General features: G+C 64.2%; 58 protein-coding genes, 1 tRNA gene and 2 pseudogenes (1 of these 61 running past the window's edge). 32 read left to right on the top strand and 29 right to left on the bottom strand.

The genetic code is table 11. The features are described from left to right. Positions 1-27, bottom strand: partial view of a beta-(1-6) glucans synthase gene (locus JQ604_RS37785; RefSeq protein WP_212365822.1) — the beginning only. The gene continues 1599 nt to the left of window position 1, outside the view; only the first 27 of its 1626 coding nucleotides appear in the window; the start codon lies at positions 25-27; its stop codon lies beyond the left edge, outside the window. A 244-nt stretch (positions 28-271) separates the two neighbouring features. Between JQ604_RS37785 and JQ604_RS37780 the strand changes: the two genes are divergently transcribed. The 3 genes from JQ604_RS37780 (at position 272) to JQ604_RS37770 (ending at position 4250) form a co-directional block, all read left to right on the top strand. Beyond that, positions 272-865: a beta-1-3, beta-1-6-glucan biosynthesis protein gene (locus JQ604_RS37780; protein WP_212365821.1), complete on the top strand. Its 594-nt coding sequence runs from the start codon at positions 272-274 to the stop codon at positions 863-865. A 211-nt stretch (positions 866-1076) separates the two neighbouring features. Further along, a complete protein-coding gene (locus JQ604_RS37775; protein ID WP_212365820.1) occupies positions 1077-3950 on the top strand; it encodes a glycosyltransferase in 2874 nt (957 codons plus the stop codon). Between the two features lie 224 nt (positions 3951-4174). Then, a tRNA-Lys gene (locus JQ604_RS37770) sits at positions 4175-4250 on the top strand. Between the two features lie 616 nt (positions 4251-4866). Here JQ604_RS37770 and JQ604_RS37765 read toward each other — a convergent pair. Both JQ604_RS37765 and JQ604_RS37760 read right to left on the bottom strand, forming a co-directional pair. Continuing rightward, on the bottom strand, positions 4867-5067 hold the full coding sequence (locus JQ604_RS37765; RefSeq protein WP_212365819.1) for a Blp family class II bacteriocin: 201 nt from the start codon (positions 5065-5067) through the stop codon (positions 4867-4869). 469 nt (positions 5068-5536) lie between these two features. After that, complete coding sequence (locus JQ604_RS37760; RefSeq protein ID WP_433996328.1) at positions 5537-6166, bottom strand: outer membrane protein; 630 nt, start codon at positions 6164-6166, stop codon at positions 5537-5539. A gap of 665 nt (positions 6167-6831) precedes the next feature. Here JQ604_RS37760 and JQ604_RS37755 point away from each other — a divergent pair. The 3 genes from JQ604_RS37755 (at position 6832) to JQ604_RS37745 (ending at position 8870) form a co-directional block, all read left to right on the top strand. Next, the gene (locus JQ604_RS37755) at positions 6832-8052 is read left to right on the top strand and encodes an ABC transporter substrate-binding protein (protein WP_212365818.1); all 1221 of its coding nucleotides are present in this window, start codon (positions 6832-6834) and stop codon (positions 8050-8052) included. A 98-nt stretch (positions 8053-8150) separates the two neighbouring features. Beyond that, positions 8151-8432 carry a hypothetical protein gene (locus tag JQ604_RS37750; RefSeq protein WP_212365817.1) on the top strand — a complete coding sequence of 94 codons (282 nt, stop codon included), beginning with the start codon at positions 8151-8153 and terminating at the stop codon, positions 8430-8432. Positions 8433-8603: 171 nt separating this feature from the next. Further along, positions 8604-8870 (top strand): hypothetical protein, encoded by a 267-nt coding sequence (locus tag JQ604_RS37745; RefSeq protein WP_212365816.1) that lies wholly within the window; start codon positions 8604-8606, stop codon positions 8868-8870. Positions 8871-8882: 12 nt separating this feature from the next. On the opposite strand, the gene JQ604_RS37740 is transcribed toward JQ604_RS37745, so the two are convergent. The 3 genes from JQ604_RS37740 to JQ604_RS37730 all read right to left on the bottom strand — a co-directional run bounded on the left by JQ604_RS37740 (position 8883) and on the right by JQ604_RS37730 (position 10741). After that, entirely contained in the window at positions 8883-9044 is a 162-nt protein-coding gene (locus JQ604_RS37740) for a hypothetical protein (protein ID WP_212365815.1), read from the bottom strand. A 520-nt stretch (positions 9045-9564) separates the two neighbouring features. Then, a complete protein-coding gene (locus tag JQ604_RS37735) occupies positions 9565-10416 on the bottom strand; it encodes a 3-hydroxybutyryl-CoA dehydrogenase (protein ID WP_212365814.1) in 852 nt (283 codons plus the stop codon). Between the two features lie 133 nt (positions 10417-10549). Continuing rightward, entirely contained in the window at positions 10550-10741 is a 192-nt protein-coding gene (locus JQ604_RS37730; RefSeq protein ID WP_212365813.1) for a hypothetical protein, read from the bottom strand. A 498-nt stretch (positions 10742-11239) separates the two neighbouring features. Between JQ604_RS37730 and JQ604_RS37725 the strand changes: the two genes are divergently transcribed. From JQ604_RS37725 to JQ604_RS37690, 9 genes are all read left to right on the top strand, one after another. Continuing rightward, complete coding sequence (locus JQ604_RS37725; protein WP_212365812.1) at positions 11240-11509, top strand: hypothetical protein; 270 nt, start codon at positions 11240-11242, stop codon at positions 11507-11509. A 173-nt stretch (positions 11510-11682) separates the two neighbouring features. Further along, positions 11683-11808 carry a hypothetical protein gene (locus tag JQ604_RS41945; RefSeq protein ID WP_283818053.1) on the top strand — a complete coding sequence of 42 codons (126 nt, stop codon included), beginning with the start codon at positions 11683-11685 and terminating at the stop codon, positions 11806-11808. A gap of 83 nt (positions 11809-11891) precedes the next feature. After that, entirely contained in the window at positions 11892-12209 is a 318-nt protein-coding gene (locus JQ604_RS37720) for a hypothetical protein (RefSeq protein WP_249159247.1), read from the top strand. 169 nt (positions 12210-12378) lie between these two features. Continuing rightward, positions 12379-12582: a hypothetical protein gene (locus JQ604_RS37715; protein WP_212365811.1), complete on the top strand. Its 204-nt coding sequence runs from the start codon at positions 12379-12381 to the stop codon at positions 12580-12582. 143 nt (positions 12583-12725) lie between these two features. Next, entirely contained in the window at positions 12726-12974 is a 249-nt protein-coding gene (locus JQ604_RS37710; RefSeq protein WP_212365810.1) for a hypothetical protein, read from the top strand. 229 nt (positions 12975-13203) lie between these two features. After that, positions 13204-14490, top strand: coding sequence for a hemolysin family protein (locus JQ604_RS37705; protein ID WP_212365809.1), 1287 nt, complete (start codon positions 13204-13206; stop codon positions 14488-14490). Between the two features lie 121 nt (positions 14491-14611). Beyond that, a complete protein-coding gene (locus tag JQ604_RS37700; RefSeq protein ID WP_212365808.1) occupies positions 14612-15211 on the top strand; it encodes a formyltransferase family protein in 600 nt (199 codons plus the stop codon). Positions 15212-15417: 206 nt separating this feature from the next. After that, complete coding sequence (locus tag JQ604_RS37695) at positions 15418-15774, top strand: hypothetical protein (protein WP_249159244.1); 357 nt, start codon at positions 15418-15420, stop codon at positions 15772-15774. Positions 15775-15913: 139 nt separating this feature from the next. After that, on the top strand, positions 15914-16291 hold the full coding sequence (locus JQ604_RS37690) for a hypothetical protein (RefSeq protein ID WP_433996327.1): 378 nt from the start codon (positions 15914-15916) through the stop codon (positions 16289-16291). Between the two features lie 68 nt (positions 16292-16359). On the opposite strand, the gene JQ604_RS37685 is transcribed toward JQ604_RS37690, so the two are convergent. After that, positions 16360-16566, bottom strand: coding sequence for a hypothetical protein (locus JQ604_RS37685; RefSeq protein ID WP_212365806.1), 207 nt, complete (start codon positions 16564-16566; stop codon positions 16360-16362). 12 nt (positions 16567-16578) lie between these two features. Beyond that, positions 16579-16974, bottom strand: a complete 396-nt coding sequence (locus JQ604_RS37680) for a RidA family protein (protein ID WP_212365805.1) — start codon at positions 16972-16974, stop codon at positions 16579-16581. A 167-nt stretch (positions 16975-17141) separates the two neighbouring features. Between JQ604_RS37680 and JQ604_RS37675 the strand changes: the two genes are divergently transcribed. Next, positions 17142-18017, top strand: coding sequence for a DMT family transporter (locus JQ604_RS37675; protein ID WP_212365804.1), 876 nt, complete (start codon positions 17142-17144; stop codon positions 18015-18017). Positions 18018-18155: 138 nt separating this feature from the next. Beyond that, entirely contained in the window at positions 18156-19580 is a 1425-nt protein-coding gene (locus JQ604_RS37670; protein ID WP_212365803.1) for a caspase family protein, read from the top strand. 68 nt (positions 19581-19648) lie between these two features. Here JQ604_RS37670 and JQ604_RS37665 read toward each other — a convergent pair whose 3' ends face one another. The 6 genes from JQ604_RS37665 to JQ604_RS37640 form a co-directional block, all read right to left on the bottom strand. Further along, the gene (locus JQ604_RS37665; protein WP_212365802.1) at positions 19649-19888 is read right to left on the bottom strand and encodes a BrnA antitoxin family protein; all 240 of its coding nucleotides are present in this window, start codon (positions 19886-19888) and stop codon (positions 19649-19651) included. A 3-nt stretch (positions 19889-19891) separates the two neighbouring features. Further along, positions 19892-20866: a cysteine synthase A gene (gene cysK / locus JQ604_RS37660; protein ID WP_212365801.1), complete on the bottom strand. Its 975-nt coding sequence runs from the start codon at positions 20864-20866 to the stop codon at positions 19892-19894. Positions 20867-20972: 106 nt separating this feature from the next. Beyond that, positions 20973-21878, bottom strand: a complete 906-nt coding sequence (rnz, locus tag JQ604_RS37655) for a ribonuclease Z (protein WP_212365800.1) — start codon at positions 21876-21878, stop codon at positions 20973-20975. Position 21879: 1 nt separating this feature from the next. After that, the gene (locus tag JQ604_RS37650) at positions 21880-24981 is read right to left on the bottom strand and encodes a DEAD/DEAH box helicase (protein WP_212365837.1); all 3102 of its coding nucleotides are present in this window, start codon (positions 24979-24981) and stop codon (positions 21880-21882) included. A gap of 271 nt (positions 24982-25252) precedes the next feature. Next, a complete protein-coding gene (locus JQ604_RS37645) occupies positions 25253-26338 on the bottom strand; it encodes a YihY/virulence factor BrkB family protein (protein WP_212365799.1) in 1086 nt (361 codons plus the stop codon). 2 nt (positions 26339-26340) lie between these two features. Then, positions 26341-26742, bottom strand: a complete 402-nt coding sequence (locus tag JQ604_RS37640; protein ID WP_249159243.1) for a hypothetical protein — start codon at positions 26740-26742, stop codon at positions 26341-26343. A gap of 67 nt (positions 26743-26809) precedes the next feature. Between JQ604_RS37640 and JQ604_RS37635 the strand changes: the two genes are divergently transcribed. Further along, positions 26810-27094, top strand: coding sequence for a hypothetical protein (locus JQ604_RS37635; protein WP_212365841.1), 285 nt, complete (start codon positions 26810-26812; stop codon positions 27092-27094). A 277-nt stretch (positions 27095-27371) separates the two neighbouring features. Continuing rightward, a complete protein-coding gene (locus JQ604_RS37630) occupies positions 27372-27584 on the top strand; it encodes a hypothetical protein (protein ID WP_212365797.1) in 213 nt (70 codons plus the stop codon). A 13-nt stretch (positions 27585-27597) separates the two neighbouring features. Here JQ604_RS37630 and tgt read toward each other — a convergent pair whose 3' ends face one another. Continuing rightward, the gene (tgt, locus tag JQ604_RS37625) at positions 27598-28731 is read right to left on the bottom strand and encodes a tRNA guanosine(34) transglycosylase Tgt (protein ID WP_212365836.1); all 1134 of its coding nucleotides are present in this window, start codon (positions 28729-28731) and stop codon (positions 27598-27600) included. A 146-nt stretch (positions 28732-28877) separates the two neighbouring features. Here tgt and JQ604_RS37620 point away from each other — a divergent pair, with 146 nt between their 5' ends. From JQ604_RS37620 to JQ604_RS37610, 3 genes are all read left to right on the top strand, one after another. Continuing rightward, entirely contained in the window at positions 28878-29618 is a 741-nt protein-coding gene (locus tag JQ604_RS37620; protein ID WP_212365835.1) for a TetR/AcrR family transcriptional regulator, read from the top strand. Positions 29619-29870: 252 nt separating this feature from the next. Further along, a complete protein-coding gene (locus tag JQ604_RS37615) occupies positions 29871-30497 on the top strand; it encodes a PepSY domain-containing protein (RefSeq protein ID WP_212365796.1) in 627 nt (208 codons plus the stop codon). Between the two features lie 234 nt (positions 30498-30731). After that, positions 30732-31769, top strand: coding sequence for an aspartate-semialdehyde dehydrogenase (locus tag JQ604_RS37610; RefSeq protein WP_212365795.1), 1038 nt, complete (start codon positions 30732-30734; stop codon positions 31767-31769). 142 nt (positions 31770-31911) lie between these two features. On the opposite strand, the gene queA is transcribed toward JQ604_RS37610, so the two are convergent. Both queA and JQ604_RS37600 read right to left on the bottom strand, forming a co-directional pair. Beyond that, entirely contained in the window at positions 31912-32988 is a 1077-nt protein-coding gene (gene queA / locus JQ604_RS37605; RefSeq protein WP_212365794.1) for a tRNA preQ1(34) S-adenosylmethionine ribosyltransferase-isomerase QueA, read from the bottom strand. A gap of 18 nt (positions 32989-33006) precedes the next feature. Then, a complete protein-coding gene (locus tag JQ604_RS37600) occupies positions 33007-33924 on the bottom strand; it encodes a LysR family transcriptional regulator (RefSeq protein ID WP_212365793.1) in 918 nt (305 codons plus the stop codon). An 89-nt stretch (positions 33925-34013) separates the two neighbouring features. Between JQ604_RS37600 and JQ604_RS37595 the strand changes: the two genes are divergently transcribed. Continuing rightward, positions 34014-34493, top strand: a complete 480-nt coding sequence (locus JQ604_RS37595) for an ester cyclase (RefSeq protein WP_212365792.1) — start codon at positions 34014-34016, stop codon at positions 34491-34493. 79 nt (positions 34494-34572) lie between these two features. Here the strand turns inward: JQ604_RS37595 and JQ604_RS37590 are convergent, their stop codons facing one another. Genes JQ604_RS37590 through coaD form a run of 4 tightly spaced genes read right to left on the bottom strand, consistent with a single transcriptional unit; the run spans position 34573 to position 36534 of the window. After that, the gene (locus JQ604_RS37590; RefSeq protein WP_212365791.1) at positions 34573-35034 is read right to left on the bottom strand and encodes a peptidylprolyl isomerase; all 462 of its coding nucleotides are present in this window, start codon (positions 35032-35034) and stop codon (positions 34573-34575) included. Next, complete coding sequence (locus tag JQ604_RS37585; RefSeq protein WP_433996325.1) at positions 35010-35447, bottom strand: hypothetical protein; 438 nt, start codon at positions 35445-35447, stop codon at positions 35010-35012. Before JQ604_RS37585 ends, JQ604_RS37590 begins: the two co-directional genes overlap by 25 nt. Beyond that, positions 35447-35989, bottom strand: a complete 543-nt coding sequence (locus tag JQ604_RS37580; protein WP_212365790.1) for a peptidylprolyl isomerase — start codon at positions 35987-35989, stop codon at positions 35447-35449. Before JQ604_RS37580 ends, JQ604_RS37585 begins: the two co-directional genes overlap by 1 nt. Before the next feature lie 47 nt (positions 35990-36036). Next, positions 36037-36534: a pantetheine-phosphate adenylyltransferase gene (gene coaD / locus JQ604_RS37575; RefSeq protein WP_212365789.1), complete on the bottom strand. Its 498-nt coding sequence runs from the start codon at positions 36532-36534 to the stop codon at positions 36037-36039. A 268-nt stretch (positions 36535-36802) separates the two neighbouring features. On the opposite strand from coaD, the gene JQ604_RS37570 reads away from it, so the two are divergent. Together JQ604_RS37570 and JQ604_RS37565 are read left to right on the top strand one after the other, a co-directional pair. Further along, complete coding sequence (locus JQ604_RS37570) at positions 36803-37060, top strand: hypothetical protein (protein ID WP_212365788.1); 258 nt, start codon at positions 36803-36805, stop codon at positions 37058-37060. 127 nt (positions 37061-37187) lie between these two features. After that, positions 37188-39098, top strand: a complete 1911-nt coding sequence (locus tag JQ604_RS37565; protein ID WP_433996324.1) for a potassium transporter Kup — start codon at positions 37188-37190, stop codon at positions 39096-39098. A 157-nt stretch (positions 39099-39255) separates the two neighbouring features. Here the strand turns inward: JQ604_RS37565 and gyrA are convergent, their stop codons facing one another. From gyrA to JQ604_RS37550, 3 genes and pseudogenes are all read right to left on the bottom strand, one after another. Then, entirely contained in the window at positions 39256-41985 is a 2730-nt protein-coding gene (gene gyrA / locus JQ604_RS37560) for a DNA gyrase subunit A (protein WP_212365787.1), read from the bottom strand. A 237-nt stretch (positions 41986-42222) separates the two neighbouring features. Further along, positions 42223-42620, bottom strand: a pseudogene (locus JQ604_RS37555) (DUF2306 domain-containing protein). A gap of 267 nt (positions 42621-42887) precedes the next feature. Then, on the bottom strand, positions 42888-43379 hold the full coding sequence (locus tag JQ604_RS37550) for a single-stranded DNA-binding protein (protein WP_212365786.1): 492 nt from the start codon (positions 43377-43379) through the stop codon (positions 42888-42890). 441 nt (positions 43380-43820) lie between these two features. Between JQ604_RS37550 and JQ604_RS37545 the strand changes: the two genes are divergently transcribed. From JQ604_RS37545 to JQ604_RS37515, 7 genes are all read left to right on the top strand, one after another. Further along, entirely contained in the window at positions 43821-44585 is a 765-nt protein-coding gene (locus JQ604_RS37545) for an outer membrane protein (RefSeq protein ID WP_212365785.1), read from the top strand. A 261-nt stretch (positions 44586-44846) separates the two neighbouring features. Then, a complete protein-coding gene (locus JQ604_RS37540) occupies positions 44847-45602 on the top strand; it encodes an outer membrane protein (RefSeq protein ID WP_212365784.1) in 756 nt (251 codons plus the stop codon). Positions 45603-45906: 304 nt separating this feature from the next. Further along, on the top strand, positions 45907-48879 hold the full coding sequence (gene uvrA, locus JQ604_RS37535) for an excinuclease ABC subunit UvrA (protein WP_212365783.1): 2973 nt from the start codon (positions 45907-45909) through the stop codon (positions 48877-48879). A gap of 188 nt (positions 48880-49067) precedes the next feature. Continuing rightward, positions 49068-49394, top strand: coding sequence for a hypothetical protein (locus JQ604_RS37530; RefSeq protein WP_212365782.1), 327 nt, complete (start codon positions 49068-49070; stop codon positions 49392-49394). Between the two features lie 8 nt (positions 49395-49402). Beyond that, positions 49403-49966 carry a DinB family protein gene (locus JQ604_RS37525; RefSeq protein ID WP_212365781.1) on the top strand — a complete coding sequence of 188 codons (564 nt, stop codon included), beginning with the start codon at positions 49403-49405 and terminating at the stop codon, positions 49964-49966. An 87-nt stretch (positions 49967-50053) separates the two neighbouring features. Next, a complete protein-coding gene (locus JQ604_RS37520) occupies positions 50054-50695 on the top strand; it encodes an HAD-IA family hydrolase (RefSeq protein ID WP_212365780.1) in 642 nt (213 codons plus the stop codon). Positions 50696-50724: 29 nt separating this feature from the next. Then, positions 50725-51651 carry a nucleoside hydrolase gene (locus tag JQ604_RS37515; protein ID WP_212365779.1) on the top strand — a complete coding sequence of 309 codons (927 nt, stop codon included), beginning with the start codon at positions 50725-50727 and terminating at the stop codon, positions 51649-51651. Positions 51652-51741: 90 nt separating this feature from the next. Here JQ604_RS37515 and JQ604_RS37510 read toward each other — a convergent pair whose 3' ends face one another. The 5 genes and pseudogenes from JQ604_RS37510 to JQ604_RS37495 all read right to left on the bottom strand — a co-directional run bounded on the left by JQ604_RS37510 (position 51742) and on the right by JQ604_RS37495 (position 54514). Beyond that, a complete protein-coding gene (locus JQ604_RS37510) occupies positions 51742-52680 on the bottom strand; it encodes a cytochrome D1 domain-containing protein (protein ID WP_212365778.1) in 939 nt (312 codons plus the stop codon). Positions 52681-52682: 2 nt separating this feature from the next. Beyond that, on the bottom strand, positions 52683-53222 hold the full coding sequence (locus JQ604_RS37505) for an SRPBCC family protein (protein ID WP_212365777.1): 540 nt from the start codon (positions 53220-53222) through the stop codon (positions 52683-52685). A gap of 145 nt (positions 53223-53367) precedes the next feature. Then, complete coding sequence (locus JQ604_RS42255) at positions 53368-53850, bottom strand: AAA family ATPase (protein WP_433996326.1); 483 nt, start codon at positions 53848-53850, stop codon at positions 53368-53370. 66 nt (positions 53851-53916) lie between these two features. After that, a pseudogene (locus JQ604_RS42250) lies at positions 53917-54024 on the bottom strand (AAA family ATPase); the annotation flags it as partial. Between the two features lie 193 nt (positions 54025-54217). Beyond that, positions 54218-54514: a HigA family addiction module antitoxin gene (locus tag JQ604_RS37495; RefSeq protein ID WP_249159237.1), complete on the bottom strand. Its 297-nt coding sequence runs from the start codon at positions 54512-54514 to the stop codon at positions 54218-54220. Between the last annotated feature and the right edge of the window lie 490 nt (positions 54515-55004).

Below are 55004 nucleotides of genomic sequence, written 5' to 3'. Positions count from 1 at the left end.
TGGCGTACGAAGCGAAATCGGTTCCATCCTCCGGGGGACCGTCGAATTAGCCGGTCGGTGCCCATCTGCCAAGTGCTGGAATCCGTCAATACCATGGTTGTCCTGCGACAGTTTCGCGCCGCCGCGATAAAGTTGTGAGTTTGCTGGACAAATTCCAAGATTCCAGTCATGGGATTCCGCCAGCGTCTCCGCCGCATTGGAGACCTATTTGGACGGCACCACGCGAGCCGTCAGGATTGTTGTTCGGGCCGGAAAACTTATCGGGGAATGCATGCGTCGACGGCTGCTTGAGTTGAAGATCACGGGTTTGCGTTACCTCGCCGTATCAAGCCTTGCGCTCCTGATCGGGGCCGGCGCGGCGTTTGCCCAGAGCGGCACCCCCACCCCGCAGGACCAGGGCAAGCAGCAGCCCGGCAATCCCGACGCCGCGGCCGCTGCGGCCAAGGACAATAACCAGCGCAAGACCGACGAGCTGGCCGAGGCGCAGCAGGCCATCAACGGTCCGGCCGGCAACCCGGAATGCGTCTGGCTCGGCCGCCGCGTGGTTCGCCTGATGTGGAACGACGACCTCGATACCGCATTCCGCCATCTCGATCTCTACGACCGGTTCGGTTGCCCCGGCGGCCATGTCCAGGCGACCTTCCGCTGCCTGACCCGGTTCGGCGGCCAGATTGACGACAAGGTGCCGCGCAGCCTGGATAACCGCATCCATGCCTGCTGGATCAACCCCGGCGCCCAGCCGCAGGCCGCGGCGGCAGCAGCGTCCGCGCCGCAGCCGGCGACCGCCGCCAACGCCACGCCGGCACCGGCGGCTTCCCCCTCGCCGGCTCCGTCGCCGTCAGCCTCTCCGGCGCCGACGAAGTAGCGTTCAGGCCATGTTCAGGTGGCGGCTCTATGTTCGAGCCGACCGGATTTTTTTAGCGGCCGGAAGAGCTTGCGCCCTTAAAAAACCACCCGGTCATGGCAGTTGTGAAATCGTGCGGCAGAGCTATCCTGACCTCTGCCGCGATGTCGGTCGAACCTAGGGGACGGGTTCGCTTTCTCTGAAATCTGAAGCCCCGTATGGTTTAACCGCGATGCGCGCTGTCGTCGCCGTCCTGTTGCTCGTCACATCCATTCATGCCGCGCTTTGGGGTCTGCTTCAGGAGAAGCAGGCGGCTCCCGAGTTCCGTGGCATGCTGCCGAGCCTGTCCTACGCGCCGTTCGAGAAGGCGCACATTGTCGTCGACCCCGCCGGTGATTCCGAGAAGATCCGCACCGACCTGAAGAAGCTGTCGACGATGACGCGGGCGGTCCGCATGTATTCGTCGACGGAAGGCGGCGAGCTGGTGCCGCCGATCGCCGCAGAGTTCGGCATGAAGGTCACGATCGGCGCCTGGATCGACACCGACAAGGATCGCAACGCCAGGGAGATCGCGGCCGCGATCGACCTTGCCCGACGCAACAGCAACGTCGTCGGCATCGTCATCGGCAACGAAACCATCTTCCGCGGCGAGCAGGTTCCGATCGAGAATCTCGGACCGCAGCCCAAGGCGAAGATGACTCCCGAAGACCGCGATCGCTATCTCGAAGAGGTTGCGCGCTTCGTTCGCGAGGAATCGCCGCGCATCCTTCGTGAGGAAGCGGACCGGCTTCGTGACGCAGAAGCGCAGCCCGAGGAGAAGCGCGCCGAGGCGTCGAAATGGGCGGTTGCCGAGAACAACGTGCATCGCCTGATCCGGCTGATCCAGCAGGTCAAGAAATCGGTCAACGTTCCCGTCACGACAGGTGAAATCTGGAACATCTGGCGCGACCATCCGCAACTCGTCAGTTCCGCGGACTTCATCGCGGCCCACGTGCTGCCCTATTGGGAAAACTTCACCGACAAGCAGGCGGTCGACCAGGCCGTCGATCGCTTCAACCTGCTGCGTGACCTGTTCCCCGGCAAGCGCATCGTGATCGCCGAATTCGGCTGGCCGAGCCAGGGCTACAATCTGCGCAACGCCGAGCCCGGTCCGTTCGAGCAGGCGACCGTGCTCAGGAATTTCGTCACCCGGGCCGACGCCATCGGCATGGACTACAACATCGTCGAGGCGATCGATCAGCCCTGGAAGTTCTTCGAAGGCGGCGTCGGTCCCTACTGGGGCATCCTCAACGCCGACCGCGAGGCCAAATTCGCCTGGACCGGTCCGGTCGTGAATCCCGACTACTGGAAACTCGCCGCGATCGCCGTGCTCGTCGGCCTGTTCATGTCGCTGCCGATCCTGCGGCTCGACCGGCCGACCGCGATGCAGGCCTTCGTGCTGTCGGCGGCCGCCAACGGCGTCGGCGCCTGGGTCGCGACCGTGTTCGCCTATTGGACCACGCACTACTTCCTCTGGGGCTCGGCCTTCGCGCTCACCCTCGGTCTCGTGCTGCTTGTTCCGCTTGTCCTCATCGCGATGGCGCGGATCGAGGAGATCGCAGCGGTGGCGTTCGGCCGCGGCCCGCGCCGGCTGATCACCAAGAGCGCATCGCTCGCGCCCGCCACGATCGGCGAGAACCTCGCCTTCCCCAAGGTCTCGATCCACATCCCCGCCTATTACGAGCCGGTCGAGATGCTGAAGCAGACGCTCGATGCCGTGGCGCGGCTCGACTATCCGAATTTCGAATGCGTCTGCATCATCAACAACACGCCCGATCCGGCGTTCTGGCAGCCGATCCAGGATCACTGCCGCATGCTCGGCGAGCGCTTCAAGTTCATCAATGCCGAGAAGGTGCAGGGTTTCAAGGCCGGCGCGCTGCGGATTGCGATGGAGCGGACCGCTGTTGATGCCGAGATCATCGGCATCATCGACGCCGACTATTGCGTGCATCCGGACTGGCTGAAGGATCTGGTGCCGGCCTTCGCCGACCCGCGCGTGGGACTCGTGCAGGCGCCGCAGGAGCACCGCGACGGCGACCGCTCGCTGATGCACTACATCATGAACGGCGAATATGCCGGCTTCTTCGACATCGGCATGGTCCAGCGCAACGAGGCCAATGCGATCATCGTGCACGGCACGATGTGCCTGATCCGCCGCGCCGCGATGGACATGGCCGGCGGCTGGTCCAGTGACACCATCTGCGAGGATACCGACCTCGGGCTGACCATCCAGCAGCAGGGCTGGCTCACGCACTACACCAACGTGCGCTATGGCGAGGGCATGCTGCCCGACACCTATGAGGCCTTCAAGAAGCAGCGTCACCGCTGGGCCTATGGCGGCTTCCAGATCGTCAAGAAACACTGGCGGCGCTTCCTGCCCGGCGCGAGCCGGCTGACGCCGGACCAGCGCCGCGAATTCTCGCTGGGCTGGCTGAACTGGCTCGGCGCAGAAAGCCTCGGCGTCGTGGTGGCGATCCTCAATCTGATCTGGGTGCCGATCGTCGCGTTTGCCGACATCGCGATCCCCGACAAGATCCTGACGCTGCCGATCATCGCCTCGTTCGTCGTCTCGCTGGTGCATTTCGTCGCGCTCTATCGCCTGCGCGTCAACGTCAAGGCCGGCCAGATGTTAGGGGCCATGATCGCGGCGATGAGCGTGCAATGGACAGTGTCGCGCGCGGTGGCGCAGGGCCTGATCACCGAGCACCTCGCCTTCGCGCGTACCTCCAAAGGCGGCCTGTCGCGGATGTCGATCGAATTCCAGGCGTTCTGGGAAGCCGTGATCGGCGTGCTGCTGCTGGTCGGCGCCGCGGTCCTGATCACCATGAACGGCTTCAAGCAGGTCCGCGAGATCTACATCTTCGCCGGCGTGCTGGTGCTCGAAAGCCTGCCGTTCCTCTCGGCGGTCGCGATCGCGATCCTGGAGAATTCGCGCATCAACGAGTTCGCCTTCTGGCGCAACAGCGCGATTCGCACCGCGGAACTGATCGGGCTGCGCCCGGTCAGCCTGCCCTCGGTCGCAGCCCCCTCGCAGCCGGTGACATCGGAAATCCGCCGGGAGGGCTGAGTTCGGGGGCCGCCGGGTTCTGGACGGCGCGATCCGCCTGATGTGAAGAAGCACCGCTAACCACCAGCTGTGCAAAGGGAATTCGAAAGCGTCCGGCGCTGCAAATGCCTCGCCCTCGGCTATTGACCCGATGGGCCCTGCCCCCTACACAGCGCGGGCTGGAGCATGATCCGGACCGACGCGGCCTTGGCCCGCAACTTTCGGGCCGCAATGCTCAGGTGAGTGAGCGCGTAGCTCAGGCGGTAGAGCACGTGACTTTTAATCATGGGGTCGAGGGTTCGAGTCCCTCCGCGCTCACCAAGCAATTTCAATACGGGCTGCTGGCTCTTCGTCGCGTGAGAGTGCTCGCGCTCGCGGTTGAACGGGCGCTGTGAAGCGCGACAGACCCAAGTACCGCTCTTCGCCAATTTGTTCCCGCCCGTCTCGCGACGAAACCATTTTCCAAAAACGGTGAAGCCGGCCGGAAACAAACCGGGCCTAGCATCCGATTGTTCAACAGGAGCGACGGCTATGATGGGCTCGGGATGGACTCGTAAAGCACGCATGCTGGTGGTCGTGAATTTACTGGCCGTCGCCGCCGTTCTGTTGGCGATGGCCGCCCCACATCCGATCTCGAGCGTCGCGCTCGGTAGCGAGTGGCAATGCAGCAAGGCCGCGTTTGTTGTCACGACGTGCCGTCAGGCCTCCTAACGGCCTTTGGCATAGCCCGTGCAAGTCACGTCATGCTGGGGATTTCAGCGTCCCAGTTCAGGAATGAACGCCGCCGGGTGTGTCCTTTTGAAACCGGCGGCGTCTTTTCCCGGGACCGCAGGGTGGTCGGCGCCGGCGCGAGCCACGATGTCTGTAGTCTTCCGCCACCAATACGAAACTCCTGAGTCCGGCGACCCAGGAGTTCCGCTTTGGTCACACCACGCGATCAGAAAATCTCGTGGAGGAGGTATCCGAGACCGCCGATGAGGCCGCCGCCAACGGCGCCCGGCCCGACGCCGACGCCACCGGCTGCCGCGCCACCTGCGGCACCCGAAGCGACTCCGCCAAGGACCGCCTCCAGGAGGCCTCGCCAACTGAAGCCGCCGGCCACCGCATCGAGTTCGTCGAAGGAAAGCTCAGAGGTCATTGCATCATCATTCATAGGTGTCATTCCCAGTTCTCCTGTGATTGATGGTGCGGGACCATCCCGCAACCAGGCTGCAGCATGCTTTGGCGTGCCGTGTCTCGCAGTGACCGGCGTCACGCAGGCCGCGGCGTGATTGAACCTTTGCGGATGAAGCAGATCGACCAGTGCTCGGCTGCTGCGCGCCCAGCCAGGAATCCCTCGCGACGCTCGCGGCACGGGCGGCGCCATCGTCGATCATGCGGCAGCGCCGCCGGCGGGCCACGTGAGCTGCCATTCCTGCTCGACGCTCCGCTGTTCGCTAAAGCATGATCCGGAAAAGTGTGAAGCGGTTTTCCGAAAAGATCATGCGCAAACAAAGAACTAAAAGCGCGATGATCTCATCGCGCTTTAGCGTTCGCTCGACGACTGCGACAGCCATGAAAAAAAGCCCCGACAGGTCGGGGCTTTTGATGGGCAATCAATGGGTGTCTTAGTATTTTGCGACAACCGGGCTGGCCCAATTGAACTTGTAGTTCACGCCAACTAGCGCGGTTTGCATGTTCAGACGGGTCGAGACGATATTCGGGGCGCCGAGCGTGCCCGGACCAGCGGTGAAGACGATGTCCTTGCGGCCGAAGTCGGCATAATTGTATTCGCCGAACACCGACCAGCCCTTGGCGAACATATATTCGAGGCCGCCACCAATGGTCCAACCTTGGCGAGAAGAATTCGCCGATTCCGACAGGAAGAGAAACGGCAGAGTGCCGTAAACCTGCGTGTTCGTGTCGGTCCAGGCACCGCCGCCTTTCACGTAACCGAGCAACGCCGGGGTGAAGAGATAGCCGAGGCGACCTGTCACAGTGTAGAGGTCGCGGGTGCGGGTGGTTTGGTAAGGTGTGCCGAGCGCAGCGAGACGGGCATCGGGCGGCAGGTTGTTGCGGCTGTTGGTGTTGCCAAAGTCGAACATGCCCTGAACGCCAACGACCCAGTTCCCACCGAATTGGTAGTCGCAACCGATCTGACCGCCGCCGATGAAGTCACCGCCGCTATCGGCCGAGCCGAAATCGAGCACGGGGTCGAGGACCGTACCGTCGGTCCGACGGTTCGTGTTCTGGTTGATGCTGTGCCATGCACCGCCGACGTTGCCGCCGATGTAGCAGCCGGTCCAGTTTTAGACCGCAACCGGCGCCGGCGGAGCCTTGGTGTAGCGGGGCGCCAAATCGGCCGCAGTGGCCTGTCCTGCGAATGCTGCGAAGGCGGTCAATACGAGTGCAAACTTCTTCACAATAAAATCCCCCATAAATTTCACAAATTCATCAAAAAGGAGCGCCGACTCCCCAAAGCACGGTAGCAGTCATATCGGACAACTTGTCGCAGGGATGTGTCGAAATCGCAACATTAGCCCGAAAAGCGACACAATCCGGAAACGTGCACGGCCGTTCCCCCGGCTTTCGAGGGTTGCCTGTCCAGACGCCCGGGCCTCGTCCACGCGTCTCGATCACTTCGAGCAAGGTCTCCAACAGACCAATCGACCTGACTGTCCACGGGCTCGCCCATCGCGCTGAAAATCTCGGCCACATGGTCGCGTCGAAGAGGAGCGACCGAGCGCGCCAAGCCCTGCCCGACATCGCGGAGGGACCCGGGAAGGATGATGCGAATGATGGTCGTCACACCGAGCCTTGGCGCGAGGTCCGCAGCCGCGAAATTGACACCGGGTTGATCTAGGTCAAGCAGCGGGCTGAAGGGAGACGAGAACTACGCACGTAGAAGCCGCGGGTGCTTGCGATGACCTCATTCGGCCGGTCTCTCCTCGCCATCATCGTTGCGATCATCTCAATTGGCGCGATCACACAGAAGGTGCGCGACCAGGGCGTCACCGACACCGAAATCCGCATCGGCAATCTCATGCCCTACACCGGGCCGCTGGAGGTGTTCGGCCAGATCGGCAAGGCGGAAGCCGCCTATTTCGAGATGGTCAACGAGCGCGGTGGCGTCAACGGCCGCAAGATCCGTTTCTTGTCCTATGACGATCTGTCAGACCCGGCCAACGCGATGGACCTCGCGCGCATCCTGGTCGAGATCGACAATGTGCTGCTGATGTTCGGCTCGTTCGGAACGCCCGGCAATCTGGCGGTGCGGCCATATCTCAACGAGCGGAAAATCCCCCAGCTTTTCCTCGCCTCGGGTGATCAGCAATTCAGCGAGCCGTCGAAATATCCATGGACCATGGGCTGGCAGCCCTCGTTCCAGGACGAGGGCCGCATCTATGCCAACTACATCCAGGCGAACTACCCGGGGAAGAAAATCGTCGCGCTCTGGCAGAACGACAATTTTGGCCGGGAGCTGTTCAAGGGGCTCGAGCAAGGGCTCGGCGACGTCGCCCGTAATATCCGGGTCGACATCGCCTATGACGTCGCCGATCGGCATCTGGACGGACACATGTCGATCCTGAAGCGATCGGGCGCCGAGGTGTTCGTGTTTGCCGGCGTGCCGGAAAATGCCGCGAAGGTCATCCGGATCGCGGCCGAGCACGATTGGCATCCCGTGTTCATCGTCAACCAGATGGCGTCATCGATCGCCACCGTGCTGAAGCCGGCGGGCTCCGACAGCGCCTCCGGCGTCATGACGGCGGCCTTCCTGAAGGACGCGAGCGATCCGGCGTGGAAAAGCGAGCGAACCGGCAAGGACTGGACGACCTTCCTCGACAAATACACCAGGATGGGAGGCACCGACGAAGGCGCCGCGATGTATGGTTATGCGGCCGCCGAAGCGCTGGTCCAGGTGCTCAGGCAATGCGGCAACGATCTGTCGCGCGACAACGTCATGAAGCAGGCCGCGTCGCTCGACTACCAGGGCTCCGCCCTGTTGCCTGACATCAGGATCAACACCGGCCCGCAGGATTTTCGCCCCATCGAGCAGCTGCGGCTGGTGCAGTTTGACGGCCGGACCTGGCAGCCGATCGGTGACGTGCTCGAGACCGCCTTCGCTGACGCGAGCCGAAAATAGCTGATGCCAGCCGGTTGGCATCCCTCTTGCTGTCATCTCTGCATTCATCATCGGACGCATCGGAGCGTTCCGAACCAGGACATTGCGGAGGGACCAATATGAACCGGCAGTCCCAATACGGGATTCAAGGCGCCGTTGCGGCGCGCGAGGCCATTGTCATCGGCACCATGCTGCACGATCTGACGCGCCGGCTTGCGCTGCTCGAGGCCGATATCGCGGCGGAAGAGGAACGGTCGGGCGTCTCGAGCCCGACAGACCCGCGCTACACGATGCTGGCGCACTCGCTCAGCGCGCGGCGCGACAACCTCAAGGCCACGCTTGCCTCGCTGCAGGAGCGTCTGGCGCTGCTGCAGGAGCAGCGCTCGGCCGTGGCGGCCTGAATTCGACCGCACACACGGTCAGGTCGAAATATCTGAAATCATCAACCGCGTGCCGTTGTGGTGCGCGGCGCGGCGTCCTATGAATCGAGGTTAGTGAGTCGTCAGTTGCAACATCATACCGTCCCGTCGGCGCCGATGATGCGACCGGCATGTGGATGGTCTGGGCAGGCGATGGCGAACGATACTCCTCACATCAAGTTCGATGCGAAAGCCACGCTGCGCAAATGGCCGTCGCTCAACAATCAGCGGCGGGAAGACCGTATCGCCTATATCGTGATCGCCGACACGCTCGACGAATGCGTCAAGGCATTCATGGCCAAGCCCGCCTCGACGCGCCATCTCTACGAGATCCATACGGAGGCGCAGCCGCCTTTGGTGACGGCGGTGCTGTCACCGGAGCACATCGCCGAGTTGGCGCGGCTGCGCGATTTTCTCTAGCGCACTGTTCGCCTAGGCGTCGGACGGCCCCTTGCCTGCGCCACTTCCATGATCCGGTTGTTCGACGCCCGTATGATCCGACGGAAAAATCCGTTCGTAGTTGGCGCGCGCCTCGCGAATGAGCCGTGCTCGCTCCAGCTCGGACTTCGGAATAAATCTGATAATCTCGCCCATCGGGTCTCCATTGGGAATCGGCAAGGATACGCCTGGAAGATGCGAACATCGTGCCAAGGCATTCCGCACAAACACGGGGTTTTCGGCCGATCTGGAACGAAATTGGCGCCGTCGCCGCGCGACATCATTGATTTGAGCGATTCGCGTCCAGACCAGGAATTCATCTTCCGATCTAGTTACGGACGCAGCATTCGCGAGGTTTCCCGCGGCGGCCTCAAGAAGCTGTGAGGGAAAGCGCGGCGGCGCATTGACGCAGCGGCGAAGCGAGTTCCCATGTGGGCCGGCTGTCGGGATTTGACTGAAGCGGCGGCGCACGAGCGCGCCAGACAGACGCACAAAAAACACGAGGCCCGGTGTGCCTAGGAGACCGGGCCTCGTGTCTGTCGTCCCCCGCCCCTTGCGGCGCGGCTCACGTGATGTCTATGCCGCGCGTGATACGCGAAACCGCGCGCGCGATCCATCCGGATGACTACGGTGCGTGCCGCATGTCGTGCAGCACGCACGCATCACGCGGCGTGCATCACTTGGCGTAGCTGTAAAAGCCCTGCCCGGTCTTGCGGCCGAGATGGCCGGCATCGACCATCTCCTTCAACAGCGGCGCCGGGCGATACTTCGGATCGTTGAAGCCGTTGAGAAACACCTCCATCACCGACAGCATGGTGTCGAGCCCGATCAGGTCGGCGAGCGCGAGCGGGCCGATCGGATGATTGCAGCCGAGCTTCATGCCGGCGTCGATCTCCTCGGCGGTCGCGATCCCTTCCTGCAGCGCGAATATCGCCTCGTTGATCATCGGGCACAGGATGCGGTTCACAGCAAAGCCCGGGCTGTTCTTCGCCGTGATCGCGACCTTGCCGACGCGCTTGGCGAAGGCTTCGGCCTTGGCCACGGTATCGTCCGAGGTCTGCAGGCCGCGGATCAGCTCCAGCAACGCCATCACCGGCACCGGGTTGAAGAAGTGCATGCCGATGAAACGATCAGGGCGATCGGTCGCGGCCGCAAGCTTGGTGATCGAGATCGAGGACGTGTTGGTGGCGACCAGGCCGCTCGGCTTCAAGGTCGCGCAGAGGTCCTTCAGGATCTTGACCTTCAACTCCTCGTTCTCGGTCGCGGCCTCGATCACGAGATCGCAGGCTGCGAGCTTGCCTTTGTCCGACGTCGCGGTGATGCGCCCGAGCGCAGCGTCGCGGTCCGCGGCGGTCATCTTGTCCTTCGCCACGAGGCGCTCGAGGCTGCCTCCGATCGTCTTCATCCCGCGCGCCACTGCGGCCTCGTTGATGTCGACCATGGTCACGCTGAGCCCCGCCGCCGCGCAGACCTGGGCGATGCCGTTGCCCATGGTGCCGGCGCCGATGATGCCAACCGTCTCAATCATTGGTTCTGTCCTTCCCGTCGCGAGGGCCCGAGGGGCCGCATCCGTCCAAAGCGGGCCCTCAAGGGGCCGCCGATGGCGCATGCATAGCAGCCGCGTCCGGCCGCCGATACGGGGAGTTCCGGGATGGGACGGATCAGTCCGGCCGTGGCGGGAGCGGCTGGCGGGCCACCACGGGGATCCGTGGCGGGGTCTCGGTCCGGGTCGGCTCTGCGAGACGGGCGGGTTCCAGCATCCGATTGAGGCGTACGACCCAGGCCGCAAAGCGTCCGTAGCTGCGGCGGAGCGATTTCGTGATGCGTTCTTCGATGTCTCGATCGTCGTCCATAGCAGCCCGATCCTAGTGCCGTGGCATTGAAGGAACCGTATGAACCTATCGGAGCGGCGCGCCCCGTCCGTTAGGGTTTCGCTAACTACCTCGCCCCCGCTCGCGAACGCGTGAAGCGGTTTCGTCGCCTGTTGGCGGACGAAGCCAAAATACCCCCGCGCCGAAACCGGATCGTGGGTGTCGCGACATCTCGCAGCAACGCGCCGTCGCTAGCGTCCGATCCCGGATGCAACCGACGGAGTTCGGTCATGTCAGCGATCATCAACCTGCTGTACCGGGAATACTGCAAGGCTCGCCTCGCCGAGATGCGAGCCGCCGCCCGATAACGCTCAGCGGACATCGGCGCGTCGGCAACAGACTACCTTCTATTGCTGTGACCCGTGTCCGCCAGGTTCCATTGGAACTCGAATCGTTGCGGCGTTTTGCTACTTCCGAGCGAGCCCGGGAATCGCTAGTGTTGCTGCGCGGAAATGTGAAGAACACGCTGGGGACAAAGCGGTGTTTCAACTATTGCGGCGATGGAAGATCGCCAAGCTCGCGTTGGTCTGCCCGAGCTGCAAGGAAGTGGCCTCGGCGGAGACGTATCGGCGCGGCCGCTATCTCATCGACGATGAGCCGCTGATCTGCGAGCATTGCCACAACACGGCGCCGGTGACCTTCTGGCGCTTCGCCGGATTCTCCCAGAACCACTGTTCCAAGGGCAGGCATCCGTCGGCCATGGCCAGCCCCGCCCTGCAGCCTCGTCCGTCCGAGCAGCATTTTCACTGAGCGCATTCAGATCGTCGCGCGCGACGGATCGGGGCAGCTGGCAGTAGTCTGCCGGATTGTCGGCGGCACGCTTGCGCTGCAGCATACGTCCTGCATCGGCTCTCGTTTAGTTGATTGAATTTTTTGCGGGGCCGGTCGACGGATTTGCATAACAACCGACGAGGGCTACGCCCATGCTTGCCGAAAAATTCATTCTCGTTCTCGAGACATTGCTCAAGACCCAAACCCATCCGGACGGCAGCCCGCGCGTGGTGAGTACCTCGCCGCACGTTCCGGTCAGCCTGCCGAGCCGCAAGTAGCCTCTCGACCGCCGCGCCGATTGCTGGCAGCCTCGCGTCACAGCCGTTCCGCCTGTCGATGAGGTCTGCCGATGAGATCCGCCTTGGCTCGGCGATGTGTCCTGGCTCTGCGATGCATCCTGGCCTTCGCCACCTTCGCTTCAGCAGCATTCACCGCGACATCTCCTGCGCAGAGCCGCCAGCTCGTCCCCGTCATTCCGCCTGAGATCGGCGTCGGCGCGCCGCTCCCTTACGTCGTCATCCCCTACCGCTGCAGCGCCGGTCCGGTGCAGAATTTCTATCACGGCGCGCTCTATCGCGAGCCGCCGGCCGCCTATCTCGACTTCGCCTACCGCCCCTATTATCGCTACACCGCGGCGCGCGTCGTGCCGCGCAGCTACGCCTGCGCGGTCGTCGAATAAAGGCGTTTCCGAGCGAAGGGGGGACCCGTTCGCGTGAAGAAAACGCGTCAAAATAAATCCAGAGCTCCGTTCCGATTCAATCGGAATGGAGTTCTGGAAGCGTGAAGCAGATCACAGCGAGGCGGCGCTGATCCACGCTACACCGGTTCCGTAAGAACACGGTGCCGCCATGGACAGCAGGATCGATCTCGCAGGACTCATCGTCGCGATTTGCGTCGCGGCCTATGCCGCGATCATGCTCGATTATCTCGCGCTGAACGGACTCGGTCTCTCGATCCCGCAACTCCGTCATCTCTCGATGGTCGCTGCGGTTTTCCTCGCACTCCCGGTCGCGATGGATTTCCTGCGCGCACGCCCCGACAACATCGAGTGATCGGCGCATCCAGCGGCCTTCCTGACCGCCAAAGGTTGCGCCTGCCGCGCTGACCGCCGCAATCAGCGGTCAACATCGCGCTAGGAGAACGCGGGCGAATCAGCCTTACTTCGATACTGATCACACAATGAGATTCCGGCGGCATGACCCAGCCTGAAGTCTTGGATCAGAATATTCGCGCCTTGCAGGAATGGCTGCGCAACGCCTGGGTGCAACTCAGCGACCCCGCGATGACCACCCTCTCCCGCCGCGAGCTCCGCAGCCAGATGAAGCAATGCAGCGCCGATTTGCGCGCGCATCTGCAGGCCGCCTCCGCGCGTTCCGGGGGGCCGACGGCCATGCCGGCCAGGACCTTCGAGAAGCCCGAGTTGCGCCTGCTGGCTTGGCGCTGAGCGGCAGGCGCGCGTTGTTTGCTCGCCGACACCGGCTTCCTGCCATCCGCGAGCACGATCTCAATTTCAACCCGCTTTAGCGCGCCGCGATGCCGCGATCGTTCGCGCATGCGGGTCATCCGCAGCGCCTCTTGTCCCCAAGCATCCGACAGGGCACAGCATGATGGTGCCGGCGCGCTTATATGGGGCCGGTTGACGCGGCAGATGCCGCCGAACAATGGGATCCCCCGTGCTCTATCTGGAACTTGCGATCGTCACGGTGCTGATCGTGATCAACGGCCTGCTATCGATGTCGGAGCTCGCCATCGTCTCCTCGCGCCCGGCGCGGCTGGCGGCCCTGGTCGAGAAAGGCGTCAGCGGCTCGCGGCGCGCGCTGGCGCTGGCGTCCGATCCCGGCAAGTTCCTCTCCACCGTGCAGATCGGCATCACCCTGATCGGCGTGCTCTCGGGCGCGTTCTCCGGCGCCACGCTCGGCCAGCGGCTGACCCAATGGCTGCTCGAGCTCGGGCTGTCGCAGACCTTTGCCGATGCGCTCGGCGTCGGTCTTGTCGTCACCATCATCACCTACGCCTCGCTGATCGTCGGCGAGCTGGTGCCGAAGCAGATCGCGCTGCGTGATCCCGAGGCGATCGCGGTCAGGGCCGCGCCGGCGATGACCGTCATGGCGAAGGCGTCGCTGCCGCTGGTGTGGCTGCTCGACCGCTCCGGCAAGGTGCTGCTGTTCCTGCTCGGCCATCGCGAGGATGCGACCGACCGCGTCAGCGAGGACGAGATCAAGACGCTGGTGGTCGAGGCCGAGAATGCCGGCGTGCTCGAGCCCGGCGAGAAGGAGATGATCGCGGGCGTGATGCGGCTCGGCGACCTGCCGGTCGGCGCCGTGATGACGCCGCGCCACGAGGTCAGCCAGATCGACCTCGCCGATTCCCCGGCCGAGATCCTGAGCGGCTTGAAGAAGAGCGCCCACTCGCGCTGCGTGGTGTTCGACGGCAACCGCGAGCATGCGCTCGGCATCGTGCAGGCCAAGGACGTGCTCGACGTCTATCTCACCGGCGAGACACCCGACATCCGCGCGCTGACCCGCGATGCGCCGATCATTCCGGAGGCCGTCGACGCCCGCGACGTCGTCGCGATCCTGCGCGACTCCGCCGTGCATATCGGGCTGGTGCATGACGAGTACGGCACCTTCCAGGGTGTCGTCACCAGCGCCGATATCCTGGAGGCCATCGTCGGCGCCTTCCACACCGAGGAAGGCCCGGCCGAGCCGGCCTATGTCCGGCGCGATGACGGCTCCTATCTGATCTCGGGCTGGATGCCCGCGCTGGACTTCGCCGAACTGCTCGGCATCACGCTGCCGTCGCCTCGGCCCTACCAGACCTGCGCCGGCTTCCTGCTGCAGGAGTTCGGCACCATCCCTGATGTCGGCGAGAAGATCGCCGCGAATGGCTGGCAGTTCGAGATCGTCGATCTCGATGGCCGGCGGATCGACAAGGTGCTGGCGAGCAAGGCTGCCGAGTGAGGCTGGGGACTGAGGTTGCGGTCCCGGCGTCCTGTTGATAACGGGCAGGACGCCAGCCCTGCCCGCCCCGGTGTGCTATCCGCATTCGTGGCCTCCCGTAGAAACTGTCGGAACTGATCCCATGAAAATCACCCTCGTCGGCTCCCGCCATTTTGGCGTGACGACCTTCAACATGCTCCGCGACCACGGCATCGAGATCGCCCGGATCGTGGTCCATGACGGCGAGGACCGACTGGCGGCGGCAGCGAGAGCGGCCGGCATCGCGGTTGTGGTTCAGGCTGATCCGAAGCTCGTGACGGCCTCCGAGATCGCGCCCGGCACCGAGCTGATCGTGACCGCCCACAGCCATGCCCGCGTCAGCCAGGAAGCCTTGGCGGCGAGCCGGCTCGGCGGCATCGGCTACCACCCGTCGCTCTTGCCCCGGCACCGTGGCATGGCGGCGGTAGAATGGACCATCAAGGAAGGCGATCCGATCGCCGGCGGCACCATCTACCACCTCGCCGAGCGCATGGATGCCGGCGCGATCGCCGCCCAGGACTGGGTGTTCGTCAAGAAAGGCGAGACGGCACGCGAGCTGTGGGAGCGTGCGCTGGCGCCGCTCGGCCTGCGGCTGCTCGCCCAGGTCATCGACCACGCCAAGACCCACAAGACCTTGCCTTCCGAGCCGCAGGATGAGGAGTTTGCAACCAAGGCGCCGAGCTTCGGCGCCAGTAAGCATTAGGAGGAATTAGGGCCGGATCGGCCACATCTGGTTACCGCCGACGCGAGTCGAGTCAAGCTCGATTTTTTGTTCCTTGGCCGGAACCAGATTCACTATGAAGTGTTTGAGCCCACAGGAACTTTCCGGGGTTCTTGCGACGCAGCAAATTTTCGTCACATTGTGCCGGGATAAGCTGCGTCATCACACAAATTACGGGGATTTGATCCATGCGTCCGACCCGCATCCGCAACCTTTTTCTCGCGTCCTTTGCCACCGCTGCCGTCACCCTCGCCGCGGCGCCCGTTTCCGCGCAGCAACCCTATGATGGCCTGTGGCAAGTGACCGTCGTCACAAAGAGCGGCAGTTGCGATGCGTCCACCAAGTCCACCGTCACCGTCTCCGAAGGCAAGATCACGGGCGGCGGCGGTGTCGCAGGCACCGTCGGCAGCGGGGGACTTGTGCGAGTCTCGATCAATGGTGCATATGCCGCCGGTCAACTCAGTGGCAACTCCGGATCGGGGAAGTGGAATGGGGCATCAGCTGGCGTACCGTGCAGCGGTCGATGGGAAGCTTCCCGTCAGTAAGTCCAAGATCTTCAGGTTAAAGACGATTTCAGCTCTGTTCGCCAAAGCGCGGCGGCCCGCATTCGCGGCCGTCGCGTTTTTCGTGGTGGCTGGCAGCACCACGGCGAGCCACGCCCAGGCGGGCGGCCCCTATGCCGGCATGCAAGGCACCTGGTCGGGCGGCGGCACCGTCACGCTGGACGACGGCTCGAGCGAACGCATCCGCTGCCGCGCGACCTATCAGGTCTCCGGCCCGGTGATGGAGATGAGCCTGACCTGCGCCAGCGACGCCTACAAATTCAACCTGCGCGCCAACACCCAGGCCGAAGGTGGCAATGTCGCCGGCACCTGGAGCGAGACCAGCCGCAACATCAGCGGCAGCCTGCAGGGCCGCGGCGGTGGTGGCAACTTCCAGGTCGTGGCCGCGACGGCCGGCTTCAACGCCAACATCAGTCTGAAGACCACCGGCAACAAGCAGACGGTCGCGATGCACGCCGACAGTGTGTTCCGCGCCGCCAACATCTCGCTGACGAAGTAAGCGGTTCTCCGCAACGAAAAGCCCTCAGGCCGCGCCTGAGGGCTTTTTTGTTGGCCTGTATCTGCGCGTCAGCTCGTGGGCGGCTTGGTCGCGAGCTTTTCCGCGGTCTGCTGAATCGTGCGCGCGATCAGCAGCGCCTGCTCCTTGTTGACGGCGAAGTCGTGCACGCCCTTCTCGGTCGTCATCGAGATCACCATCAGATCAGGCTGCTGCTCGGGCCAGCCGGTGGCGAAGCCGGTGAGGAAATCGGGAACCTTCCGGAGATTGTCGGTCATGATGGTGTCCTCTTAAGCAGGAATGAATGCGGTGACTTCGATCTCGACCTTGGCACGCGCATCGACCAGGCCGTCGATGTAGAGCAGCGTCGAGGGCGGGAAGTTGCGGCCGAGCGTCTCCTTCCACACCGCGCCGATTCCAGGGCCAGCCGCCTCATACTCGCTGCGGCTGGTCAGGTACCAGGTCAGACGGACGATGTGCTCAGGCCCCGCGCCCGCTTCACCCAGCAGCTTGATGATCCGCTTCAGCGCGGTGCCGACCTGGGCTGCCATGTCGGGCGCATACTGGCCCTTCTCGTCGCCCCCGGTCTGGCCGGCCAGCACGATCCATTGGCCCGGGCCGTTGAAGCTGACCCCGTGCGAAAAGCCGCGGGGTTTCGACCATTCGGCCGGTTGCAAGACACGCATGAGCAGTCCCTCCTTCCAGGTGACGCAGTGTTTTTCTGGGTGATTTTTGTCCCTGCTTAGCACCGATCGCGCCGCCCGCGCAGCACTGCATTGGCAGAATTGCACGTTGCAATCCGAGGCCAACTCACCGATACCGGCCCTCCCGCGTCGTTGACTCTCCCAGGCTGATGGATCGCACACCCTCGATAGGCCGGGCTGCCGCCTGGATGGCAGGCTGGCTCGCGCTGATGCTGATCGTGACCGTGGCCGCGCGCGAGGCGACGCGCGCGGTCAATGTCTTCCAGCTGATGGAAGTCCGCGCGGTGCTCAGCCTGATCCTGCTGTATCCGCTGATCCGGATGAACGGCGGCTTCGCGCATCTGAAGACGGCACGTGTGCATCTGCACATCGTGCGCAACCTGATCCACTGCACGGCGCAGATCGGCTGGTTCTATGCGCTGACGCTGATCCCGATCGGCCAGGTCGTCGCGATCGAGTTCACGATGCCGATCTGGACGGCGATCATCGCCGCAAGCTTCCTCGGCGAGCGCATGACGGTGTGGAAGATCACGGCGATCGTGCTCGGCCTGGTCGGCGTCATCGTGATCGTGCGGCCGGCGACCGGCGCGATCAATATCGGTCAGCTGATCGCGCTCGCCGCCGCCGTCGGCTTCGGCATCTCGATCGCGGTGATGAAATCGCTGACGCGGACCGAACAGACGCTGACCATCATCTTCTGGATGCTGGCCGTCCAGGGCGCGGTCAGCCTGCTGCCGGCGCTCTATGTCTGGACGTGGCCGTCGCTCCAGGTCTGGGGCTGGATGACTGTCATCGCCGGCTGCGGCACTTTCTCGCACTACTGCATGGCGCGCGCCATGCTCTATGCCGATGCCACCGTCGTGCTGCCAATGGATTTCCTGCGGGTTCCCCTCACCGCCGCACTCGGCTGGCTGCTTTATTCGGAGCGGCTGGATGCGTTCACCGTGCTCGGTGCGGCGATGATCCTGACCGGCAATCTCCTGAATTTGCGATCAGGCGCGGCTCCCGCCCGCGCTGGAACCTGATCAGGCATCAACCGAAGCGGTAGTCCGAGGCGGCTGGGGTTGCGGCGAATTTTTGCTGCACGCGGCGCGGCGTTTTCGTGTAACCTGCGCGGCAGTTTGTATTCGACGATTATTTCGATTCTGCCGGGGGAATTTCAGATGCGCAGTCTCACCCTCCTTGCGTCCCTGATCTGCATTGCGCTGAGTGCGACCTCCGCCTACGCCGACAAGCGTGTGGCCTTCGTGGTCGGCAACGGCGCCTACAAGAATGTTACGCCGCTGCCCAACCCGACCATCGATGCCAACGCGATGGCCGCGACGCTGCGCAATGTCGGCTTCGATGTGGTCGAAGGCAGTAACCTCACCCGCGACAAGATGACGGAGAAGCTGCTCGACTTCGGCCGCAAGGCGCAAGGCGCCGATGTCGCGGTGTTCTACTACGCCGGCCACGGCATCGCCGTCAGCGGCACCAACTATCTGCTTCCGATCGACGCCGACATCAAATCCGAGATGGACGTCAAGCTCGGCGCCGCCATCAACATCGACCTCACGCTCGACCAGACCATGAGCGACGCCAAGGTCAAGCTGGTGTTCCTCGACGCCTGCCGCGACAATCCCTTCGCCGCCAAGATCAAGTCGAACTCGGCAACCCGCAGCGTCAACGTGCAGACCGGCCTTGCCGAGATGAAGTCCGGCGAAGGCACGCTGATCGCGTTTGCGACGGGCCCGGGCCAGACCGCACTGGACGGCAAGGAAGGCGCCAACAGCCCGTTCACCCGCGCGCTCATCGCCAACATCACCCAGCCCGGCGTCGAGATCCAGCAGGCCATGACGATGGTGCGCGCCCAGGTCAACGAGGAGACCAGCAAGGGCCAGCTGCCGTGGGGCCACACCAATCTGATCGGCGCGGTGTATCTGAACGGCGCGCCGGCGGCAGGCGCCAGCATCGCAGTCGCCGCCGTCGCGCCGACCGCGCCTGCAGGCGGCGGGGCATCCGACGTCGAGCTGGAGTTCTGGCGCTCGATCAAGGACTCCAACAAGCCGGAGGAGCTGAAGGCCTATCTCACGAGCTACCCGAACGGCCAGTTCAAGCCGCTGGCGCTGGCGCGCATCGCCTCGCTGGAAAGCGGCAGCGCCGCGCAGAGCACCGCGACGCGCAACCTCACCACCGGCATCGATCCCGCGACGTTCAAGGACGAAGCCAACCAGGTCACCGAAGACCAGATTGGCCTCGACAAGGGCCAGCGCCGCGACGTGCAGCGCCGCCTCACCGGCCTCGGCTTCGACACCAAGGTCACCGGCAAGTTCGACGACTCCACCCGCGCCGTGATCTCGCGCTGGCAGGCCGCGCGCGGCTATCCGAAGAGCGGCTATCTCAACAAGCTGCAGCACAAGGCGCTGCTGACGGAAATCGTCGCCACGACCTCGGCCAGCTCCGGCGAGGAGTCCGACAAGCCGGCCCGCCGGCGCACCAGTGGTGGTGGCGGCGGCGGTGGTGGCGGTCATCGCGGCGGTGGCGACGCCGGCGCAGCGTTCGTCGGAGGTGTCGTCGGCGGCATGATGGGCGGCATGTTCCGCCGCTGAACGGTTCACGCGATCCAAATCAAAAGCCCGGCCGATGGCCGGGCTTTTCGTCTTGAGAGCGTATGAGGCTACTTGCCGGCGGCCTTGCGCAGGGCGTCGTTGATGCGGTCCTGCCAGCCGGGACCGCCGTCCTGAAAATACGCCAGCACATCCTGGTCGATCCGCAGCGTGACCTGCTCCTTGATGCCGGGAATGACGTTCTGCTTCGGCGGCGCTTCCGCGACCTTGGCGGTGGCGCGCTTGAAGGCGGCCTCCGCTTCGGTGCGCGCATCGCCCAATGTGCGGGGACGCCTCGGTTGGTCCGCCATGTCTCAGATTCCTTCAAACAGCACGGTCGAGAGGTAGCGCTCGGAGAACGACGGCACAATCGCCAGAATGGTCTTGCCGGCCGCCTCCGGCCGCCTGCCGATCGCAAGCGCCGCCGCAATCGCGGCGCCCGAGGAGATGCCGCCGGGAATGCCCTCGTTGCGCGCCAACGCCCGCGACGTCTCGAGCGCGGTCGCACTGTTGATCTTGACGATCTCGTCGATCACGCCACGGTCGAGGATGTCAGGAATGAAGCCGGCACCGATGCCCTGGATCTTGTGCGGCGTGTGCTGGCCGCCTGACAGCACCGGGCTTTCCTCCGGCTCGACCGCGACCACCTTGAGGCCGGGCTTGCGCGGCTTCAGCACCTGGCCAACGCCGGTGATGGTGCCGCCGGTGCCGACGCCGGCGACGAAGTAGTCGATATTGCCGCCGGTGTCGTTCCAGATTTCCTCGGCGGTGGTGCGGCGATGGATTTCGGGATTGGCGAGGTTCTTGAACTGCTGCGGCATGACAGCGTTCGGCGTGGTCCGCACCAATTCCTCGGCGGTCGCGATCGAGCCCTTCATGCCCTGCGCCGCCGGCGTCAGCACGATCTCGGCGCCGAGAAAGGCCAGCATCCGCCGCCGCTCGATCGACATCGATTCCGGCATCACCAGTTTCAACCGGTAGCCGCGCGAGGCCGCGACATAGGCGAGCGCGATGCCGGTATTGCCCGAGGTCGGCTCGATCAGCACGGTGTCGGCGTTGATGATGCCGGCCTTCTCCATCGCCACGATCATGGCCGCGCCGATGCGATCCTTCACGCTCGCCGCCGGATTGAAATATTCGAGCTTCGCGAGAATCGTGGCGTTGACGCCATTCGCCTGCGGCAACTTGCGCAGCCGCACGATTGGTGTGTCACCAATGGCATCGACGATGGAGTCGTAGACGCGTCCACGTCCCGGTTGCGTTGCGCGATTTGTCGAGGATGCGTCCATGCGAAAACTCCCGTGGCAGACTTTTGCGGGAACACTGAAGCAGCACAGCGTCAGGCGCAAGGGGCGAAACCACCCATATTCCGTTTCATTCAGGGACGAAATTCCTCTAAATGACAACGCGGTCGAAGTCGGCGGCAATCTTCGTATTGGGGAACGTCCTGGCGGCCTCGGCCAATACCTCTTCATCCGTATAGCGGCCGGACAAATGCGCCAGCACGAGCTGCTCGACGTTAGCAGTTGCCGCAAGCCGCGCCGCTTCCGCAGCTGTCAGATGTCCGTAGTCGCGCGCGGTGGCAGCATCCCGATCCAGAAATGTCGCCTCGATCACCAGCAGGTCGGCGTCGGCGACATGCGGTGCGATATCGTCGACGCTTTCCGCGTCGCCGACGACGACAAGCGTCTTGCCGCCGCTCTGTGGCCCGAGAACATCCTCGGGATCAACAGTCGTACCGTCCTCCAGAACGACCGGTTGTCCGCCAGCCAGCGCACCACGCAAGGGACCGTCGGGAACGCCGAGCGCCGCAAGACGGTCAGCTTGCAGGTGACGGCGCGCGGGGCTGCGAAAGCAGAAGCCAAAACTGTCGGTGTCGCGATGACGGACCGGAAAGCAGTCGATCGCGAACTCGTCCGCGTCGAAGATGCATCCCTCACGCAAGGGGACGAAGTTCACCGGGATCGGCGCCCGTCCCTCGCCCCAGAATCCCGCCAGCATCCGCGCAACCACATCGAGCGTCCCGGCACCGCCATGAATGGTCATCGCCTCATCGCTCTGCCGCAACCGCAGGGTTGAGAACAGGCCGGGTATCCCGAGCACGTGGTCGAGATGACCATGGGTCAACAGGATGCGATCGAGCCGCCGGAAGCCGGCACCGCTGCGCAGCAGCTGGCGCTGGGTCCCCTCGCCGCAATCGATCAGGATGCGCTGGCTTCCCGCTTCCACGAGCAGGGCTGGGTGGTTGCGTTCGGCGGAGGGAACGCTTGCCGAGGTGCCGAGGAAGGTCAGCGCGAACATTTCAATCGTCCAGCAGGTCGAAAAACGCTTCGACCTTCTCAAACACCCCTTCGTGTTTCCTGTTGGGAAGAACGACACGATCGCCGTCGCGTTGCAATGCGCGCCCTCTGGACTTGCGCAGGCGTCCCGGCAGGAACGTGGCGGCGACGCCTTCCGGTCCAACATCGAACCTGACGATGCCGCGCTGCCTGCACTCGATCCGGAGCCGGGCCGCGGCAAAGAAATCGCGGGCGTCCTGTGGCAATGGACCGAAACGACGGGACGTCTCCTCTTCGAGATCATCCAGCTCGTCCGCGTCGCCGCATCTGGCGACACGGCCGTAGATCTCAAGCCGGACCGGCCCCGACTGCACATAGCTTGCAGGGACCATGTCGGCCAGCGGCAAGTTCAGGTCGGGCACCCAGAGTTCGGCACCTCGCCCGCTGGCCTTCTCCGACGCCATTTTCAGCAAATGGCTATAGAGCACCGGTCCGAACACCTGGACGTGGCCTGACTGCCGCTCCGAAAACAGATCCCCCGCGCCCCTGAGATCGAGATCGCGGGCGCTGATGGCAAAGCCCGCGCCCGGTCTGGAGAACTCCTCGAGCACCGCGAGCCGCTTCTCGGATTTGTGCGAGTCCGTATCCGTCAGCAGATACGCAAATGCCCGCGTGCCGCCGCGGCCGACCCGTCCTCTGAGCTGGTGCAGCTGCGCCAGGCCGAACTTTTCGGGCCAGCAGATCACGATCGTATTGGCACGCGGGATATCGAGCCCGCTCTCGACGATGTTGGTGGCCAGCAGGACGTCGGCGTTGCCTTCGACGAACGTCATCATCCGGTCGTCGATCTCGTCGTCAGGCAATTTGCCATGGAGCGAGACAATGCGCAGGTCGGGTGCCATCGCCTGCACGCGTGCCAGCATCGGCTCGAGATCCTGAATGCGTGGGCAGATCAGGAAGCTTTGGCCGTGACGCCTCTGCTCGCGGAGCAGGGCCGCGACAATGGCCGCATCCGATAGCGGCGCGATCCGGGTCGCGACCGGAAGCCGGTGAACGGGCGGCGAGCCGATGACGCTGAGATCCCTGAACCCTGCGAGGCCTGCCGCAAGCGTTCGCGGAATCGGCGTGGCGCTCATCCACAGCGTATGCAGGCCCTTCCCCAGCTGGGACAGCTTCGCCTTCTCGGCCGCACCGAAATGCTGCTCCTCGTCGACCACGACCAGCCCGAGGTTGGCAAATCTCACATCCTTGGACGCCAGCGCCTGCGTCCCGATCACGATCTTCAGCTTTCCGCTCTTGAGCCCTTCCCTGGCTCCCCTGATCTCCGCGGCCGACGCGCCGCGCGACAACAGTCCGACCTCGATGTCGAAGGGCGCGAAACGCTTGCGGAAGGTCGCAACGTGCTGCCTTGCCAGCACGGTGGTCGGCACCGCGATCGCGACCTGCTTGCCGGACAGCACGACGGCCGCGGCTGCTCTCAAGGCGACCTCGGTCTTGCCAAAGCCGACGTCGCCGCAAACCACCCGATCCATGGGATGGCCTGACGCGAGGTCATCGAGCACATCGCGAATGGCCTTCGCCTGATCGACCGTCGTGAAATAGGGGAAGCGGGCGACGAACCGCTCATAGGCCGGGCCCGGAGCGACCAGCTTGGGGGCCTTTCTGCGGCGGCGCTGGCTGATGTGCTGCGCGAGCTGCTTGCCGGCGATCTGGATTTCCTGCTCCGCCGCCGTCCGTCGCGCCCACCACGTGCTGCCGTCCGGTCTGTCGAGAGCGAGGTGGCCGCGCTCCGCAGCATAGGGCCAGATCATCGACAGATCGGACGGAGGAACGAGGACGGCGTTCTCACCAGCGAACACCAGCCTGATCATGTCCCGCGACGAGCCGCCTCCCATCGCCACGGTTTGCAGACCGCCGAGCACGGCCAGCCCGCGCTGCAGATGAACGACCACCGTGCCCTGCTCGGGCACGTCAGGATGGTCGAACGCTGCGCTCCAGGCGCGCGCCAGCGGTTGCGGATGATGCGCCCTGCTGCCGAGCACATCGGACGCCGTCACGACAGCAACAGGCTTGCGATCGGGGATGACAAAGCCGGCATCGAAATCAGCCAACAGCGCGGCGATCCGGTCTTTTCCCGCCGCCAATTCCGTCCAGTCGTCGAGACGTTCTGCCTTGACCCCGCTCATCCGCTCCATCGCGCGCAGATCGTCCTCGACCGCGGCGACGAAGGCGAGCCGCGAGCCGGCCTTCTTCACGTCGTCGACGAAGGCACGGAGAATTTTCCGTGGCGACATCGCCTGCGAGAAGTCCGGCGTCGGGCGGAACGCCGCCTTCTGCGGCAACAGGCTCATGCGCCGGGTGGCCTGCTTCCATTCCCGCCGGGCGAGATAATCGCGCTCCCTCTCCCTGGCGCCTGCAGCTTCCTCAATGGTGCTGAGCCAGTTGCCGGCATGCGTGGGAACACCGGCATCCGCGATCCACTTGGCTTGCCCGCAATAGTCAAAAATGGTCGCGCGTTTGCCACGCTTGTTCGCAAACGCAAGCCGCTCCGACATCGGATCGATGACCAATTCCCTGGTCTCGAACAGCACGTCCTGCTTCACCGGATCGAATGCCGCAATCCGGCGTATGGCCCGGCCCGAGTGCTCGATCCGAAACGGGCCAAGCGCGCCTGCTGGGAATATCTCGAATGTCTGGCCGTGAAACAGCACGCCGCCGGGATAGTCCGGCTCGTCGTCCTCCTCGTAGCCCAGGCCTTCGAGTTGCGTGCGGAGCTCGCGCTCTCCGAACGAGGCGCCTGGCTTGAGCGACATGCTCAGACGCGCCCAACTTGCCGGCGGCGGCAGCCGCTCCATCACGGCCTCTGCGGTCGCGACCAGCAGCGTCCTGCTGGATTTGGCGAGACGGTGCAGCACCGCGCTTCGTCGTCCGGCGATCTCCCGCGACGGCTCCAGCTGATCGAACGGCAGGGTATTCAGCCTTGGAAAGACCTGCACGCCGCATGACGGGTCGAGCGCATGCATGATCGCACCGAGCCGTTCGGCTCGGTTCTCGTTCTCTGCCAGGAAGACGAGGCCGTTCCGTCCCGATTTCTTCCATTGTGCGAGCAAATGCAGCGCCACCATGCCGAGCGGCGCTGAAGAAGACACCGCGCTCCGGCCTGACGTCGCGGTCCGCTTCTTGGCCTTGCTGGCCGCGCCTGCTCTACTGGAATGTCTCACGTCGAATCCGTTCTTGCTCCGCGCCCCGTTTGGAGCGCAGCGCGGGTATCATTTGGATCGAGGCGAGATCGACCTGGCAACCCAATCAAAGATTTGGCTTCTTAGGCCATTTGCGTCGCGGATGCACGCTTCGGCGTCGATGTCCCGAGATTTGCACAGAGGCCACGCTGGCCTGCTATTTCGCCTCGCCGACCGTATCGGCCATGGTGGCGCCGCGGGCCCCGAGCGGTTTCTGCCCGCCTTCGGTCGAATCGATCACGGTCTGGTGCTCGATCTCGGAATTCAGTTCCGCCCCGCACAGCACGATGATGGCGGACATCCACATCCAGGTCATCAGGCCGATGACGGCGCCGAGCGAGCCATAGGTCGCGTTGTAGTCGCCGAAGTTCGAGAGATACCAGGACAGCAGCGATGATCCCGCAAGCCACAGCACCGCCGCGACGACTGCGCCGACGCTGAGCCATTGCCAGCGCGGCGTCGCCCGGCTCGGGCCGTAGCGGTAGAGCACCGCAAGCGCGATCAACAGCAGCACCGCCAGCACGGGCCATCGCCCGAAGCTGATGATCATCTCCCCGCGCGTGCCGAGGCCAAGCCGCTGCAACAGGAGCGGCGCCACGACGACCGCACCGGCCATCACCAGGATGCCGGCCAGCGCCGCGACGGTGAAGCACAGCGACACCAAATTCAGCTTGAAGAAGCCGCGCTTCTCTTCTTCCTCATAGACGACATTCAGGGCATCGATGATTGCCTTCATGCCGGCATTGGCGCTCCAGATCGCGACCAGCAGGCCCAGGATGAAGGCTAGCCCCAAGGTCGAGGTTCCCCTCGACAGCACGCGGGCAATCTGATCCTGCACGATACTGAACGACCCCTCCGGCAGCATCAACGCCAGGCTTTGCAGATTGGACGTGATCGTCGACGGATCGGCGAACAGGCCATAGCTCGACACCAGGGCCGTGATGGCGGGAAAGATCGCCAGCAATCCGTAGAACACGACGCCTGCCGCTGTCGCCAGCAACCGGTCCTCATTGATCTGCTGGTAAGTGCGCAGCAGGATGTCCTTCCAACCTGCCAGCGGAATTTGCAACGGGCCACGCGCCAATCGTCCGTGGCCGGGTGTGGCGGCCCGCACGGCGGAAATGCCTTCGCCGGTCGTAGCGCCTTCGGGCTGCTGCGACACATGACGGTACACCGCGATCGTCGCCAGCATGGTTGCGCCCACCAGCGCCAGATCGGTCTGCCAGTTGGACCGCGGAGTCATGGTCAGTCCTCGTCTCTCGGCCGCCGCTTGAAGCGCGCGGCCACAACCCAGCCGACGAGCAGCACGGCAGCAGCTGCGGCCAGCGATTGCGTCACGGGGTCGACCCTGGCTGCGCCCGATGCCGACGAGCCCAGGATCAGACGCGTCGCGACAGGGGCCGCAATCGCGCGCTTCACCATCTCCATCTGGCGTCGGGGCCGCGGCACCGGGGGCGCGGACCTGCTCAGCATCACGCGCCCTGACACCAGGCCGATCAGGCCGAGCGCCAGAAAGAATCCGCCGGTCCCAGCGAATGCGGCCCTCGCGCCGTAATGCATCTCGATCAGATAGAACACGGCGCCAATACCGAAACCGATGGCAACGAGGAGCGAGATCGCGCCCGCGGCGATAGCTCCGTATGCCACGAGGTAGCTCGTGACTCGCCCGGTAATCCAGCCTCGCACGTCGCGCGCATAGGAATGCATCGCAAGGGTGAGCGTCGATCGTTGGGTTAGCGGGCGCATGGCTCGATCCTCGGTCAGCAATGCTCGTCAACCCGACAAATCGAGCGGCGTTCCTTTGATGGTTCGACCAGGCTCGCAATCCCGCTGGAAGCTGAGCGGCGATCTCCAGCGTCTCCGTATCGTTGTTTGGATCGCGTCTCTTTTCGCTAGCCGTGCTCTTCTGATCGATGTCGGCGCGCTCGACGAGGACGATGAACGCAATATCGTTCGTTATCTCTGCGACACACAATTCGAGATGCCCCGAACGAGATGACCATCATCACCATGGGTCAGCGTGGCTCCCGTATCGAACGTCACAACGCGAGCGACGTCACGATTGCCTCGCGCAAAATGCGTTATCGCAACGCACACAATTTTGTGCATCGCGACGAAATGGATACAGCGAACAAAAACAGGAAATTCTCGCGCAAAAACCGTCGAACCCAAATAAATTGCATCAAACCTACGCATTTGTGTTGCGACATGGTCAAATAATGCCGTTATATCTTCTTGCGTGTTGCATCTGAGGTTCAGAACGCAAGGAGGCCACGATGCCAGCAGTTGCTGAAGTCCTGTCCGTCGCGTCCCGGCCCGATCCGCGTGGCTGCGATCTCCCCGCCTGCCCGGTGTGTGCGGATTCCATGGTGGCGGCAGAAGCCTCCGCCTATCTCAACGATCACGTGATCAGCTATCTCTGGACCTGCGACACCTGCGGTTACGGCTTCGTAACAAAGCACTCGGTGAAGAGGTTCGCCTGTAACTGAGTTTTGATCACGCTCACCTCTGAGCAATGTCACCGCGCGCCCACAAGGCGCGCGTTTTCATTTTGAAGTCCTCGAAAGTGCCCGCGGCGATCGCCTCGCGGATGCCCTGCATCAGCTCCTGGTAATAGGCGATGTTGATCTCCGACAGCAGCATCGCGCCGAGCGTCTCGCCGGAGCGCACGAGGTGATGCAGATAGGCGCGTGAATAGCTGCGTGCCGCAGGCCACGGGCTTTCCTCGTCGAGCGGACGCGGGTCGTCAATATGGCGGGCGTTGCGCAGATTGATCTGGCCGAACCGGGTGAACGCCATGCCGTGGCGTCCGTTCCGCGTCGGCATCACGCAGTCGAACATGTCGACGCCGCGCGCCACGGCTTCCAGGATGTCCTCGGGCGTGCCGACACCCATCAGATAGCGCGCGCGATCGGCCGGCAGCGCCGGCGCGCTCTCCTCGATCATCGAAAGCATCACCGCCTGCGGCTCGCCGACCGCAAGGCCGCCGATCGCATAGCCGTGGAAGTCGATATCGGTCAGCCCCTGCGCGCTGGCATGGCGCAGCGCCGGAATGTCGCCGCCCTGCACGATGCCGAACAGCATGTAGCCGTCGGGCGCGCTCTCGAAGGCGCGCTTACTGCGCTCGGCCCAGCGCAGCGACAGCTGCATCGCCCGCTCGATATCGGCGCGCTCGGCCGGCAGCCGCACGCATTCGTCCATCTGCATCGCGATGTCGGAGCCGAGCAGCCGCTGCACCTCGATCGAACGCTCCGGCGATAGCTCGACCTTGGTGCCGTCGATATGGGAGCGGAAGGTCACGGCCTTCTCGGTGACCTTGCGCAGCTCCGACAGCGACATCACCTGGAAGCCGCCGGAATCGGTCAGCATCGGGCCGCCCCAGCCGGTGAAGCGCTGCAGGCCGCCGAGGCCCGCGATCCGCTCGGCGCCCGGCCGCAGCATCAGGTGATAGGTGTTGCCGAGCACGATGTCGGCGCCGGCCTCGCGGACCTCGCGCCAGTGCATGCCTTTCATGGCGCCGGCGGTGCCGACCGGCATGAACGCCGGCGTGCGCACCACGCCGTGCGGTGTGGTCAGGCGGCCGGTGCGGGCCGCGCCATCGGCTTTCAGGAGCTCGAAATGATTGGGAAACGTCATCTTGGGAAGCGTCATGGGGCTGCTTATTGCGTGCCGGGGGTAGCGGATCAACCCGCTTCCGGTCCCGAACCGCGCCCCGGCGTTCCCATCGATTCGACGAATCCTGCCCGCACAGGCTATAGACGCCCAAAATGAGATCAAAGGGCATGGGATTGACGGCGACCAAGGCCAAGACGGCAAAGCGCGCCGTCGCGAAATCGCGTGGCGGCCGGCCGACCCGGGACGCCGCGATCGCGCGCGACCAGCGCCTCATCGAGGTCGCCACCCGCCTGTTCCTGGAGCGCGGCTTCGACGCGACCTCGGTCGACGCCGTCGCAGAAGCCGCACGCATCAGCAAGCCGACGCTCTATGCGCAGTACGGCGACAAGCGCGGGCTGTTCGCGGCCGTGCTGAGGCGCCAAATCGCGCTCTGGCTCGCGCCATTGGCCGCAGCCGCGCGCGACATGCAGGACGACAAATCGTCGGACCTGTCGGTGGAGCAACGGCTGATCGAGCTCGGACGCCAATTGCTGTCGCTGCATTGCGAGGCCGACGCCGTCGCCTTCAGCCGAATCCTGACCGCGCAGGCCATCAATTTCCCTGAAGTCGCCAAGCTCGCCGTCGATGAGGGCTGGTCGAAGGCCCTCTCCACGACGGCGGAGTTTTTCGATCATCTGGTCGCCTGCGGCGCCCTCGATCTCGAGGACACGACCATCGCCGCCGAGACCTTCCTCAACATGGTGGTCGGCCACACCCACCGGATGGCGACGTTCGGGATCCCGATCGACGTCAAGGACGCCGAGAAGCGGGTGCAGGTGTCGATCCGGCTGTTCGTGGCCGGCGCGCTCGGGCCGCCAGACCGCGCCCAATTCTCCAAGACGGCAGGCAAGCGCAAATCTCCCCGCTGACAGCGGCAAGGTTCCGTCACGGACCAGTGATACCTGTGACCTTGATTAAAACTAAACGACACCGTATTGTTTAGTTATGGATGCGGCGCGGAACCGGATGTCCCAACGGTTCCGCGTCGTCTCGATCGCCAGCACGGAACTATTGAACCCGTTTGGCTCGGCGGCCGACCTCGTAGTGAGAGTCGGCCGCTCCTATCTAAGTACTGTGGTCGTGAGTTCGAGGGCTGTTGACGCGAAAGCACGGATTCGATGATGACGACACGACAACGATCGAAGCCAGGACAGAGGTGGTTCGCAGCGCGGCTGTTCGCGGCGGCGCTCCTCTCCCTGCCCTTCACCGCGCCATCAGGTGCAAATGCGATCTCGGGCACGGTGGCCGCGACGCTGCACAGCCCGACGGATGAGGATGCCGGGCTTGACGCGCAGGCCGTCCGCCGCGAGCTCGACAATTTCCGGGCGGCCCAGATCTCGCTCGCCCGCGCCATGGCCATTGCCGAAGGCCTGCATACCGGCTCGACCACCGCGGACGTCAGCTTCGACGGCGCAGCCGCGCCGCCGGTCTACCGGATCAAGACGGTCCAGCACGACCGCATCTGGCGCAACGCGATCGATGCCGCAACCGGCGCTGTCCTGGACAGCGAAGCCGCCTCCCCTTTGGCGACGCTCGATGCCGAGGACCGCAGCAATCTGGTGGTGCTGAAAGCGCTGCGGCACCGTCTGTCCGATGCGGTGCGAGTGGCCGAACACACCACGTCAGGCAAGGCGATCAGCGGCGGCCTGACGCGCGAGCGCGGCAAGCTGAGTTTCGTGATCGTCGTGCTGAGCGGCGCCGATCTGAAGCAGGTGGTGCTCGAGCCGCCGGGCGCGCGGGGGCGCTGACGTAAGGCCCCGGGTCTGGCGCATATGCGCTGAAAGCCGTTGACGGGAGCGAAACTCTCCCGCATAAGTCCGCGCCATGATCACGACCACCAAACGCACCACCAAAACCACCAAGCCCTCTGGGGCCTCGGGAGGCGTGCGCGCGTAGTCGGTCGTACCGCATCATCTTCACCCGAAGCCCCGCCTGATGAAGGTCCGGGGCTTTTTTGTTGCCTGAATTCCTGGCTTAACTGAATGGAGGACAAAGTGAGTAACGATCCCGTCGTCGCGATTGTCGGCGTCACCGGTGCCGTGGGGGCCGAGTTCATCGCCACCATGGACAAGCGCGGCTTCCGCGTCGGCAAGCTGAAGGCGCTGGCGAGCGCCCGCTCCGCCGGCAAGACCGTGCAATTCCGCGACCAACCGATCGTGATCGAGGAGCTCACCGAGCGCGCCTTCGAAGGCGTCGACATCGCGCTGTTCTCAGCCGGCAGCGGCATCTCGAAGAAGTTTGCACCGATCGCGGTGAAGTCCGGCGCCGTCGTGGTCGACAACTCCTCGGCCTTCCGCATGGACCCGAACGTGCCGCTGGTGATCCCGGAGATCAACGCGAACCGCATCCGCGACCACAAGGGCATCATCGCCAACCCGAACTGCGCCGCGATCACCGCACTGGTGCCGCTGTGGCCGATCCACCAGCAGAACCGCATCAAGCGCGTGATCATCTCGACCTACCAGGCCGCCTCCGGCGCCGGCGCGGCCGCGATGGACGAGCTGGTGGAATCGACCCGTGCCAATCTCAACGGGCAGGTCTTCACGCCGAAGGTGATGCCGCACCCCTACGCCTTCAATCTGTTCAACCACAACACGGCCGTCGATCCCGAGACCGGCTACAACGACGAGGAGACCAAGGTCATCAAGGAGACCCGCAAGATCTTCGAGGACGAGAAGATCGCGATCGGCGTCACCTGCGTGCGCGTGCCGGTGCTGCGCGCCCATTGCGAGGCCATCACCTTCGAATGCGAGAAGCCGATTACCGAGGACCAGGTCCGCGCCATCCTGGCCCGGGCGCCCGGCGTCAAGATCGTCGACGATCGCGCGAAGAACTACTTCCCGATGCCGATCGATGCCTCCGGCCAGGACGACGTGCTGGTCGGCCGCATCCGCAAGGACCTCAGCGACCCCAGCGGCCATTCGATCTCGATCTTCGTCGCGGCGGATCAGCTGCTCAAGGGTGCCGCGCTGAATGCGGTGCAGATCGCCGAGCTGCTGCCCGAGCGCGTGATGGCGTAACGGGAAACGAGGAATTGTAGGGTGGGTTAGGCGAAGCCGTAACCCACCATTTTTCCATCCAAGCTGTAGCATCGTGCGGGGAGAAACCGCCGGTGGGTTACGCCTCACGGATGCGCTCGCGCATCCGCGACGCTAACCCACCCTACGGCACTGCCCTGAACAACAAGCACGCATCGCCATACGAATAGAACCGATAGCCGCTCGCGATCGCATGCGCGTAGGCGTTCTTCATTGTCTCGAGCCCGGAAAACGCCGAGACCAGCATGAACAGCGTCGAGCGCGGCAGATGGAAGTTGGTCAGCAGGACATCCACCGCACGGAAGCGATAGCCGGGCGTGATGAAGATCGAGGTCTCCTCCGAAAACGGCTGGATGGTCCCGTCTTCGGCCGCCGCACTTTCGAGCAACCGCAGCGATGTCGTGCCAATCGCGATGATCCGTCCGCCTTTGGCCCGCGCGGCATTCAACGCCGCCGCCGTCTCTGCGCTGATGCAGCCCCACTCCGCGTGCATCTTGTGCTCCGACGTTTCCTCCACCTTCACTGGCAGGAACGTTCCCGCGCCGACATGCAGCGTCAGCCGATGCAGGTCGATGCCACGGCCGCGCAGCGAAGCCTCCAGCGCCGGCGTGAAATGCAGGCCGGCGGTCGGCGCAGCCACCGCGCCCTCGTTCGTTGCGAACATGGTCTGGTAGTCGGCCGCGTCCTGGTCGTCGGGCGTGCGCTTGGAGGCGATGTAGGGCGGCAGTGGCGGGCTGCCGACATCTGATATCGCCTGATCGAGCGCCGGGCCGTGGAACGAGAACGACAGCGTCACCTCGCCCTCCTGTCCCTTGGCCTCGACGGTGGCATCGAGATGGCCGAGCAGGCAAACCCTGCCCTCATTGCCGAAGCGGATGGTGTCGCCGGGGCTAAGCTTCTTGGCCGGCTTCACCAGCGCCTGCCAGCGCGAGCCGTCGAGCCGCTTGATCAAGGTCGCCTCGATCTTCGGCTCGGTTTCGCGGCCGATCCGGCGGCCCTTCAGCTGCGCTGCGATCACCTTGGTATCGTTGACGACGATCTGGTCGCCAGCTTTCAGCCAGTCCGGCAGATCAGCGATCGTGGCATCGCGCAGCGCGCCATCATGGGGCACCACCAGCAGCCGCGCCGATTCGCGCGGGCTCGCAGGCCGCAGCGCGATCCGTTCAGGGGGAAGCTCGAAATCGAAGAGGTCGGTACGCATGTTCGTTGATGACCTCTTCTAAGCGGCAAAATTGCGTTTGGCGACCGGGCGTAGCCGGTCGCGCAGCCAGGTCAATCCGGGATCGCGGGTGCGGCCGCTGCACCAGACCATCGCATGGGGCAGCGGGGCGATCGGGAACGGGACCTTGACGCTGCGAAGGTCGTAGGCATCGACCGCGTTGGCCATGGCGGCCACAGGCAGTGTCGCCAGCAGATCCGAACTGGCGAGGATCGGCGCGATGGCAGAGAAGTGCGGCACCCAGCCACCGATGGTCCTGGTCAATCCCGCCGCAGACGACGCCGCATTCACCGGGCTCGTGAGATTGTCCCCGACGCGGACCACGAGATGCGGCCAGCGCGTCCAGTTCGCCCGTCCCCATTTGGCGAAAGCCGGGTGATCGCGGCGGCCGAAGCAGCGCCAGCCGAGCGCGCCCAGCGGCTCGCCCGCGACGTTCGGCGGCCAGCGCAGCTCGGCCGGCACGATCGCGATATCGATCTGGCCCTCGGCCACCTCGAGCAGCGTCGGCGCGCGCGGCGCGGTCCACTCGACGGCCGCAGCCGGTGCTTCGGAACGCACCCGCTTGAGCAACTCGGCAAACAGCGTCAGCGCAAAGTCCGGCGCCGCGACGCGGAATACGCGCTGCGAACGCTTTGGGTCGAACGCCTGCGTCGGCGACAACACGCGCTGAATGCCGCTCAGCATCGGCCGCGCCTGCTCGATCAGGTCGAGCGCAAATGCCGTCGGCTGCATCCGCACGCCGCCCTTGATCAGCAAGGGATCGCCGAACTGGCTACGCAGTCTGGACAACGAATGACTGATCGCCGATTGCGTCCGGCCGAGCCGCTCGGCGGCGCGCGTGACGTTGCGCTCGATCATCAGCACGTCGAACACGACGAGCAGGTTGAGATCGAAGCGGCGCAGATCGATTTCATTCATGATCGGCTATGATTACTCATTGGATCGATAGTTGCCGCCGGTTCATACCACCGCCCACGCCATCGACAAACCAGCGAACGGGAAACGCCATGAAATGGAGCCTTGCGGCCACCGCCGCCATCGCCCTCGCCACCTGCCCGGCCCGGGCCGAGATGACCGCCGAGGCCGCGCGCGCCAGCGTCGCGCCGTTCTACAAAGCCCTGAACGCCGAATTCGCCGGCGATAGCGCCAACCTGATCCGCCAGGCGACGGCCACCGACTGGGTGTCCTGCCGCGGCAACAATCTCTGCAACACGCGCGACGAGGTCATCGCCGGCATCGGACAGCGCCTCAAATCCGTTCCTGACCTGACATGGGAGATCAAGGACGTGCTGGTCTCCGGCAACCAGGTGACGATCCGCGGCGAAGCTGCGGGCACGCCGGCCGGCGACTTCATGGGCGCGCCGCATAGCGGCAAATCGTTCAAGGTGATGTCGATCGACGTGCACACGATCGAGAACGGCAAGATGGTCCGCTCGTATCACATCGAGGACTGGATCGGCGCCGTTCGTCAGCTGACGACGAACTAACGAGCGCGCCGGAATCAAAACGGGGTGGCGATTCAAAACCGCCACCCCGTTCAGGCTTCAGCGCGACTGTGCGATGGCCTCAGGCGTCCGCCGCCATCTTCGCCTTGACGATCTTGTCGGGGTTCTGCACGGGCTCGCCGCGCTTGATCTTGTCGACGTTCTCCATGCCCTCGGTGACCTTGCCCCAGACCGTGTACTGGCCGTTGAGGAAGGCGGCATCGTCGAAGCAGATGAAGAACTGGCTGTCGCCGGAATCCGGATTGGCGGCGCGGGCCATCGAGGCGGTGCCGCGGACATGCGGCTCCTTGTTGAACTCGGCCTTCAGCTTCTTGCCGGAACCGCCCATGCCGGTGCCCTGCGGGCAGCCGGTCTGCGCCATGAAGCCGTCGATCACGCGGTGGAACACGATACCGTCGTAGAAGCCGTCACGCACCAGCTCCTTGATGCGGGCGACGTGACCGGGCGCGAGGTCCGGACGCATCTCGATGGTGACGGGGCCCTGCGTGGTCTCGAGGATCAAAGTATTTTCGGTAACAGCCATGCTCGCTTCTCCTGCGGTTTGGGTTCACGTAGTCTGGTTCGAAATGGAATTGCGAAGGGCCGGCCCGCGACTGCGCCGCCCAGCGCTTCCGTAAATGGCAACGGCGTGCAGCGTTGCAATGCCTCCATCACCGCGATGCGGTACTGCAAACGGTCATTGTCGCTGGCCTGTTCCGTCTCATAGGTGATCCTGGGATGGCCGAGGATCGCGCCCTCGCGGTTGAAGCTGACGATCGCGGTGATGTCGATCGGATTGGCCTTCGACAGCGGCGGCGGACGGAAGCATTTGTGGATCGCCACCACGACGTCGCGGATGGTGTTGAGCCGCTCCCCCTCGGCGCGCGCTGATGTCGCGAGGACGACAAGGGTCAGCGGCACCGCGAACCAACTTGCTGGTCCGCAGCGCCGCATCATCACTTGACGTCGGAGGCGACCTGCACCTTCACCATCTTGTCGGGATCGACCACCGGCTCGCCGCGCTTGATCTTGTCGACCACATCCATGCCCGACACGACCTCGCCGACCACGGTGTATTTGCCGTTCAGGAACGAGCCGTCGGCGTACATGATGAAGAACTGCGAGTTCGCCGAATTGGGATCGCCGGCGCGCGCCATGCCGACGATGCCGCGCTTGAACGGCACGTCGGAGAATTCGGCCTTCAGGTTCGGATATTTCGAGCCGCCGGTGCCGTTGAAATTCTTGCCGTCGCCGGTCTGCGCCATGAAGCCGTCGATGACGCGGTGGAACGGCACGTTGTTGTAGTAGCCGTCGCGCGCCAGCTGCTTGATCCGCTCGGCGTGCTGGGGCGCCAGATCGGTGCGCAGCTTGATGACGATGCGGCCCTTGTTGGTGTCGATGACGATGGCGTTGGCCTTGTCGAGACCGGCGGGCAGCGGCTGGGCGATCGCAGGCGCAATGCAGAACAGCGCAGCGACGAGTGCGAGAATGCGGATCATGGAAACTCCGGATCAGGACGTCGAGATGATGTCAGGGGCGGCCGGTCTCAGCCGGCGAATTTGGTCTTGAGGCGAGCGGCGACCGATGCGGGCACGAAGGACGAGTAGTCGCCGCCCATCTGGGCGATTTGGCGCACCAGTGTGGCGGTGATCGGGCGGACCGGCGGCGAGGCCGGCAAGAACACGGTCTGCACGTCAGGGGCCATCGCCCCGTTCATGCCGGCAAGCTGCATCTCGTAGTCGAGATCGGTGCCGTCGCGCAGGCCGCGAATCATGATGGTCGCGCCGAGCTTGTGCGCTGCCGTCACGGTCAGATTGTCGTAGGTGGCGCATTCGAGCGTGCAGCCGGCCTGCGCGACGATCGGCCCGCAGACCTCCTGCAGCATCTCGAACCGCTCTTCGGTCGAGAACAGCGTCTTCTTGCCGGGGTGGATCGCCACCGCCACGACCAGGCGGTCGCACAGGGCGGCGGCCTGCTTGACCACGTCGAGGTGGCCATTGGTGAGGGGGTCGAAGGAGCCTGGATAGAGCGCGACACGGGGCATCGCCCCCTCTACCTCGCCCGGCTCGCCCCGGCAAGCCGGCCGGGTTCCCGGACCTGACAGGATTTTATTTCAGTTCGGCCAGTGAACCAGTCCCGGCCGCCGGGCGTCTACCGGGCGAATGTTTCGTCGGCCGCTGGCGGACGAAACAAAACCGGCCCGGGACGAAACCATTTCGCGATGTGGCGAAGACACCCGGAAACTTGCGCCCGGTACTCAGGGCACAACGAAACGACGGGCCGGGCGCGGCCCGACCAAAGGGGACACCGTCATGATCAAGGCCATTTCCGCCGTCGCTGTTGCCGCGTTCATCGCCGCAGCCCTCACCGTTCTTCCCGGCTTTGCCCCGCAGGTCGAGGCCTCTACGCCGCAGCCGCTCGCCAAGGCCGACCGCCTCGACATCCGCGTCGTCGGCAAGGACTGCTCGCAGCAGGCCTGGCCGAATTTCGAGGCCTCCTGCCTGCGCACCGCCGGCTCCAAGTCGACGGTCCGCGAGGCCCGCCTCGTCACCGCCGACCGCACCCCGTAGTCCCCGGCCTCTCCCCACCCTGTCACACAAGACCCCATGGTAATTTGCGACGACCCGTCGCAGACTATCGTCTAATACGCGCCCCCCGGAATGGCCCGGCGGGCGCGGTGCCATCGGGGGTCCAGCCGTGTCCACGTCTGCTGTTGCATCGACAGGTCATCATCCAAGCCCGCTGCCCATCGCAACGACCCTCGGCGCTCTCGGCGTCGTCTATGGCGACATCGGCACCAGCCCCCTTTACGCCTTCAAGGAAGCCGCCAAGGCCGCCGCCCATGGCGGCGCCGTCACGAATGACGCCGTGCTCGGCGTGGTCTCGCTGATCCTGTGGGCGCTGATCCTCATCATCTCCCTGAAATACGCCATGCTGATCCTGCGCGCGGACAACCGCGGCGAAGGCGGCATCGTCGCCCTTCTGGCGCTGCTCTCGGCGCGTAACGCGCAGTCGGGAACCTGGCGCGCGCACCTGCTCGTGGTCGGCCTGATCGGCGCCGCCCTGCTCTATGGCGACGGCGCGATCACGCCGGCAATCTCGGTGCTGTCGGCGATCGAAGGCCTCAAGGTCGACGCGCCGTCGCTGGCGCCGGCGGTGGTCCCGATCACCATCGTGATTCTGGTCGGCCTGTTCCTAATGCAGAAGCAAGGCACGAACTTCATCGGCAAGATCTTTGGCCCGGTGATGCTCGGCTGGTTCGTCGTGCTGGCCGCGCTCGGCATCCACGGCATCGTCAAGGCGCCCACGGTGCTGGCGGCACTGAGCCCCTGGTATGCCTTCAATTTCCTGATCCACCAGGATTTCCACATCAGCTTCGCCATCCTCGGCGCAGCCTTCCTGGCGGTGACCGGTGGCGAGGCCATGTATGCTGACATGGGCCATTTCGGCCGCTTCCCGATCCGGCTCGCCTGGTTTGCGATCTGCCTGCCGGCGCTGGTGCTGAACTACTTTGGCCAGGCCGGACTCCTGATCACCGGTCCGTCCGCGATCGACAACCCCTTCTTCCAGCTATCCCCCGACTGGGCGCATTACCCGCTGGTTGCGCTGTCGGCGCTCGCCACCGTGATCGCCTCGCAGGCGATCATCTCCGGCGTGTTCTCGCTGACCCAGCAGTCGATCCAGCTCGGCTTCCTGCCGCGCATGCATATCCAGCACACCACAAGCGACGCGATCGGCCAGATCTACGTGCCGCTGGTCAACTGGCTGCTCGCCGCCGGCACGCTCGGCGCGGTGCTGGCGTTCGGCACGTCGGATGCGCTCGCCGGTGCCTATGGCATCGCGGTGTCGCTCTTGATGGCGATCACCACGCTGCTGGCTGCGCTGGTCGCGATCCAGTGGGGCTATGCGCCGATCCTGGTGATCGCGGTGAACGGCTTCTTCTTCATCATCGACATGATCTTCTTCGCGGCGAATTCGGTGAAGCTGTTCGAGGGCGGCTGGTTCCCGCTGCTGCTGGCGGCGGCCGTGGCATTCCTGATGCTGACCTGGCGCAGCGGCGTGAAGCTGGTCGAGAAAGCCCGCGGCAAGCTACGGCAACCCGAAGAGGATTTGATCGAGACCGCCGTCAACAAGTGCCACAGCCGGCTGTCCGGCACCGCCGTTTTCCTGGCGTCCACACCCAAGGGCGTGCCGCTGGCCCTGACGCAGTTCGTCAAGCACAACCACGTGCTGCATCAGCGCGTGCTGCTGACCACCGTGCTCATCGAGGAATCGCCGCGCATTGCCGACGAGGACCGCGCCGAGGTGATCGAGGTCATCCCCGGCATCACCCGCATCATCCTGCATTACGGCTTCATGCAGTATCCGACGATCTATGAGGGGCTGCAGCTCGCCTGCCGGCAGGGCAAGCTGCCCGGCATCGATCTCTCCGACGTCACCTACTATATCGGCCGCGAGACCATCATTCCGCGCGAGGACGTTCCGGGCATGTGGGTGTGGCGGGAATCGCTGTTCGCCTTCCTGCAGCGCAACGCCGAACGCACCGCCGCGTTCTTCGGCGTGCCGACCGGACAGGTCGTGGAGTTCGGGACCGAGATCGAGATCTAACGGATCAGGCTAAAGCGCGATGAGATTGGGTCGAATCATCATCGCGCTTTAGCTCTTTGTCTGAGCATGATCTTTTCGGAAAACCGCTTCACACTTTTCCGGATCATGCTCTAGTATCGAATGGGGAGCGGCGAATAGAAACCCTATTCGCCATTCACTACTCGCCATTCGCCCCATTGCCGTTTTCCTCTTCCGGAATGTGCTCGACCGACACCACATGCTCGTCCTCGGCGGTGTCGAACACGATCACGCCCTGGGTCGAGCGGCCGGCGACGCGGATGTCGGCGACCGGGCAGCGGATCAGCTGGCCCTTGTCGGTGACCAGCATGATCTGGTCGGCGTCTTCGACGGGGAATGAAGCGACCAGCTTGCCGTTGCGGTTGTTGACGCTCATGGCGACGATGCCTTTGCCGCCGCGGCCGGTGGTGCGGTACTCGTAGGACGAGGTCCGCTTGCCATAGCCGTTGACGGAGACCGTCAGCACCACCTGCTCCTTGGCGCCGAGCTCGGCATAGCGCTCCTGCGACAGCTGGACCGCGTCCGACGTCTCCTCGCTTTCGGCATCCGCGACGACCTCCTCGGCCGCCGTCTCGCCGGCCACCGCACGACGCATCTTCAAGTACGCCGAGCGCTCGTCCGAGGTGGTCTCGACATGGCGCAGGATCGCGAGCGAGATCAGCCTGTCGCCGTCAGCGAGCGCAATGCCGCGCACGCCCATCGAGGTGCGGCCGGTGAAGACGCGCACATCGGTGACGGGGAAGCGGATGCACTGGCCGCCGGCAGCCGTCAGCAGCACGTCATCATGCTCGCTGCAGATCTGCACGTCGACGATCGCCTCGCCCTCGTCGAGCTTCATCGCGATGATGCCGGAGCGGCGGACGTCGACGAAGTCGGACAGCTTGTTGCGGCGGACATTGCCGCCGGTCGTCGCGAACATCACGTCGAGATTGCCCCAGGAGGATTCATCCTCCGGCAGCGGCATGATGGTGGTGATGCGCTCGCCCTGCTCCAGCGGCAGGATGTTGATCAGCGCCTTGCCGCGCGCGTTGGGCGCCGCCATCGGCAGCCGCCAGACCTTTTCCTTGTAGACCTGGCCGCGCGAGGAGAAGAACAATACCGGCGTATGGGTCGATGCGACAAACAGCCGGCTGACGAAATCCTCGTCGCGGGTCTGCATGCCGGCGCGGCCCTTGCCGCCGCGGCGCTGCGCCCGATAGGCCGACAGCGGCACGCGCTTGACATAGCCGGCGTGCGACACCGTCACCACCATGTCCTCGCGCTGGATCAGGTCCTCGTCCTCGACCTCGCCTTCCTGCTCGACGATGACGGTCTTGCGTGGCGTGGCGAACTTGTCCTTCACCTCGGCAAGCTCAGCCTTGACGATCGCCTGCACGCGGGCACGCGAGCGCAGGATGTCGAGATAGTCGGCGATCTCGGCCGCGAGCTTGTCGAGCTCCTCGGAGATCTCGTCCCGGCCGAGCGCGGTCAGCCGCTGCAGCCGCAGATCGAGGATCGCCTTGGCCTGCTCCATCGACAGGCGGATCGTGCCGTCCTCGTTGATGCGGTGGCGGGGATCGTCGATCAGCGTGATCATCGCCTCGACGTCCCGCGCCGCCCAGTCGCGCGACATCAGGGTGTCGCGCGCGGTGTTCGGATCGGGTGAGGTACGGATGACGCGGATCATCTCGTCGATATTGGCGACAGCGATCGCGAGGCCGACCAGGATATGGGCGCGGTCGCGCGCCTTGGAGAGCCGGAACTTGGTCCGCCGCGTGATGACCTGCTCGCGGAACGCGACGAAGATCGTCAGCAGGTCCTTCAGCGTCATGGTCTGCGGGCGGCCGGAATCCAGCGCCAGCATGTTGGCGGGGAAATTCGACTGCAGCGGCGTGAACCGATAGAGCTGGTTCAGCACCACATCGGGTACCGCATCACGCTTCAACTCGATGACGACGCGATAGCCGTCGCGATCGGACTCGTCGCGCAGGTCCGAGATGCCCTCGATCTTCTTTTCCTTGTAGAGGTCGGCGATCCGCTCGACCATCGTCGCCTTGTTCACCTGATAGGGAATCTCGGTGATGACGATCGCCTCGCGCTCCTTGCGCAAGGTCTCGAACTCGACCTTGCCGCGCATCACAATGGAGCCGCGGCCGAGGTGATAGGCGCTGCGGATGCCCTGGCGTCCGAGGATGATGCCGCCGGTCGGGAAGTCCGGGCCCGGAATGATGTTGATCAGCTCGTCGATGGTCAGCGCCGGATTGTCGATCAGCGCGACGCAGGCATCGATGACCTCGCCGAGATTGTGCGGCGGGATGTTGGTGGCCATGCCGACGGCAATGCCGCCGGCGCCGTTGACCAGCAGGTTCGGGAACTTGGCCGGCAGGACCGACGGTTCCTTTTCGGAATTGTCGTAGTTCGGCTGGAAGTCGACGGTGTCCTCGTCGATGTCGCCGATCACCTCCTGCGCCGACCGGGTCAGGCGCGCTTCGGTGTATCGGTAGGCGGCCGGCGGATCGCCGTCGATCGAGCCGAAATTGCCCTGGCCGTCGATCAACGGCACGCGCATGGAGAAATCCTGCGCCATGCGGACCATCGCGTCGTAGATCGATTGGTCGCCGTGCGGATGGTATTTACCGATGACGTCACCGACCACCCGGGCGGATTTGACGTACTTCTTGTCCGGCGTATGCCCCTGCTCGTGCATCGAGTACAGGATGCGGCGGTGGACCGGCTTGAGGCCGTCGCGCGCATCCGGCAACGCCCGCGCCACGATCACGCTCATGGCGTAATCGAGGTAGGACTTTTTCATCTCGTCGAGGATGGATACGGGACGAATATCGGAAGGCACCGGCGGCTCGCCGGGCTTGTCGTTCTCGTTATCGGACAAAGGGAAAATCCGCTCAGTTCTGCTGGGGAATCATATAGCCCATCGAAGGCCTGATAACCACCCTCGCAAGCCCCCGGCAAGCGGTTTTTCCCTTCGTTTTTTCATGCACTTAGAAGGTCGACGACGGGCGATCGGGAACTCCGGCGAGGGACGCGAATAGCGCGTGGCGAATAGCGAAGAGAAAGCCCTTTGGCTTCCCTCTAGTCGCTACTCCCTATTCGCTATTCGCCGCTTCGCTCACTGCCCAAACACCACCGCATGCATGATCCGCCCGGGCATGAAGGTGAAGAGCCCGGCGATGACGAGCGCGCCGAAGAAGATGCCCATCATCGTCAGCTTGTGACGACGGACATTGCCCGTTCGCGCGGCCCACGCTCCGACGAGGAGCATCGCCAGCGAGAAGATCGACAACAGGTGAATGGGGCTCCAGGGGCCCAGCAGACGGATCTGGTGGATCCAGAACGAGCTGCCGGCCACGACCAGCATCAGCGCCACCCAGACCCACCCGAGCTCCGGTGCGGCAGGGTTCCCTTGGGGGCAGCGAGCTGGACGGTGCCGAGCACGAAGGCGGCCATCGCGGCAAAGGCATGAAGCGGGATTGCGGGAGCGGCATCGAGCAGAGGCGTGAGGCTCATGGTGCGGCCCTGAGCGGTGTTGATCCTGCGGCGAATATTAGCGCCGGCACGCAACAATGTAAATAATATTCACATGGGCTCACTTGCATAGAAAAGAACAATAATTCATTTCTTAAATTACACTTGTGACTCCAAAATCTTATATCGAAATATCGATAGTTTACATCGGCCATATCTGAAAATGAAAAACCCGCCTTCTCCGTGAAAGATCATCACGGAGAAGCGGGCAAATCGGAAGATCTGAGAACTGCCGGACGTCGCTCCCGATCAGAACGGGATGTCGTCGTCCATGTCGCTGTTGCGGGAACCGCCACCGGCCGCGACGGCGCGGCGCGGCGCCGAGCTCACCGGACCCGAGGAGCCGAAATCGCTGCCGCCGTCATCGGAGAAGCTGCCGCCTCCCCCACCCCGCCCGTCGAGCATGGTCAGGTTGGAGTTGAAGCCCTGCAGCACGACCTCGGTCGAGTACTTCTCGACGCCGCTCTGGTCGGTCCATTTGCGGGTCTGCAGCTGGCCCTCGATGTACACCTTGGCGCCCTTCTTCAGGTACTGTTCGGCGACCTTGCAGAGGCCCTCGTTGAAGATCACGACGCGGTGCCACTCGGTCTTTTCCTTGCGCTCGCCGGTGCCCTTGTCGCGCCAGGTCTCCGATGTCGCGATCGAGAGGTTTGCAATCGGGCGCCCGTCCTGGGTCCGCCGGATTTCCGGATCCTTGCCGAGGTTACCGACCAGGATCACCTTGTTTATGCTTCCCGCCATCGCTTCAATCTCCACTCTTACCGGGCGCCGGACATCGGCCGCCACTCTCAACCTTCGCCACTTACAAGTCAGGCGCAGCGAGGGAGAGCTATACGCAACGCCCGTCCTCGCCGCTTCCGGGATTGCGCGGCAATCCCTGTTATCCCCACATATAGCATCGCCCCCAAGAATGTTCCAGTTTCGTTCTCAACAACCTGCCGTAGCACCCCGGACGACGGTATCACAATGCCCTGTCGCGCCGCCGAGGTTTCACCCGAGGCCCGGCGCCCTGCAAAATCTCTAAACAATTCATTGCCTTGAGCGGGCCGCAGTTCTGGCGCGAGTGTGGCTTTTGGGAGACGGCCCCAGCGGTTGAATCAGGGTATAGATTTTCTCAACGAGCGGGCGCTCGCGTCTGAAACGCTTCCGGGACGGGAAGTGGCCAAGAGCTGGAGAGTGACGATGAAGAAGTTCTTGCTGGGAACGGTTGCACTGGTCGCGCTCGCCGCGCCGGCATCCGCTGCTGACCTGGCTGCGCGTCCCTACACCAAGGCGCCCCCGATGGTCGCCGCGGTGTATGACTGGACCGGCTTCTACGTCGGCGCCAACGGCGGCTGGGGTTCGAGCCGCAAGTGCTGGGACGCAGTGCCCCTTGGCATCTTCATCGGCTCGGAAGGTTGCCATGACGCGACCGGAGGCGTTGCCGGTGGCCAGATCGGTTATCGGTGGCAGGCCGGCACCTGGGTGTTCGGCCTCGAAGCCCAGGGCAACTGGGCCGACCTCCGCGGCAGCAATGACAGCCTGCTGTTCCCGGGCATCTTCACCAACCAGTCGAAGATCGACGCATTCGGCCTGTTCACGGGTCAGATCGGTTATGCCGCCAACAACGTGTTGTTCTACGTCAAGGGCGGCGCCGCCGTCACCGCGGATCGCTTCCGCGTCAGCCTGACCGGCACCGACACCGTTGTCGCGACAACCAACGACGACACCCGCTGGGGCGGCGTGGTCGGCGCCGGCCTCGAATACGCCTTTGCACCAAACTGGTCGGCTGCGATCGAATACGACCACATGTTCATGCAGGACCGCACCTACAACTTCACCACCAACGGCGCCGGCGGCTTCCCCGCCGGTCTGTTCTTCGGGACCGACCGCATCAAGCAGGACGTCGACCTCGTCACTGTCCGCGTGAACTACAAGTGGGGCGGCCCGGTCGTCGCCAAGTACTGATCGACTGACAAGTACTGATCGACTGATCGGACATCATGCAATACGAAAGGCCGGCCTTGCGCCGGCCTTTTTGTTTGCGCGCGCCGCGTGTGCCGCGGCCGTAAAGTGCCCTTCAACGTGCACAATTCCGAGTATTGTTGCTGTTCGGATACACAACTTCCCGTAAGCCTCGTGTATGCACGATGGAGTCGGGCGGCAGCGCCCGGCACTCCTCCCAGGGGCTGGGAGCGAGAACAAGAAAACGGGACTGGGACTTCTGATATGAAAAAGTTTCTGCTGGCCTCGGCCGCTTTGAGTGTTTTGACTGCAACTGCTCCCGCCATGGCTGCCGACCTCGCAGCCCGTCCGTACACCAAGGCTCCGGTGGTCGTTGCACCCATCTACAACTGGGGCGGCTTCTACGTCGGCCTGAACGGCGGCTACGGCTCGTCGCACAATTGCTGGGACCTCAACAACGTCGTCGGCTTCGGCCCGGTCGGGCCCATCCCGGAAGGTTGCCACGATGCAACCGGCGGCACGGTCGGTGGTCAGATCGGCTATCGCTGGCAGGCCGCCAACTGGGTGTTCGGCCTCGAAGCGCAGGGCAACTGGGCCGACTTCAAGGGCTCGAATGCGAGCTCGCCGGCGGCCTTCGCTCCGATCGTCAACCAGACCAAGATCGATGCCTTCGGCTTGTTCACGGGTCAGGTCGGCTACGCCTGGAACAACGTGCTTTGGTACGTCAAGGGCGGCGCCGCAGTGACCAGCAACAAGTACAACGGCCTGCTGGCTGGCGTCGTGTTCGACTCGGCCAGCGAAACCCGCTGGGGTGGCGCAGTCGGCACCGGCATCGAAGTCGGCTTCGCTCCGAACTGGTCGGTGGCGTTCGAGTACAACCACCTGTTCATGGGCAATCGCAACGTCAACATGAGCGTCGTCGGCATCTTCGATCGTACCGATCGCATCAAGCAGGACGTCGACCTGGCCACGGTTCGCGTGAACTACACCTTCGGCGGCCCGGTCGTCGCGAAGTACTGATCACCGCGAAAAGCGACATCAAGTTCGGAAAGGCCGGCCTCGCGCCGGCCTTTTTCGTGTCCGCCATAGCGTTTTCGCGCGAAGTGGGCACCGGTTCGCGTGAAGAAAACGCGTCAAAACGAAGTTCCTGCTGCCGCCTGCCGCCAAAGCGCAAGTTATTGGTTGATGGACACAACACGGCTCTGGTAATCCGCGCTCGTTCTTCCTACGTTCCAGTTTTCACACACCCATCGGCGCCCGTTCCCGAAAGCCTCGGCAGCGCGCGTCCAAACGCGGCGTGGCTCACGCGCCTGGAATTGTCGATATGGATGAAGTGCTCAAGGCGAAGCGCCAAAACAACGCCGGCTCCTCTTCGCGCGCCATCACCATCCGCGGCGCGCGCGAACACAATCTGAAGAATATCGACGTCGAGATTCCCCGCGACAAGCTCGTGGTGTTCACGGGGCTCTCGGGCTCCGGCAAATCCTCGCTCGCCTTCGACACCATCTATGCCGAGGGCCAGCGCCGCTATGTCGAGTCGCTGTCGGCCTATGCGCGCCAGTTCCTCGAGATGATGCAGAAGCCCGACGTCGACCAGATCGACGGCCTGTCTCCTGCGATCTCGATCGAGCAGAAGACGACCTCGAAGAACCCGCGCTCCACCGTCGGCACCGTCACCGAGATCTACGACTACATGCGCCTGCTCTGGGCTCGCGTCGGCGTGCCCTATTCGCCCGCGACCGGCCTACCGATCGAGAGCCAGATCGTTTCGCAGATGGTCGACCGCGTGCTGGCGCTGCCCGAAGGCACCCGCCTCTATCTGCTGGCGCCGGTCGTGCGCGGCCGCAAGGGCGAGTACAAGAAGGAGCTCGCCGAGTACCTCAAGAAGGGCTTTCAGCGCGTCAAGATCGACGGCACCTTCTACGAGCTCGCCGATGCGCCTGCGCTCGACAAGAAATTCCCGCACGACATCGACGTCGTGGTCGACCGCATCGTGGTGCGCCCCGACCTCGCCCAGCGCCTCGCCGAGAGCTTTGAGACCGCACTGAAGCTCGCCGAGGGTCTCGCCGTGATCGAGTTCGCCGATACGCCGGCCGCGGCACCCGCCGAGGAAAAGAAGAAGACCGCGAAGATCCACGACAAGAGCGGGCCCGAGCGCATCCTGTTCTCGGAAAAGTTCGCCTGCCCCGTGTCCGGCTTCACCATCCCCGAGATCGAGCCGCGGCTGTTCTCGTTCAACAATCCCTATGGCGCCTGCCCGGCCTGCGGCGGCCTCGGCGTCGAGCAGCATATCGACGAAGACCTCGTCATCCCCGACAAGGAGCTTGCGATCGGCAAGGGCGCGATCGCGCCATGGGCGAAGTCGTCCTCGCCCTATTACATCCAGACGCTGACCGCGCTCGGCAAGCACTACAAGTTCACGCTGACCACCAAGTGGAAGGACCTGGCCAAGAAGACGCAGAACGCGATCCTGCACGGCTCCGGCGACGACGAGATCAAGTTCTCCTACGAGGACGGCGTCCGCTCCTACGACACCAAGAAGCCGTTCGAGGGCGTCATCACCAACATCAACCGCCGCTATCGCGAGACCGAGAGCGAGTGGGCGCGCGAGGAGCTGGCGAAGTATTTCTCCGACATCCCCTGCGCCGGCTGCAACGGCCACCGGCTGAAGCCCGAGGCGCTGTGCGTCAAGATCGGCGCCAGGCATATCGGCGAGATCTCCGAGCTCTCGGTCAAGCGCGCCGGCGAATGGTTCGAGACGGTGCCGGCATCGCTGAACGCGCAGCAGAACGAGATCGCCGCGCGCATCCTGAAGGAGATCCGCGAGCGCCTCACCTTCCTGCTCGACGTCGGCCTGAACTATCTGACGCTGTCGCGCTCGTCGGGCACGCTGTCCGGCGGCGAGAGCCAGCGCATCCGCCTCGCCTCGCAGATCGGCTCAGGCCTGACCGGCGTGCTCTACGTGCTGGACGAGCCGTCGATCGGCCTGCACCAGCGCGACAATGCCCGCCTGCTCGACACGCTCAAGAGACTCCGCGACCTCGGCAATACCGTGGTCGTGGTCGAGCATGACGAGGACGCCATCCGCCTCGCCGATTACGTGCTCGACATCGGCCCCGGCGCCGGCATGCATGGCGGCCATATCGTGGCGCAGGGCACGCCCGACCAGATCATGCGCAACCCGAAGTCGCTGACCGGCAAATACCTCACCGGTGAGCTCGCGGTGGCGATCCCCGAGCGGCGGCCGCCGAACCACAGGCGAACCATCAAGGTCGTCAACGCCCGTGGCAACAATCTGAAGAACGTCTCGGCCGAGATCCCGCTCGGCCTGTTCACCTGCGTGACGGGAGTCTCCGGCGGCGGCAAGTCGACGCTGCTGATCGACACGCTCTACCGCGCCATCGCCCGCAAGCTCAACAACGCCAGCGAGGGCGCTGCGCCGCACGACCGCATCGAGGGCCTCGAGCATATCGACAAGATCATCGACATCGACCAGTCGCCGATCGGCCGCACCCCGCGCTCCAACCCCGCGACCTATACCGGCGCCTTCACGCCGATCCGCGAATGGTTCGCCGGCCTCCCCGAAGCGAAGGCGCGCGGCTACGAGCCCGGCCGCTTCTCCTTCAACGTCAAGGGCGGCCGCTGCGAGGCCTGCCAGGGCGACGGCGTCATCAAGATCGAGATGCACTTCCTGCCCGACGTCTATGTCACCTGCGACACCTGCAAGGGCAAGCGCTACAACCGCGAGACCTTGGAGGTGCTGTTCAAGGGCAAAAGCATCGCCGACGTGCTCGACATGACCGTCGAGGAAGCCGCCGACTTCTTCAAGGCGGTGCCGCGCGTCCGCGAGACCTTCCAGACCCTGCACCGCGTCGGCCTCGATTACATCCATGTCGGCCAGCAGGCGACGACCCTGTCGGGCGGCGAAGCCCAGCGCGTCAAACTGGCAAAAGAATTGTCAAAACGCGCCACCGGCCGCACGCTCTACATCCTCGACGAGCCCACCACCGGCCTGCACTTCCACGACGTCGCCAAGCTGCTGGAGGTGCTGCACGAGCTGGTCGCCCAAGGGAATACGGTCGTCGTGATCGAGCACAATCTCGAAGTCATCAAGACCGCCGACTGGGTCATCGACCTCGGCCCCGAAGGCGGCGACGGCGGCGGCGAAATCGTCGCCTGGGGCCCGCCGGAGGACATCGTGAAAGCGCCGCGGAGCTATACGGGCAAGTTTTTGGCCCCGGTGCTGAAGAAGGCGAACAAGCCGCGGAAGAGCAGCGCGAGCGAGGCAGCGGAGTAGGTCAGCAATAAATACGATCAAGCACCTGAATCTTTCGAAACAGAGGGAAACAGAAAGCTATGTTTATCCAGTTGGGTACTAGTTACATAAACCTTCGCTACGTCGTGGAGATTCGGGAACGAGCTCACGAGCCAGGTAAGGACAACGTCTCTGTAATCTTGCAGGATGGCTCGTCCCGATCGGGCTTCATGACCGACGGCGCTCTCATGGCTATCGGTGAACAATTGATTCCGGCGCAGTCGGGGTATGAGGCTTATCGAGAATACGAAGACACTTTTGGTGACGAGGTTCTTCCGGCAACTTTGGAATGGAAGCCAGTAGTTGCATTCATCTATAACCCGGATAGTAGCATTCTCGTCCCCATAACCGCGGAGGATGGGCGCCTTGATCGGTTCGCCGTGCGACTGCCTAATGGGAAGGTATACACATCGCACGAGACGTTCTTCGAAAGCGTCGATGAGTACAGAACTGATCTCGCAAAAGAACTCAAAAAGGCAAACGCAAAATCTGCTTGAGAGCCAATGTGTCAACCGGCCTCATCCAAACCTACCGCGCCTTCGCCTACAACAACGCCTGGGCCAACCACCGGCTGCTCACCGCCTGCGCCGCACTGAACCAGCCGGAATTCGAAGCCCACCGCACCGGCTTCTTTCCGAGCCTGCAGCGCACGCTGAACCACATCTACGTCATCGACCTCTTCTACATCGATGCGCTTGAGGGCGGCTGGCTCGGGCCGGCGGCGTGGGCGAACGAGGTGCCCTACCCGTCCCCTGCCGCGCTGAAGCTCGCGCAAGCCGCGATGGACCGGCGCCTGATCGCGATCTGCGACGCGCTGACGCCTGATCTGCTCGATGGCATCGTAAGGATCAACCGCGACACGCGGGTGCAGACCGAACGGCGCGACCGGCTGCTGATGCATCTGTTCCAGCACCAGATCCATCATCGCGGACAGGCGCATGCCATGCTGTCAGGGACATCCATCGCGCCGCCACAGCTCGACGAGTTCTTTGCCGAGGGAGAAGCGCCGCTGCGGGCGGCCGAGTTCGCCGAGCTCGGCTGGACCGAGGAGACGGTGTGGAAGTCGTAGGGCGGATTAGCGCAGCGTAATCCGCCACTCTTCCTCAACAGGAAGCGGCGGGTTACGTTCCGCTAACCCGCCTTACGCCTGGAATTCATGCCCACCTCCCTCGCCATCTTCGATCTCGACGGCACGCTGGCCGACAGCTTTCCGTGGTTTCGGCGCACCATCAACGACGTGGCCGACCGCTTCGGCTTTCGACGGGTGGCGGATGCGGATGTCGAGGGACTGCGGCATGCCTCGACGCGCGAGATCCTCAACCAGCTGCAGGTGCCGCTGTGGAAGCTGCCGGCGATCGCGCGGCATGTGCGGCGGCTGAAGGCGGAGGCGGCAGCTGAGATCGCGCTGTTCGACGGCGCCGAGGCCATGCTGCAGCGGCTGTCCGACAGCGGCATCCGGCTGGCGCTGGTGACGTCGGACAGCGAAGCCAATGCGCGGCAGAAGCTCGGCGACGCCGCCGCGCTGTTCGCGCATTTCGATTGCGCGGCGTCGCTGTTCGGCAAGCCGGCGAAATTCAGGCGCGTGATCCGGCGGGCCGACGTCTCCCCGGCCGAGGTGATTGCAATCGGCGACGAGGTCCGCGACATCGAGGCCGCGCGCGCCGTCGGCATCGCCTGCGGCGCGGTGCGCTGGGGCTATGCCGCGCCGGCGGCGCTGCGGGCGCATCGGCCGGACCATATGTTCGAGCGGATCGGCGATATTGCGGAGACGCTCTGTCCGATGCGACAACGGGCCTGACGCCGACTTCGCCGGCTGGAGAGAAACGAATGACAATCACCGAAGCCGCCCGCCTCAAACTCCTGACCCCGCCGTCAGGCAAAATCCGCGTCGTGCTCGACACCGACACCTACAACGAGATCGACGACCAGTTCGCGATCGTGCAGATGCTGCTGTCGCCGGATCGTTTTGACGTCGAGGCGATCTATGCCGCGCCGTTCTTCAATGCGCGCGCGACCTCACCCGGCGACGGCATGGAGCTGAGCTATCAGGAGATCCTGCGGCTGCTGGAACGGCTCCAGATCTCGCCTGACGACCTGGTGCATCGCGGCGTCACCGATTACGTGGGGCCGACGAAACAGCCGCGCCCAGCGCCCGCGGTCGACGACATGATCGCGCGGGCGCGCCGCGGATCGCCGGACTATCCGCTGTACATCATCGCGATCGGCGCCATCAGCAACGTCGCCTCCGCGCTGCTGGAGGCGCCCGACATCATCGATCGCGTCGTCGTGGTCTGGCTCGGCGGCCATGCGCTGGAATGGCCCGATACGGTCGAGTTCAATCTCAAGCAGGATGTCGGCGGCGCGCAGGTGCTGCTCGACAGCGGCGTGCCGCTGGTGCTGGTGCCGTGCCGCGGCGTCACCTCGCATCTGCATTCGACGGTGCCGGAGATCGAGCGCCACGTCGAGCCGCACGGCGCGATCGGCGCCTTCCTGGCGATGCGCTTCAAGGAGTATTCGTCCGATCATCTCGGCTGGGCCAAGGAGATCTGGGACATGGCGCCGGTCGGCTGGCTGCTCGATGCCCAGTGGGCACCGAGCGTGATCATCCCCGCGCCGGTGCTGACGGAGCAGATGACCTGGAGCGTCGATCGCAGGCGCCACGCGATCCGCTACGTGACGCATGTCCATCGCAATCCGATCCTGCGGAACTTCTTCTTGAAGCTGAGAGACTTCGCCGCGTCGAAGACATCGTAGGGTGGGCAAAGCGCAAGCGTGCCCACCATCACGAGCACGGCGTGGAAGGTGGGCACGGCGCAAGCGCGCCTTTGCCCACCCTACCGAACCTTACTCCGTCCTCCGCAAAAACGCCCCGAACGCGCGTGGGCCGTCGCCGACCTTGATCTCGCCGATCACCTTCATCTCGGCGGCGTCGATCACGTTGAGCGTGTTGCTCTCCCAATTCGCCACGATGATGCGCTTGCCGTCCGCGGTCGCCTCGATCCCTTCCGGATAATCGCCGACATTGATCCGCGCGAGCGGCTTCAGCGTCGCGAGATCGAAGATGCTGACGGTGCCGCCATATTGATCGGTGACGAAGCCGCGGCCCTGCGCCAGCGCGACCGCATAGGGCCGCAGCCCCACGGCCACCCGGCCGATCTCGCTGCGTGCGGCGATGTCGATCACCGAGACGTCGTTGGAGCCGACATTGGCGGTGTAGGCGCGCTCGCCCTCGGCATCGATGGTGACGCCGAACGGACGCGTGCCGACCTTGATCGTCGCCTTCCGCTCGCGCGTCGCGGTGTCGATCACGGAGACGCTGTCGTCGTCGCGATCGGCCGACAGCAGCCACTTGCCGTCCGCCGTCACCGCAAGCCCCGACGGCGAGGCCCCGACCGCGATGCTGGCCACGACCTTTCGTGTCCCGGCATCGATCACCCGCACCGCGGCGGCGTACCAGTCGGCGACATAGACCGTCTTGCCATCAGGCGCGACAGCGATCCCAAGGGGGCCGCCACCGACGTCGATCTTCCCGACCACCTTGCGCGCGGCCGCATCGACCACCGTGACCGCCTTGGCATCCGGGCTCGTCACATAGGCAAACCGGCCGTCGTTGGTGACCGCCACCCCCGCCGGCTTGCCGCCGATCGGGATCGTCGCGACCGGCTTTGCGGTGGCGAGATCGACCACCATCAGATAGTCGCTGAGCTGGTTGGTAACGAACGCTTCTTCGGCCTGCGCAGCGCTGAGGCTCGCCAGCAGCGCCGCGAGGGCAAGCACCCGCACTTTTAGCTGCCGCTCTCGATCTTCTTCTTCAGCCCCTCGAGCCCGGCCTTGTAAAGCCCGCTCACCGCCTTCACCGCAGCCTCGTCGCTCAATTCCGGCGGCGGATCATTGTTGGGGAAGCCGCGATAGAACGCGCCGGTCCACTCCACCTTCGCCTTGCCGTCCGGCGCTGGCGACACCGACAGCGTCGAGGAATAGTTGGTGACCGGCAGCACCTTCACGTCGACAGCCGTGATACGGTACGAATAGCTCATCATCGCCGCGTCGTATTTGTAAAGCTCCTCGTCGACGGTGGCGCCGCCCGTCAAGGTCAGCCGCCGCGTCGCGCCGATCTCGTTGCCCTTCGCGCCCTCGGTCTTGGTCACGCCCGGCAGCCAGCTCATGTCCTGGAAATTGGCGAGCGCCGCCCACACCTTCTCCTGCGGCGCGTTGATCTCGATCGATTCCCGCACCTTCTGGCGGGTCGGCCCGTGCGCCCAGGCGGCGCCAATGAGCGCCAGCGCGGCCGCCACAACAGCAGCCTTCCCGATCGTTTCCTTCATCTTGTTTCCTCACGTTTTTTCTCGGGCCACGCCGCATGGCGCGCCGACGCTCATTTATGACGCAATTCTAGTCCGGACGGGAGACCAGCTTCTTGCACCAGAGCGAAGTCATGGCGGCCCGCCTTCCCCGGCAGACAAGCGTCCGTCATTCGGCGATCACAGCCTCCACGAACCCGCCGGGATCGTCGCAGAACTCGCGCATCACCCTGTAGTGGTCGGTATCCTCTAAGCTGACCGGCTCGAGCCCATATTTCGTCAACCGCAGCAGCGTCGCGTTGGGATAGGCCATCAGCATCGGCGAATGGGTCGCCATGATGACCTGGCAGTGGCCGGACGCGTCCATCCGGTGCAGCAGCTTCAGGAACGCGATCTGGCGCGACGGCGACAGCGCCGATTCCGGCTCGTCGAAGATAAAGATGCCCTGGCGCTGGCAGCGTTCCTCGAAGAAGCGGAGAAAACCCTCGCCGTGGGAGTAGGAAAGGAAATCGGGCGGAGCGTCGCCAACGTCCAGCGCGGCCTGATCGACATATCTCGCGACGGAAAAGAAGCTCTCGGCCCGGAAAAACCAGCCATGGGTGATCTTGGGCAGCCAGCTCGCGCGCAGCGCCTGCGACAGGGTCCCGCCCATCTTCTCCACCGCCCCACGATGATCAACCGGCCGATACCCCTTGCCGCCGCCGGCATCATCATAGCCGGCCATCACGGCGATGCCCTCGAGCAGCGTCGATTTGCCGGTACCGTTCTCGCCGACGATGATGGTGATCGCCTTGTCGAAGCTCAGCTCGAAATCGTCGCGCAGCAATGGCAGCACGAATGGATAGGCCGCACGATTGGGGATGCGCTCAGGGTCGAGCCACACCCGCCGCAGATACGGCGCCGGCATGTTGATGGTGCGGTTGCGCTTGTAGGCCATTCCGGAAATCCAAGCGGAGCGTCATCCGCCATTTTTTCCCGCGACGCGGCGGGTTGCGCAAGCGGCGGTCAATCCTCGCTGCCTAAGCTGCGTCAGCCGGCCTGACGCGTTTCGCGATCTCGGCCCCCTTCTCCCGCTCGACAACCCCGATGTCATACTGGCCCTGCAAATCGAGCCAGAACTGCGCGCTATTGCCGAAATAGCGCCCCAGGCGGACCGCCGTATCGGCTGTGATACCACGACGCCCGTTCAGGATATCCGTGATGCGACCTGACGGAACGCCGATATCGAGCGACAGCCGGTTTGCACTCAGTTGGCGTGCCGTCAATTCACGCTTGAGGAAACGACCTGGATGTACGATTGGAGCCAAAGCACTCATCCCTTGTGATAGTCCACGATCTCGACATCGTATGCATCGCCTTTGCGAAATTCGAAACAGATTCGCCAGCGATCATTGACCGTCATGGCCCATTGCCCGTATTTCGCGCCCACGGACCATAGCGCTCCCGCTGACATTAGACCGCTGATTTGCCCGACAACGCAAGGGCGCCCAGCAAAAATATTCCTCTTTACGCGAACTTCCGATTATGCTAACAATATGTCCACCTCACCCGACACGAGGGGCGTTTCGCGAACGTCACGGACGTGGGTGAAGATGCGGTGGCCGCCGAGCGTGCAACAGGCGTGTGTGCGCAAGGCGGACGGTGAAGTCGTGTGGGCCTGCCGCCCCGATGTTGGTGGCAAGTCTGCGAAAGGTCCAAAGCCGATCGTGGATGATGGTGGCACAAAAGCAGAGTCTCACCAGGGCGAGCACGTATAAGCCGTAAAGCCATCGCGCAGGGAAGGCCGGATGCCTCCGCCGAACCTGT

Source organism: Bradyrhizobium jicamae (assembly GCF_018130695.1).
Classification (GTDB): domain Bacteria; phylum Pseudomonadota; class Alphaproteobacteria; order Rhizobiales; family Xanthobacteraceae; genus Bradyrhizobium; species Bradyrhizobium jicamae_B.
Note: the sequence above shows the minus strand (reverse complement) of the source record. Positions and strands in the feature narration are given on the sequence as shown.

What these genes read in the sequence shown, in the direction of transcription:
- JQ604_RS37645 (WP_212365799.1), bottom strand. Translation starts at nt 26,338, where the DNA reads ATGACTCCGCGGTCCAACTGGCAGACCGATCTGGCGCTGGTGGGCGCA.
- JQ604_RS37530 (WP_212365782.1), top strand. Translation starts at nt 49,068, where the DNA reads ATGACCGACGGCGCTCTCATGGCTATCGGTGAACAATTGATTCCGGCG.
- queA (WP_212365794.1), bottom strand. Translation starts at nt 32,988, where the DNA reads ATGCGTACCGACCTCTTCGATTTCGAGCTTCCCCCTGAACGGATCGCG.
- rnz (WP_212365800.1), bottom strand. Translation starts at nt 21,878, where the DNA reads ATGTTCGCGCTGACCTTCCTCGGCACCTCGGCAAGCGTTCCCTCCGCC.
- JQ604_RS37715 (WP_212365811.1), top strand. Translation starts at nt 12,379, where the DNA reads ATGGACAGCAGGATCGATCTCGCAGGACTCATCGTCGCGATTTGCGTC.
- cysK (WP_212365801.1), bottom strand. Translation starts at nt 20,866, where the DNA reads ATGGACGCATCCTCGACAAATCGCGCAACGCAACCGGGACGTGGACGC.
- JQ604_RS37590 (WP_212365791.1), bottom strand. Translation starts at nt 35,034, where the DNA reads ATGGCTGTTACCGAAAATACTTTGATCCTCGAGACCACGCAGGGCCCC.
- JQ604_RS37505 (WP_212365777.1), bottom strand. Translation starts at nt 53,222, where the DNA reads ATGAAGGAAACGATCGGGAAGGCTGCTGTTGTGGCGGCCGCGCTGGCG.
- JQ604_RS37745 (WP_212365816.1), top strand. Translation starts at nt 8,604, where the DNA reads ATGGCGAACGATACTCCTCACATCAAGTTCGATGCGAAAGCCACGCTG.
- JQ604_RS37775 (WP_212365820.1), top strand. Translation starts at nt 1,077, where the DNA reads ATGCGCGCTGTCGTCGCCGTCCTGTTGCTCGTCACATCCATTCATGCC.
- JQ604_RS37750 (WP_212365817.1), top strand. Translation starts at nt 8,151, where the DNA reads ATGAACCGGCAGTCCCAATACGGGATTCAAGGCGCCGTTGCGGCGCGC.
- JQ604_RS41945 (WP_283818053.1), top strand. Translation starts at nt 11,683, where the DNA reads ATGCTTGCCGAAAAATTCATTCTCGTTCTCGAGACATTGCTCAAGACC.
- JQ604_RS37620 (WP_212365835.1), top strand. Translation starts at nt 28,878, where the DNA reads ATGGGATTGACGGCGACCAAGGCCAAGACGGCAAAGCGCGCCGTCGCG.
- JQ604_RS37685 (WP_212365806.1), bottom strand. Translation starts at nt 16,566, where the DNA reads ATGACCGACAATCTCCGGAAGGTTCCCGATTTCCTCACCGGCTTCGCC.
- JQ604_RS37695 (WP_249159244.1), top strand. Translation starts at nt 15,418, where the DNA reads ATGCGTCCGACCCGCATCCGCAACCTTTTTCTCGCGTCCTTTGCCACC.
- JQ604_RS37570 (WP_212365788.1), top strand. Translation starts at nt 36,803, where the DNA reads ATGATCAAGGCCATTTCCGCCGTCGCTGTTGCCGCGTTCATCGCCGCA.
- JQ604_RS37680 (WP_212365805.1), bottom strand. Translation starts at nt 16,974, where the DNA reads ATGCGTGTCTTGCAACCGGCCGAATGGTCGAAACCCCGCGGCTTTTCG.
- JQ604_RS37585 (WP_433996325.1), bottom strand. Translation starts at nt 35,447, where the DNA reads ATGATGCGGCGCTGCGGACCAGCAAGTTGGTTCGCGGTGCCGCTGACC.
- uvrA (WP_212365783.1), top strand. Translation starts at nt 45,907, where the DNA reads ATGGATGAAGTGCTCAAGGCGAAGCGCCAAAACAACGCCGGCTCCTCT.
- JQ604_RS37615 (WP_212365796.1), top strand. Translation starts at nt 29,871, where the DNA reads ATGACGACACGACAACGATCGAAGCCAGGACAGAGGTGGTTCGCAGCG.
- JQ604_RS37675 (WP_212365804.1), top strand. Translation starts at nt 17,142, where the DNA reads ATGGATCGCACACCCTCGATAGGCCGGGCTGCCGCCTGGATGGCAGGC.
- JQ604_RS37740 (WP_212365815.1), bottom strand. Translation starts at nt 9,044, where the DNA reads ATGGGCGAGATTATCAGATTTATTCCGAAGTCCGAGCTGGAGCGAGCA.
- JQ604_RS37580 (WP_212365790.1), bottom strand. Translation starts at nt 35,989, where the DNA reads ATGATCCGCATTCTCGCACTCGTCGCTGCGCTGTTCTGCATTGCGCCT.
- JQ604_RS42255 (WP_433996326.1), bottom strand. Translation starts at nt 53,850, where the DNA reads ATGGGCGGGACCCTGTCGCAGGCGCTGCGCGCGAGCTGGCTGCCCAAG.
- JQ604_RS37550 (WP_212365786.1), bottom strand. Translation starts at nt 43,379, where the DNA reads ATGGCGGGAAGCATAAACAAGGTGATCCTGGTCGGTAACCTCGGCAAG.
- JQ604_RS37515 (WP_212365779.1), top strand. Translation starts at nt 50,725, where the DNA reads ATGACAATCACCGAAGCCGCCCGCCTCAAACTCCTGACCCCGCCGTCA.
- JQ604_RS37755 (WP_212365818.1), top strand. Translation starts at nt 6,832, where the DNA reads ATGACCTCATTCGGCCGGTCTCTCCTCGCCATCATCGTTGCGATCATC.
- JQ604_RS37700 (WP_212365808.1), top strand. Translation starts at nt 14,612, where the DNA reads ATGAAAATCACCCTCGTCGGCTCCCGCCATTTTGGCGTGACGACCTTC.
- JQ604_RS37520 (WP_212365780.1), top strand. Translation starts at nt 50,054, where the DNA reads ATGCCCACCTCCCTCGCCATCTTCGATCTCGACGGCACGCTGGCCGAC.
- JQ604_RS37710 (WP_212365810.1), top strand. Translation starts at nt 12,726, where the DNA reads ATGACCCAGCCTGAAGTCTTGGATCAGAATATTCGCGCCTTGCAGGAA.
- JQ604_RS37670 (WP_212365803.1), top strand. Translation starts at nt 18,156, where the DNA reads ATGCGCAGTCTCACCCTCCTTGCGTCCCTGATCTGCATTGCGCTGAGT.
- JQ604_RS37630 (WP_212365797.1), top strand. Translation starts at nt 27,372, where the DNA reads ATGCCAGCAGTTGCTGAAGTCCTGTCCGTCGCGTCCCGGCCCGATCCG.
- JQ604_RS37780 (WP_212365821.1), top strand. Translation starts at nt 272, where the DNA reads ATGCGTCGACGGCTGCTTGAGTTGAAGATCACGGGTTTGCGTTACCTC.
- JQ604_RS37610 (WP_212365795.1), top strand. Translation starts at nt 30,732, where the DNA reads ATGGAGGACAAAGTGAGTAACGATCCCGTCGTCGCGATTGTCGGCGTC.
- JQ604_RS37545 (WP_212365785.1), top strand. Translation starts at nt 43,821, where the DNA reads ATGAAGAAGTTCTTGCTGGGAACGGTTGCACTGGTCGCGCTCGCCGCG.
- JQ604_RS37730 (WP_212365813.1), bottom strand. Translation starts at nt 10,741, where the DNA reads ATGGACGACGATCGAGACATCGAAGAACGCATCACGAAATCGCTCCGC.
- coaD (WP_212365789.1), bottom strand. Translation starts at nt 36,534, where the DNA reads ATGCCCCGTGTCGCGCTCTATCCAGGCTCCTTCGACCCCCTCACCAAT.
- JQ604_RS37600 (WP_212365793.1), bottom strand. Translation starts at nt 33,924, where the DNA reads ATGAATGAAATCGATCTGCGCCGCTTCGATCTCAACCTGCTCGTCGTG.
- JQ604_RS37595 (WP_212365792.1), top strand. Translation starts at nt 34,014, where the DNA reads ATGAAATGGAGCCTTGCGGCCACCGCCGCCATCGCCCTCGCCACCTGC.
- JQ604_RS37495 (WP_249159237.1), bottom strand. Translation starts at nt 54,514, where the DNA reads ATGAGTGCTTTGGCTCCAATCGTACATCCAGGTCGTTTCCTCAAGCGT.
- JQ604_RS37665 (WP_212365802.1), bottom strand. Translation starts at nt 19,888, where the DNA reads ATGGCGGACCAACCGAGGCGTCCCCGCACATTGGGCGATGCGCGCACC.
- JQ604_RS37540 (WP_212365784.1), top strand. Translation starts at nt 44,847, where the DNA reads ATGAAAAAGTTTCTGCTGGCCTCGGCCGCTTTGAGTGTTTTGACTGCA.
- JQ604_RS37735 (WP_212365814.1), bottom strand. Translation starts at nt 10,416, where the DNA reads ATGATTGAGACGGTTGGCATCATCGGCGCCGGCACCATGGGCAACGGC.
- tgt (WP_212365836.1), bottom strand. Translation starts at nt 28,731, where the DNA reads ATGACGTTTCCCAATCATTTCGAGCTCCTGAAAGCCGATGGCGCGGCC.
- JQ604_RS37650 (WP_212365837.1), bottom strand. Translation starts at nt 24,981, where the DNA reads ATGGTGGCGCTGCATTTGCTCGCACAATGGAAGAAATCGGGACGGAAC.
- JQ604_RS37765 (WP_212365819.1), bottom strand. Translation starts at nt 5,067, where the DNA reads ATGACCTCTGAGCTTTCCTTCGACGAACTCGATGCGGTGGCCGGCGGC.
- JQ604_RS37690 (WP_433996327.1), top strand. Translation starts at nt 15,914, where the DNA reads ATGCAAGGCACCTGGTCGGGCGGCGGCACCGTCACGCTGGACGACGGC.